The sequence below is a fragment of the Coleofasciculaceae cyanobacterium genome, assembly GCA_036703275.1.
Classification (GTDB): domain Bacteria; phylum Cyanobacteriota; class Cyanobacteriia; order Cyanobacteriales; family Xenococcaceae; genus Waterburya.
Window position 1 is genome coordinate 230,685 of the sequence record DATNPK010000089.1, and the last position, 57,671, is coordinate 288,355.

Below are 57,671 nucleotides of genomic sequence, written 5' to 3' on the forward strand. Positions count from 1 at the left end.
TGAGCAATTACAGGTACAGATATAATAGTTGCGAAAAAAAATATGCTGGCAGTTTTGAACAGTTTAAAAACCATAGATGATGCTTGATAATCAATTAATTATCCACCTACTGTACGGTAATTTTGATTGGTAAGGAACAAGTTCCATTCCCGATTGGCCAAATTTTACCTTAAATGTTTCCGATACAGTAGCACCGTCTGTTGGTTCGACAATATTTACCATAGCATCGATTGGAGCATGAGAAACTATAGCGGCGATCGCCTTTGATGGTGCAAATAAAAGTAACAAGGCACAAATAAGGCTGGCAAAGATAACTTTTAAGTTCATCTCATCTAGTATTTACCGCAATATTAATGAATTCTTAATGCTTTTCATCATATCAAAGTACAGCATGGAACTGCTCGAAGATTGTTTTTAATGTCGTTTATTATTCTAGTAAGCTAGTTTAGTCTTGCCAATTAACCAAGCATAATGATTTAAGCCAAAAAAACTATTCATGACTATCCAAAACAAATTCAATAATAGCCTTTGGTTTCAATTTATTCTGTCTCTGTTTTTTCTCTGGTGGGGATTAAACACGATCTACTCCTATGGTTGCTGGGAATTCGATCCTGATGAAGGAATCAATTTGATGAAAGCTTTTATGCTCAATGATGGCTATCAGCTGTATCAAGAAATTTGGAACGATCAGCCGCCAATACTAACTCATTTATTGGCATCAATCTTTAGTGTTTTTGAGCCAAAAGTTGAGCTTGGCCGTAGCTTTATTTTAATATTTTCTACGATTATCTTGTGGCAAACTTGGCTTGTTTTATATTTGTTTGGCGGAATTTTGCACGCTTGCATTGGCATACTATTTTTACTAATATCACCTAACTATTTAAAGTTAAGTATTTCGGTAATGGTAGGACTACCCTGCATAGCTCTAGGAATGGGAGCAATATTGAGCATTATTTGGTGGCATTCAACTCATAAGACTATTTGGTTGATTATTTCTGCTTTACTGTTGAGCTTATCAATCTTAACTAAATTATTTACATTTTTTCTAGCTCCAATTATTGTTATCGGTATTGCTTTAGATCGGGCTGAAAATATCAAAAAAACAAGTTGGCAAGAAAAACTGCGATCGCCAGCCTTATGGATAATTATCTTATTTAGTTTTAGTTTACTAATCTTGCTATCGCTTGTCGGTATCGATAATATTCATCTTTTGCTGGAAAATCATACTAGTGCGCGAAATATCGACGCTTTTCAAGATATGACGTTAAGGCATTCTCTAAGGAATGATTACAGGCTATTTTTAGGCGGATTTACAATTTGGGGAATTTTAATTGCTTATCAGCGTCAACAATGGCAAATATTTTATTTTGCAGCTTGGTCAATAACCGCCTATTTACTGCTAATCGACCATAAACCTATATGGTATCACCAAGTACTGTTGTTACATATTCCAGCAATTATTATGGTGGGATATGCTATGGGAGAAATAATCAGCAGAGCATTGCCAAGGGGTTTGTATTTAAGACCGAATCGCCGAATTATCTCGTTGTTTTTAGGTGTTGCGATAATTATTAGTTCGATACTCCTCGTGGGTGAACAAACAAAAACTACTTGGCGAGCAATTAAATCTTGGCAGAAAAATTGTAGTCACCAAACAATTTTTGTCAGTTTAGAAGCTGAATTTTTAGCTGAAATAGCTCAATTTAAATCCCAAACTAACTGGATGGTAACAGATTCACCGATCTTTGCTTTTCGTGCAGGTATTCCTGTTCCTCCCTCTACTGCCGTTCTCTCGATGAAACAAGTGGAAACAGGAAATATGAGCGATCGCCAGCTAATCGACATTATCAATCAATATAAGCCAGAACAGGTGTTCTTAAAACGCTTTAGTTGGACTGAAGTAACTAATTTTCTCAAGCAAAACTATCAGTTGCAAAAGCAAGAAGCTGATTTTAGGCTCTATATTAGGATTAAATAATTAGAACCTTATTGTTTGAAACATACAAAAGATTGAGCTAAAAGCGGTGCATCGGACGCGACGTAAGGAGCTAATCATGCACGGGCTAATCATGCACGGGCGGTCTTGTTGGTTTCCAACAAAGAGCGAATCCTAAAGGACGACGCGGAGCTAGTCCTAAAGGATTAGCTAGCGCGTCACGCGAAGCTAGTCCTTTAGGGCATATGCGCCAAGAAGCTAAAAACTAAACTATTGTAAAATTTAGCCATTTAAAACGAGAATCCTACGCCTTGTAATTTATAAATAAGAGCGTAGATGAATCGTTCTACTGTTTTCAGGTTATTATAGTTTATAGCAAATTAAATTCACTATAAATGTTAAGAGTAGTCAAGGTAAGACTTTATCCAAATAGCCAGCAGCAAGAAGCCTTGAGTCAGTCTTTTGGCAATTGTCGCTGGTTGTGGAATTATTGTCTTAATTTGATGAATGAAACTTACAAAGAAACAGGCAAAGGCTTATCTGGGTATGCGATTAAAAAACAAATACCGCAACTAAAAAAGGAACAAGAGTGGTTGAAGTTGACCTACTCTCAGTGCTTACAATCTGTTTGCTTGAATCTAGGAGTAGCTTTTAATAATTTTTTTGAACGTAGAGCTGAATATCCTCGCTTTAAGTCCAAGCACGGCAAGCAATCAATTCAATATCCTCAAAATGTAAAGAGGATATTGAATTGTTTAAGGCTACCAATGATCGGTGATGTTAAAGCAGTATTTCATCGTGAGATTGCGGGTAAATTTAAAACTGTAACTGTTTCTAAAAACTGTTCTAATCAATATTACGCTGCTATTTTATTTGATGATGGTAAGGATAAACCAGTCTCATCATCTGAAGGAAAGGCGATCGGAATCGACCTTGGTTTGTCTAATTTCGCTATTACAAGCGAGGGAAGCAAGTTTGATAACCCTAAATGGTTTAAAAAACACGAGCGTAATTTAAAACTAAAACAACAGCAATTATCTAGGAAGCAAAAAGGTTCTAATAACCACAACAAATCTAGATTGAAAGTTGCCAAAGTTCATAACAAAATTGCTAGATGCAGAGAAGATTTTCATCACAAGCTATCGCGCTCGATAGTTAACGAGAGTCAAGTTATATGTGTTGAAAGTCTTGCACTGGCTAACATGGTTAAAAACCCCAAGTTATCAGAAGCTATTTCTCAGGTTGGGTGGGGTCAGTTTTGTACAATGCTTAAGTACAAGGCAGAGCAATCCGGCAAGATTTATCAAGAAGTTGATAGATTCTTTGCCAGCTCTAAGACCTGTAATAACTGTTTGAATCGAGTAGATAGCTTAGATTTGAACATCAGATTCTGGGATTGTTCTAGCTGTAAGACTAAGCATATTGACCGTGATGTCAATGCAGCTAGAAACATCCGTGATGAGGGACTGCGAATTTTAAATTTGACCTCTGGAACGGGGGATAAAGCCTATTGTCAAACTGTAAGACGTAGTAATAGAGGACGCAAGAAATCTACTACTACGCAGGTTTCTGGATAGGAAGCTACTTTTGTAATCTCTGATTCAAAAGTAGTAGTTCACTCTTTGACTACTTTAGCTGGGAGGAAGTAAACGTCCAATAGTACGATTTTCTTCAGTAAAGCTCTGTTGAGCTACTCGCTGTATATCTTCTGGAGTAATTGTTTCTAATCTCGCTAATTCCGCAAAAATATTGCGCCAGCTACCTGTTTTTGCTTCATATTCGGCAAGTATTTGTGCCATACCCATATTGGAATCAAGAGTACGTAATAAGCCTGCTTTTAATTGAGTTTTTACCCGTTCTAATTCCATCGGTTTAACTGGTTCAGTTTTCAGGCGTTCAATTTCTGCTCTAACGGCAGTCTCTAGTTGATCGATACTAGTTCCAGGGGAGGTCAGGGCGTAAACTAGCATCAGGTTAGGATATTTATCTCCTGGAAAGCCGCTGAAGCCTTGGGCGGAGAGAGCCACCTGTTTTTCTTCCACTAAAGATTGATAAAGACGAGACGTTCTACCACTGCTAAGCAGTTCAGAAATGACTTCATATACTGGATAGTCAGGATCGCTTAGAGCAGGTATATGGTAGCCTTCTAAATACCAGGGTTGAGAAGGAAAATTCACTGTAACTTCTCTGGTTTCAGCTTGAGGTGGTTCAACCTTAGTTACTGCTTGAGGTTGAGGTTGAGACTTAAACCTGCCAAAATAAGTTTTAGCTAGTTGCTTAACTTCTTGAGGATCGACATCTCCAGCGATCGCCATGGTTAAGTTATTTGGTGCGTAATATGCCTGGAAAAACTGTTCGACGTTGTCGCGGGTTAGGTTGTTAATATCCTCGGTATAGCCAATTACAGGTCGTTTATAGGGATGGGTAGTGTAGGCAGTATCCAGAAACTCCTCGATCATTTTGCCAATCGGAGAATTATCGGTACGCAAGCGTCTTTCTTCCAAAATAACCTGCTTTTCTTTATAAAATTCGCGAAATACGGGTTCTAAAAATCTCTCTGATTCCAATGACATCCATAGCTCTAATTTGTTGGCAGGAAAGCTATAGAAGTAATTAGTATAGTCGGCTGAAGTTGCTGCGTTCATACCGACTCCCCCCGCCGTATCAACAATTTCACCATATTTGTTTTGCTTGACATACCTGCTAGCAGCAGATTGAGTAGCAATAAATTCGTCGGTTAGTTGGGCAAGTTTTGCTTCGTCTCCCGACTCTTGCGCCTGTTTGATTTGGGCAAATAAAGCGTCGAGTTTATCCAAGACTTTGGCTTCAGCACGATAGTCAGTCGTACCGATTTGTTTAGTACCTTTAAAAGCTAGATGTTCCAAAAAATGCGCTACTCCAGTTTGACCATCTGGTTCATCTACACCACCAACGTTGGCATAAGTGACAAATGAAACTAGAGGAGCTTCATGATTTTCTAGGACGATAAACTTTAAACCATTGTCGAGAGTAAACTCTGTAATCTGCGACTTTACCCGATCTAGATAAGGCTGAATTGTCGTATTGCGCTGCGTATCCTGGGGCGCTGCCAAAACAGACAAACCAGAGTAGTTCCACCATAAAATAGCGATCGCCAGCAGCATAATCCACCGCTGTTTGCTAAATATACCCAAGCAAGTTAGTTTGCTCGATCTCATTAAGTCTTCCCAATTTCTCAATTTTGTCATCCACTTATTACTGCGGTTTTACTGCGGTTATATTTTACTCAGATTTTTAGGCTGGCTGTTGTTGAACTATTGTCTAATTACCGTCGATAATATCCTTGCCCAGGGAATTACCCTAAATAACAATCTGTAAAGAATTGAGCTAAAAAAGAATTACACAGACCAAATACAATTATTGTGAAATACTAGACGATTAAACTAAACTTAAAGTTCTCAAGTTTTCAACTCCACTCTAACTTTTAATCAATTACAACCACTATTACTATGCAAATATTTTCTCAGCAAGTCTGGAAAGAGATGCGTAAAACTCCTCAGACAGAAGAAGATACGCGCACTAAAATTTTACAGGCAGCACTGCAACTATTTGCAAAACGTGGCTATGATGGCACGACCACTAAAGATTTAGCTAAGTTAGCAGGAGTAGCTGAAGGCACTCTATTCCGCTATTTTGCCACTAAAAAAGCCATTTTAATTGAGGTAGCTACTGCGGGATGGGTTGATATTCTCACTGATTTGTTGACTGAACTTAGCGAAATGGGCAGCTATAAAGCAGTATCTCAAGTGATGCGGCGAAGAATGCTTAATATGCGCCAAAATAAAGATTTAATGCGCGTTTGCTTCATTGAAGCTCAATATCATCCAGAACTAAAGGAAAGCATTCAAACCGAGGTAATCACGAAAATGACCGATGTGGCAGAAGCTTTTTTTGAAACTGCGATGGAAAAAGGAATATACCGCAAAATCGACCCCAAAATAGTAGCTAAAGTATTTTTGGGTATCTTTGCGATCGCTGGTTTTTCAGAGCAAACCATTATCGATCCTGATGCCTCACCTCAAGCTATGCAGGAAATGGCAGAGGGGATTTCTGATATTTTCCTTCGAGGAGTTTTGAACAATGAACCGTAAGCAGTGATCCAAATAAAATAGCTAATAGCTAATAGCTTTCAACAGTCTAAGTTATAGCTTAATACGATAAATCAACAACGTCCGCATGACTATTTTTACCAGAGCGAGAGTTCCGAGAAAAGTTAGAAGATATCGACCTAATCTTTGGCTAGAAAGATTGATGGCTTTAATAGCTGTAATCAACCTGACGATTGTTGCTTTCGATCTTAGCTATATTCCTCTGAGGGATTTCTGGCTAACTGGTGAAGTTACGCTAGGGGGAATTAATACTGCATACATCAAGTTTGCAGGTATTGAGTTAGATTTATTGACTCAAGATATGTCTGAGTTTATTACTCAATACGATGTGGTCAAAGGAATAATTCCGAATCGGGATACGGAAGAGTATTTGGATAAGGTAGAACAGCTAAGACAGGAATTGACAATTAATCGGGTTGATTCACCTGGAGCAAATGCTCTTTTAGGAGATTTACGCCGTCGCAGTCTCGAAATAATTCAGACTAATGCTTTTTCAGAAGCTAACAAAACTGGTAACTTAGAAAGAATTAAAAGCAAAATGCGATCGCATCTTTTTAACAGAGATAACTCAGCGAAGTCGGCATTTTGGCAGTTTTGGACTCCAGCCAACTTTGAGGGGAAGGTGACTCAAGAATTAGCGTTTTTTGACACTGAGATTCAACCCCTGATCGAGACTAATTACTATCGTGTCATTGGTGAGAATGGAGGTTATGTAGACTATTTCGGCTTGATTGACTTTCCTTTTGGCGTACTGTTTGCTCTAGAATTTTTAGCACGAAGTTGGTTTATTAGTCGGCGGCGGGTAGGAGTAAGCTGGTTAGACGCTATGTTCTGGCGTTGGTATGATATTTTTTTCCTGCTTCCTTTCTGGCGATGGCTGAGGGTTATACCTGTAACGGTTCGTCTGACTCAAGCGCAAATTATCAATTTGATGTCAATTCAAAAGCAGATTAGTCAAGGGTTGGTAGCAGGAATTGCCGAAGATGTGACTGAAGTTGTAATTATTCGACTGATTAACCAGATGCAGGCTTCAATCCGCAATGGTGACGTGAGCCGATTGCTTTCACAACAAACTATTAATTCCTATATTGATATTAATGACACTAACGAAATTGCGGAAATAGTCAGAATTTTTGCTAAAGTACTGGCAGATCGAGTCTTACCCGCAATTCAACCAGAAGCCGAAACTTTGCTGCAATACAGTATAGACAAAGCCTTGAAGCAAAGCCAGGCCTATCAAGGAATTAAACTTTTCCCTGGTGGCGAGCGCACTATCACGACACTTAGTCATCAGCTAGTATCTCAAAGCTATAGTGCTTTTAGCGCCACTCTTCAGGCAGCTCTAGCAGAGGATGAGCAGTTTGATCGCTTATTAGAGAGTTTAATTAGCAATGTTGGCAAGACGGTTTCTAGCGAACTACAAGCACAGCAAAGCATGAACAAAATAGAGCTGTTATTAATCGATCTACTAGAGGAGATCAAAATTAATTACGTTGAACGCTTGTCTCAAGAAGATATTGAAGACATCCTCGAACAAACTCGTACCTTACGCAATCTAGCTCATAAGTAATGATGCTAATCTTATTCAACCTTGGGATCCGCGCATGACTAGTTAACTGAGTAATCAATAATCCTCTGTGTATGTTTTTGAGCCAAAGTTAGTAATTCAGTTGACTCGAGTGGCTGATTAATAAAATCTGACACTCCAGCCATTTTGCCTCGGACAAGATCGATCATGTTTTCTCCTTTACGAGAGATAACGAGCGGAATATTTTTAAAATCTGGCATTTTTTTGATTTGAGCGCAGAGTTCATAACCATTAGCATCAGGCATTACTGCATTTAAAAAGATTAAGCTGGGCTTATTTTCTAGTAATACCATCAAAGTTTTAACCGCATCGTTAACAAGAATAATACGATAGCCTACAGGATTCAAAATTTGAGCAGCTTGTTGGCAGGTATGAGGATTATCATCAACATAGATAATTAAAGGTAGCTCTAGTTCTTGAATATATTCTCTGGGCTGGTTATGATTCTGGTTGTAATATTTACCGTCAGCAGGGGCGAAATATAGATTAGTCAACTGTCGATCTCCAACTTGCTGCATCGCGATCGCCTTACTTTTAAGATGAGGAGCAAAAGAGCGAGCAATTTCTAAAATATCTTTTGGGGATGCGATCGCTAAATCTCTGATCGTTTTTTCACCATTAATATAAATAAATAACTTTTGATAAGCTTGTACAGCTACAGCTTGCTTTAGTTTGTTGATATTTTTGATTACAGGAGCAAAATTGGGCGTACAATCGAGACTTAATGCTTTCCAATCGATAATACGAGATTTGAGACGCTCAATAGTTTTCTTATAATCAATTTGAATAACTGGCTGCATGAATAAAGAGCTTCTTAAAATAGCTCCCATGCTGTTTGCTTGGGTTTCAAAAATTGTTTTAACTTGATTAATTTGATTACCAGCTATCAAACAATCAAATAAAACTTCTTGAACTATTGCTTGAATTACTTGTTGAGCTTGAATGATGGTAATCTGCACTCGTTTGAATAAAACAGCAATTAGCAAATATTCCCATAATTCGGAAATTTGTTGTTCTCTTAACCTAATGTCTTGGCAATTAATCTCAGGACAAATTTGATTCGTTAAACGGTACAATCTTCTGAAACGATGCATACTGCTGCTTGCCCAAATCAAATAACCTTTTTTAAAATAAAAACTCCAGCTATCATTCTGAGCAGTTGTCACGTAAATTTTACAGCTTTGTTTCAAATCGACGGCATTCTGGAATTGTAATTTAATTTTTTTAATTTGGTCATTGTTAGCTTTCATGTTTTGGCGCAGCAGTAAATTAGGCTAGTTAAAATCTCGAACTTTTTGATTCGATCCTCACAAGAGAAAAAATTGCTGCAAGCAGTATAATTACTATGCTTTTCGTAAAAACATATCGTTATTGTTAAAATTTTTGCTGTATATTCAATGGTGGATTTAGACTTTTGGGATAAAACTAGTGGTACTTGGATTAATGTTTTTACGGTTATTTTAGGAACAAGCATAGGTTTACTGCTCAAAGATCGTCTCTCCCCAAAAATACAAACTATTATTACTCAAGGGATTGGCTTGCTCACCTTGTGGATCGGCTTGAGCATGGCAAACAGTATGGGACAAGTCCAAGCAGGGGGAATTGACGGCGCAGTTTTGGGACTATTAGCAATAGTGTTCGGGGGAGTAACAGGAGAGTGGTTACAGATTGAGTTAAAGTTGACGATAATAGGCGATTGGCTCAAGCAAAAGTTTAAAGGTAAAGGTTTATTTACCGAGGGGTTTGTTGCCAGCAGCTTGTTGTTTTGTGTTGGTCCAATGACTTTAATTGGTAGCTTTAATAACGGGGTGAACGGAGATAATACTTTGCTAACTTTGAAAGCAACTATGGATGGTGTAATTTCTATTGCTTTGGCTAATATTTATGGTATTGGAGTTGGGTTTTCGACTCTAGTTATTTTAATTTACCAAGGAGGACTATCATTGATCGTTGGTTTAATTGCTAACACTGTTCCTCAAGCCGATAATAATCCTTATCTTTTAATTATTACTGGTATTGGAGGACTAATGATTATGGCAATTGGCTGTAATTTATTAGAAATAGCTAAGATACGAGTTGCTTCTTTTCTGCCTGCGATCGCTTTTGCCCCTTTAATTTATTGGTCTGCTAGTTATTTGAACAACTAAATTTTACCGTGTGTGTTCAAGATCACTGCATCATCTATTTAACTGAAGGTATGATTTAAAACATAAATACGATTATAAATACCGCCAGCTAAATGTTTGATAAAATTGCTGGCAAATAAAATTACTTTTAATTACCTGATATATATTTTAAAAAGGATGCTCGCGATGAACATCCTTTTTATTTGGTAAATTATTATGCCATAAATTAAGGCGATCGCTTTTGGGCAGATGTTAAAAGTGCTACCAGCCGAATATTTAGGCAATGTGTCAAATGCTAGCTATCAATTTAACTCCTCGCTAAATTCATTTTGGATAGTTAAAATATCTTCACTAAATCCTCGACTGATATATTAGACCTCTTGCATGAATCAGGCGATCTCCAAACTTAATCCACAATTATATAAATCAGCCGGTGCATGATTCACTAAAGTACTAGCCCGTGCATGATACACCTTCGGATAAGCGGAGCAAATGTGACCGAAGGGCGGAGTGCGGTTTATCCGTGAATCCGCGATTGGCTTTAGTATAAGCGGAGCGTCACAATAAGATTAAAACGTAACCCAACAAGTCGATTCTGTATGCCGAAATAAATTCGGCACATCTAGACTTCAAATCGGCGACGGCGATTACGATACGGCTGAGCTAAAATCCGAAAAATCTTTAAGGAACGAATAACGTGTTCTATCCACTGTAATAACTGCATGGACAGGATAATTGCTTCTTCAAACACTGCACAGAGTAAATAGAAGTTTTTATGACCCATTGCCTTGAAAGTGGCATATTCTGCCATGCGATCGTTAACATTGGCTATTAACCTTTGGCAGATCAAAAGCAGATTTGGGTGGATCAAAAGCGATCGCCGTCATCGAGGTTTTTTCTTTAGTTTGTGGATTGCGCCAATCAAAAGAACCAATATATAGCAGGTTTAGCAGACTCTACTCCTGGTACAATCGTGGGCGCGCAAAAGTATATTGAGCGAATCCTAGCGAAGTGAGAATCCGCCGATTTATACCACAAGGGTACAATATCGGAGAGAGTCGTCAAACGTTATCATCTTCAAACTTGTAGCCAACACCGACGACAGTTTTAATAAATGTAGGATTAGCTGAATCTGGCTCTATTTTCTTGCGGAGTCTTCTAATGTGCGTATCGACTACTCGTTCATCGCCAAAAAAGTCATTACCCCAAAGTTTATCGATTAGCTGGGTACGACTCCAAACCCGCCCAGGATAACTAAGAAAGGTAGAAAGAAGATTAAATTCGAGGGTAGTAAGATCTAATTCTTCAGGAGTTTGGAAGTCTAGCTGTCTGGTTGCTATATGTTGCTCTAAATCCACGGAAAAATGTTTAGTACGATAGATTTGAGAGTTGTCTTCCTGTACACCATGACGCAGGCTGCGTCGCAATAGGGCGCGAACTCTAGCAACTAATTCTCTGGGGCTAAAGGGTTTTACTAAATAATCATCTGCCCCTGTAGAGAGTCCAATTACTCGATCTATTTCTTCACCTCTGGCGGTAAGCATCAAGATATAAGGATCTTTGTTATAAGGTTGCTGACGAATACGCGTACAAACCTCAAGTCCATCCAAACCAGGAAGCATTAAATCGAGAATAACTACATCTGGTTGTTGCTGTTTAAAGATATCTAATGCTGTTAATCCATCATTGGCAACGCGACACAAAAAGCACTCTTTGGTTAAAGTTTGTTCGATTAATTGAGCGATTTCTTGTTCGTCTTCAACAATAAGAATTTTCATTTGATATCACAATAAATGATTTTAGATGTTGCTTTACTGGAGTATAAGTTGTCTCATCATTTGCTTGCATGATGTCAGCTAAAAAAAAACTGAAAGCTAAAATAATTAGGTTTTAATCTTAATAATATAATTAACTAGATTTTTTGAGATTCTTTTCTGACTACACCACTAATTGCAGCCAAAAGTATCCAGGCAAATGTATTCACGCGCAAATCGAAAATAGTGACATCTGTAAGATTAAAGATAATGTAGGAAGTAAAGGCAAGCAAATAGCTAAAAAAGATTAGTTGAAAATTTTTGCCAGACAAGTCTAAGAAAAACCTGACTGCTTGAAACATAACCAAAGCAACAACTGCAATTAATAACATTGCAGCAATAATTCCTGTCTCAGCACTCAACATTAGGAACAAATTGTGAGGATGTCCGAACCAATAATTCATTTTGGCTTCGTAAAGAGGAGTAAAGTTACGTAGTCCCCAACCAAATAAAGGACGCTCTCTAATTAGATCCCAGCAAAACTGCCATTGAGTGATGCGCAGAGTTTCTACAGGCCGCTCATACATTTGGTCTGATAGTCTAGCCCAAATAAAGGCAGGAACAACTTGGCGTAATTGTGTGCCACCCAAGTTAGGGACAAAAGAAGCCCAAAGGATTGCCGTAGCAGCACCAATAACTCCCCATACTAACCAACGCCAACCCATATAAACGGCATAAGCTATAAAGCAAAATATAGCTAGCCCCCAAGCATTGCGAGAACTAGTCAAAACCAATCCGCTGATATCTACTATTAAAATCAGCGTTAGTAAAAGTAAGGTTTGAATTTGTAGTTTAGTAGATTTTCGTTGCCAAACCTGCCAAGTTTCTAACCATAATCCTAATGTTAGGATAAAAGCGATCGCCAAATAAATCGCCAGAAAATTAGTGTAGATGAATACTGATGACATTCTCCCAGTTGGTACTCCTTGGGGAACTAGCTGCCAGCCTAAAATAGCTTCTATAAATGTAGGAGTATCCCACGCTGCAAACATTTGTCCCCAACCTAAAATCACTATTGGCAATGAGGGAAGTATTAGTAACCACGATAATTCTCTGAGTTGAACAGGCTTTGTAATTAAATACCTTAAGGCAATAAACAAAGCAAAAAAAGGTAAGAAATTAGCTAACCCTAACCAGGCTTCTTGAGAATGCTCTGCTAGTGCTGAACTAATAATTAAAAAACAGGCTAGTACTGCCAATCCTTGATTCAGAGGACTTGTAATTATCTTGCCGTAGTTATTGAGCCAAACCGTAACTAAAACTACGATTAATCCCAATGTTCCTATCGCGGGAAACAACGGCAAGATAAAGATGCTGACGCTAAAACAGAACCATGTCCAATTTTTAGCAGTTTTTAATTCACTAAACCACATTAATTTTGATCGCGATCGTTGCCTAAAAAATAAAGCGAGTTCCCACAATTAAAAGCTATTAGCCAATAAATCTGACCGCAGCTAGTCCAAACTAAACCAATTAAGGTAAATCCTGCAAACCATTATCAGGAGTGTTAGAAACTTGTCTTTGTAAATCAACGTAAGACTGATTGTAATCAGTGATTGAAGAAAGTAAGTTCCCCCTTGCCGTAGTCAGCTGAGTCTGAGCATCAATTACGTCGGTTTGAGTACCTACTCCCGCCTGAAAACGCAATCTAGCTAAACGTAAACTTTCTTCTGCTAATTCCACCTCTTTGGTTGCAGTACCAATATTATTTTGATTAGACTCAAGTTGAAAATAGGCTTGTTCTACGGCAAAACGAATCTGATTGCGCTGGTTAGCAAATTGAGTTTCCGCAATTTCAGCATCTCTTTCCGCTTGGTCTGCACCTGCACGAGCAGAGCCTGCATCATATAATCTCCACTGGAAATTTAGACCAACGCTATATTGATCGCTAACATCAAAATCATCTTCAAAGTCATCGTTTAGCGTGTAATTAGCATTAGCACTTAGTGCTGGTCTAGCATTTGATGAAGCAATGGTCCGTTGCTCTTGAGCAATCTCCCTTTGCAGCAAGAACTGCTCTAGTTCAGCACGATTCTTAAAAGCTTGTACGATAGTTTCTGCCAAAGCTAAATTCCAGATACCAGCTTCTTCAATAGCATCGGCTGTAGAAAGATCGGTACTATGGGCGACGCTTAAAGTTTCTGCTAATTGTCGGCGGGCAATGTTTTGCTCGGCTCTAGCAGTGGTTAATCTTTGTTGTGCCTGAGCTAATTCTACCTCTGCCCGTAAAACGTCAAATCTGGTACCTAATCCTGCTTGTTCTAAAAGTTGGGCATCTTTTAAAGTTTGTGAAGCATCTTCCACCGCAGCTAGTTGAATTTCTACTTGAGCATCGCTATTCTGCAAATTATAGTAATCTCTGGCAGTTTCAAATCGAGCTTGCTCGACAGTTGCTTCCAAATTTAACTCATCGATCCGCAGTTGGTTTTCGGCAGCGCGAATGCTTGCTCCTCTTCGACCACCATTGTAAATATCGTAATTGATGCCCAAACCCCCATTCAAAGTAAAACTGCTGGAGCTTGCATTGGTAAATTGATCTTCTGCTGCCTGTCTGACATCTTCTTCGGCAAGATTAGGATCATTTTCCAAGGCTGTTTCTACTTGCTGATCGATATTTTGCTCGATAGTACTATCGAGAAAAGCACTATTACCATAACTCAATCCGTTAGTCAGATCTAAAGTAGGATAAAGCGCCGATCTTTCCTGTCTTAATACAGCTTCGCCACGTTCTACCCGTATTCTAGCTTCTTCAATTTCTTTATTGTTTTTGAGCGATAATTCTACCGCCTGTTCTAAGGTAATTGGTTTTTGACTATCAACTTCAACTTCATTAGGTTGAGTGGGAAACGACAGAGGATTGCCACTAGGATTTAGCTGCTCTGTATTAGGAATTGGCTGTTGTGCTGGTTGGATAATGTCTTGCGTGTTTTGCTGAGTAGAGTCGCTTGTCTGAGCCACTTTTTCCGAAACTAACCGAGAAAAATTAATTTGAGAATTTAGCTGTGGTTTATTTTGCGCGGTAGATAATAATAATGAACCAGCTGTGGATGTAGCCTGCTTAATATCTAGCTGCAAATTACTCGCTTTGACCAAATGAGCGTAATTGTTTAAACCAGAATTAGGTGTATTTTCAGCAGTAGCTGAGATTACATTGCCGATTACTATAGCCGTACTGATACCAAATACCTGGATCAATTGATTCTTCTTACCCACTCCTCACTCCTTTGTTGATTAAGATATCTGTGCGTCAAACCTAGACAATTTTATACTTGCTATCGTGTTTATGGCATTAATCTTGTCAATTCCAACATTTAATATAAAGTAGTATATTGCTTCACCATCAGATTACAATCGAACGGTTAAAATTTTGAAATTAATTGCTTTTTAATATTTCATAATAATTTACTACAGCAATCAATTAGTATTTAACTAAACTAATTAGCGGTACGTTGGGTAGTTTCTCTTTTCCTTTTAAAGCCAGCAGTTCAATCACAAAAGCAAAACCAATCACTTCCGCTTTCATCTGAGACAGTAATTCGGCAGTAGCTTTGGCTGTTCCCCCAGTAGCTAATAAGTCATCGACAATCAAAACTTTGGCATTAGGAGCGATCGCATCTTGATGAATTTCTAGCCGATCTATGCCGTATTCTAGTTCATAAGCCACGGAATGTATTGGGGCGGGTAATTTTCCAGGTTTCCGCACGGGAACAAAACCCGCCTTGAGTTGATAAGCCAGAGGTGTCGCAAAAATAAACCCCCTCGATTCCATACCCACAACATAATCTGGGGCTAAATTTGCCGTTTGGCACTGCTCTGTCAATCGGTCAATTGTATATTGCAGACCTTGAGGATTATTTAATAAAGTCGTTATGTCTCGATACAAAATTCCTGGTTGAGGAAAATCAGCAATATCGCGAATTAAAGATTTGAGTTCCATAAATAAACGTCAATAAATTAGATTAGACTGGTTTTTGAGTAAGATAGCTATGGCATCATAGCACCAGAGATTTATTTGTTATCCTCGACAAAGAACAATCATCGATAACTATAATTTGGACTGAGTTTTACCATGAGCCAATCTGCAAGTTTAGAATCCGATTTTGCTGACTCTATAAATAGCCCCGCCTCGATTTTAAATACTTTACCAGACATATCTCTCCCTTCTAAGGGTTGTTCTCCTCATACTCAACAACAAATTGATTTGCTGCTGCTTGCTCTAGAAGCTTTAGAACTAGGGGCATCAGAACAAATGCTGGCAACGGCAAGACAACTAGGCATAGAGCCAATTATTAAACATCGTGTTAATCTGTGGCGTTTGCGCTGTAGCAATCCCTGGAGACGTTCTTATACTAGAGATTATTTGAGTTTAGATCAGGCCAAAGCATTGGTTATTATTGCAGCCTATCGAGCCAAAGACTTGATGGTAGTTATCAGACAGCTATTAGTAGCAGAACAGCAAATGCGAGAGAAAAATCTTCCTTTAGATAATCACTTTCGACTTTCAGAATATTTAGAACGATTTCGCGCTCATTTTCGTAGTCGAATGAACTCGCGCCGTGCTAAGGTATCAGCCTATATTGCCTCAGAAGAACAGCTCAATGAATTAGCCTTGTCTTTATTAAATAAGCTATTATTTTGTACTGGAACCAAAGGAATGCAGCGGGTTTGGTTTAGTTTGTTTGATGGAGAAGTGGCTTAAAAAATGAATACGAAACGACAGTATAGTTTGCCTAACTGTAATCTAATTTTGGAAGGTTTAGAAGATACCGATACCGAAAACGTTGATATTTTAGATGGAAAACCCCCGATGTCTATTTTGATTAATGCTGAGTGTCACTTGCTTGGCTCTAATCAAAAGTTGAGTGGTGGCAGCGTGTTCTTAAAAAATCTCTCCTATGCCGTAAGTAATTATGCTCAAGGGTTGCTTAGTGGGTTACCTCAAACCGCTCGCCACGCTGCCGAATATCCTCAGGTATCGATGACTAATCTAGCCGAACAACATCTTCATCGTTTAACTTTCGAGCCTGAGCCTGAGGGTGAAGAGATTAAAACCGAGATCGATTTAACTACGGTAGAGCTATTTGATTTAGTTGATGCGATCGACCAGTTTTATGCGGATCGTTCTACCTTACCTAATATGACCCTTGATTTGCAGTCCGTCAGCAGACGCTATCGTAAACCAGAACAGCCTCTAGCAGAAAGATTAACTCCTGTGGCAATTGGTTTTACTGGTTTGGCGATCGCAGCGGGAGCATTTTTTGTGATTCCTCCACCAGAAATTAGGCCGCCAGAATCGACTCCAATTAACCAAACAAATCAAACGAAGCCTTCTACTACAGAAACTACCCCTCTCAATGAAGAATAAAAACGATAAATCTAAAAATTGAAATAAATATTATTTATAATGCCTCAAACTGCTTTAAATTTAATTGCGGTAGGAATCTTCTTGATGACTATGACATCTTTACTAGGACCAATTTTTCAGATTCCTCCTGTTGTTCCCGCTGCCGTCACCTTTGGCATCTTAAGTTTAGCTACAGTAGACACCTTAAGTTGGAATAGTAGAGGCGTTTCGCTTTTGCTAGACTTGTTTGCCTCACAAGAACAACGTCAACGTATTATTAACCATGAAGCAGGACATTTTTTGACCGCTTATTTTTTAGGAATACCGATTACGGGCTATACCCTAACTGCTTGGGAAGTTTTAAAACAGGGGCGCTTAGGTAGCGGTGGGGTAAGCTTTGATACAGAAGCCTTAACAGCGAGACCATTTCAATTTGAGGCTATGCGTTTAACTTTAGAGCGTTTTAGCACCGTTTGGATGGCAGGGATAGCTGCGGAGACAATAGTCTATGGCGATGCACAAGGTGGTGCTGAAGATCGACAGCAGTTACGACAAGCTTTAGTAATGGCTGGTCTTCCAGAAGTAGGCTATCCTCAGAAAGAACGCTGGGCTAAGCTACAGGCAACTAACTTATTGACCAGGCATCAGCAATCTTATGAAGCTTTGGTAGAGGCAATGAAACAAAGAGCTTCTGTAGCCGAATGCTATGCAGTAATACAGCAATATTGTGATGCTGACAGTGAACAACTAGCTGCCAGTAATTAAGATTCAAATCAGATCTCAATCCACTGAATGCAAATCCTCAAAGATGAGGCTGTTGGAATTTATAGATATCTTGAATTACTTGCACCCAACCACCAGCGACAGATTGCAAAATGCGATCGCCTTTTTCTTTCGTAGCAATAGTTGCGTCTCCCATTACTCCGCTTTTACTTAATTCTTTGGTTAGCCAAGCAAAAGGTAATTTTCCTTCCATGTCTAACAAGCTATTTTCTGGTAAGCCTTGAGGATATTCTTTTACTGCCTGATTCATCTGAACCTGTTTGGGTAATAAAGACAGCATGAGACTAGTTTCTGCATCTCCTGCATGAATGCCATATTCTTGTTCTTTGGGTGTGAGTAAATCAGCAGCATTATGAGGCACGCGCCAGGTAAACAAAGGAAACACTGCAAAATCTGGATGTTTTTGATGAACATCTCTGGCTGCTATTTCCATAATTTGTGGCTGTCCTCCGTGAGAATTCATCAATACCAGTTTGCGAAAACCTGAGCGATAGATGCTCATAGCCATTTCGGTGATTACAGACAATAAGGTGTTGGCACTAAGAGTAATAGTCCCTGGGAAACCAGAATGTTCGTTAGATTTACCATAATAAAGACAGGGTAAAGCATAGGCAGGAATATCTTTTTCTAATTGCCCTAACGCTTTACCTAACACTCCCAAACTAATGGCAGAATCCACCGCAATAGGTAAATGAGGACCATGTTGTTCGATCGCGCCTATAGGTTGGATAATTACCACATTTTCCTTGTCTGGCATTTGCTCAATTTCTTTCCAGGTGAGATAAGGAAAGTAACGTTGAGGAGGAATAAAACCGTGCATCATAAAATTACTCTGAGTCTTTGATTAGTGAAGCCAACAATGTTTTTTGAGAAAGTTTCAAGGGTCGATCGCAGCCACCCCTCTGGACAAAGCTCAGGTTGAACTACATCAACTACATCATCCAAGCTTAAATGTTATTAGTCCCTCTCTGCAATTATTAGTACTCAAGACATTAACTAGACTAGTAGCCAGATTAGAACCAAGAACTAACATAGTGCCAGTAGCGATCGCTCTTTATATTTAACTCAAAGGCTGAAAAAAAGAATCAGCCCTGGTTGATATCAACCAGGGCTGTATTATTGAGTCTAGAAAGCAATAATGGTATGAATCTTAGTGGCCGTAAGGCAGGTACTGATTTACATCAACTTGACCTTGAACATTAGTTTGATTGGCATCTTGAATAATTGCGTTACCATGACCGACACCAGCAGCTTCGTTGGCGTTTAATTGGACTGAAGTTTGAGCATCGGGAGTGGAATAACCACCTAAGTCTAGTTGGTTTTGGTAATTAGTTTGGTCGGTGTTTTGGTGGATGAAATTACTAGTACCGACAGCAGCCCCCGAGTTTGTATTGTTTTGAATGCTAGTCTGAGCGTCTTGAGCTTGGGCTACGCTTGGGTTTCCCGAGCTTGTAGAACCAAGCTGTTGAGCAAAAGCAGTTAAAGGAGCGAAAGCGATAATTGCAGTTAGAATACCTAGTGTAGATTTTTTCATTTTAGACCTCGTAAAAGTAAGATTTAGTATGTGTGTTTTGCTTACATTTACTAATTACGATTGGTCTATTTTTTTATGCAGATTTACTTTGAGTTTGTAAAGAAGCGATGCAATGAATATGAAGGACTTGTTAGCATAATAAATACTTACACGACCTACACAGCATACTTCATGAGCATTGAAATTGAAACACAGATTGTCCAAGCTGAAGAACAGCTTAGGCTGGCAATGCTTAATTCTGATGTAAACACACTTGATTAATTGCTTGCACCAGAAGTTATTTTTACCAACCATCTTGGTCAAGTATTAGGAAAACAAGACGATCTTGAGGCTCACCAATCGGGAACACTTAAAGTAGAAGTTTTAACACCTTTTGAGCAACACATTCAATTAATAAAAGACGTGGCGATTGTCACTGTTCGAGTACATTTAGCAGGTAGCTACGCTGGTATTACATCTGAGGGTGATTTTCGATTTACTCGTGTTTGGACTCTTTCTTCTAATGGTGCTTGGCAGATCATTGTTGCTCATTCTAGTGTTGTGACTCAGTAGGTAAAAATTCTGGCGTTGCTGATTTAGCGAACGAGCGCGTGACGCGGAGGACGCGATATGTCCTAAAGCATACCGCTCCGAGACCGAAGGGCGGAGTGCGGTTTATCCGTGAATCGTTTAGGGCATATAGCTTTTAGCTTTTAGTCTATAACTAACCTTCCTTTCTTAGATTATAAAAGTAATCAATTCGCGCTTCGTACCTCGATTCAGCAACGCCAAAATTCTTTTGTATAAGCGATCGCCCTAACTTTATCGCCTAGTTAAAACTACTTACCAAAAGTGGGTTTTGGGAATCGAATTTAGTATTAGTAGCAGCTAATTCAATTCAAAAATTAACAGTTATGCCTAAAGGTTATACCCTGAATAGCCATTTAATCGGCTTTGATTAAGGTAAATCAAGCTTTCTACATTAGTTCTACATATTTCTGCCGAAACTTCTTAAATTCTTTAAAAAATAGTTATAAATACCTAGATATAATTACAGCATAATCTTAAATAATACAAGTGTCTTCTTTTGCTGCGGTAGAAGTAGATATTGATTAATTAAATAATGAAAAATTCTCAAAATAATCAAGGTGTTTTATTTATACTGCTCAAAAACAGTATCGTGCAGTTTATAGCTGGTATCTTATCTCTTTTAATTATTCTCATAGCAGCTAATGCTATTGACGTTAAATTAATTCAGATTGGCTTAAAATGTATTGGTTACGGATTCTTTTGCTACATGACAACCCCTTTGATGATTTACTGGCTAGCCTATGCGAGTGAAGGAACAGCGACGGTCAAAAAAATGACGATTACTATTGTTTTGACCGCATTATATAGCTACATAATTTGGGATGCTTATTTCTTTTTCCGAGGTGCGATCGCTTCTTTATTTTCTTAGCTGGTTAAATTGATCTTATTGAGATTGAGATCATCCTGCACCAAATAGCCGTGATAGAATAACTCACATCTAATACCGTAGCTCAAGCTGTAAATTTGGTAGAACATGGCAGAGGAAACAAATAAGCAAGATCGGGCAAAGCCAGCAGCAGAAAAAAAGGCAGATGCTAAACCTGCTGCTAAAACAGCAGCTAAAAAAGCTAAACCGCCAAAGTTGGAAGATAAACCCTTTAGTGAATTTATTCAAGAGCATTATCTTCCAGCATTAAAAGAGGCTATGGCTGGCGAGGGAATTGAGGAAGTTGATTTAACTTTTGTAGAGCAAGGAGTACCAATTAAAGGGGCAAACTCTAATGAACCCTGTTGGCAGGTAGTAGGTAAATGGCAAAATGGCGATCGCGCTTTTAATCTCTATTTTCCCGATGAAGATATTTCAGGTCAAAAAGCATTTTCTTATTCTACTTATGGTATTAATCCCAGCACGATTGAATCTTTCATGATTGACGAGCGAAGAGTCAATTTGGAGTTGCTAGTTATGTATACTGTGCAAAGACTTAATGCTCAAAAATGGTTAACTAGAAACTAAGCATTGATTATATTTCACGATGATTAATCAGTTAGAGATAGGGGTAGTATCTTAACTGCCTCTATTTTTTGGCAATTAATTATTAATTAAAAATTTTCTTTATTATTATTGGGTTACTGATTAAACTAATTTTATGCTGTAATTGGCATAAATACAAAATTAGCCTTAGTTGATATGCTGGTATACATTTTGCTATTTAATGCGGGAACTGATAATGAAGGAATTCATACGGTTCAGATGAGCGATCGCAATACCATCTTGATGTTTCAAGAAGAAGATGACGCTCTTCGTTACGCAGGATTATTAGAAGCTCAAGACTTCCCTGAACCAAAGGTAGAAGCAATTGATTCTGAAGAAGTCGAGCAGTTTTGCCGTCAGGCAGATTATGACTCTAAAATTATTGAGCCAGGAGAATTAGAAATACCTCCGGAGAAAAATGTTGAGGATCTTAGCTGGGATGAAAGTCAGCCAGAAAATATCGATACTGCTTCAGAAGCCGAATCGATTGCTAATGATGAGTTAGAGCGAATTCGCCGTCAACTTGAAGGGCTTTTGTAATAAGCGCCAAGTATTGAGGCAGCAGGATTAAGGAAAGCTAATAGCCGAGCGGTAGAAATGTTATTACCAAAAAAGCTTTGAGCAATTAAAACTAGCAAGGACATAAAAGTCATCTATGAATAATTTGCAGTCGAGGGGACATTTGTTAACCGAACAAATTAACCCTCAAAGTCAGAACTTAGATAGCTTATCTACTTTAGAAATAGTCGATTTATTCAATCAAGAAGATCGACAGACGATAAAAGCGATCGCTCAAGCTCGTGTTTCTTTAGCCAAAACTATAGATCTGGCTGCTGCTGCGTTTAGACAAGGTGGTAGATTATTTTATGTCGGTGCAGGTACTAGCGGTAGGCTGGGTGTTTTAGATGCAGCAGAATGTCCTCCTACCTTTTGTACTCCGCCAGAATTAGTCCAGGGAATTTTAGCTGGTGGTACAGCAGCTTTGATTAAAAGTTCCGAGGCTTTGGAAGATCGCCCTGAAGATGGGGCGCAGGCAATTCGCGATCGCCAAATAACCCCTGTCGATGTAGTTATTGGCATTACCGCAGGAGGAACTACTCCTTTTGTTCATGGAGCATTACGAGAGGCTAAATTACTAGGGGCGACAACTGTTGCCATGAGTTGCGTTAGTGCCGAACAAGTCCCCATTGATGCTGATGTTGATATCCGTCTGTTAGTCGGTGCGGAAATTTTGGCAGGCTCGACTAGGCTCAAAGCAGGTACAGTAACTAAAATGGCGTTGAATATTATTTCGACCGGAGCAATGGTACGCTACGGCAAAGTTTACGGCAATCGGATGATTGATGTTGCCGTAACTAACGACAAGCTTCGCGATCGCGCTTTACGGATTATTGCCGATCTAACCGATCTAGATCGCCAAGCAGCAGGGGAATTATTAGCCAAAAGTCAGAATAAAGTGAAGTTAGCCCTTTTAATCTACTGGACTGGTATGGATTCAGCGGCAGCAGAGGCATTATTAAATGAGCCTCAGGAAAACCTGCGATCGCTAATTGAACGACAAGCACCTAATTCTTAATGTTCGCTACACTATCGCCGCCAAGCTTTTAATTTAGTAGAGTTCTTCCTTCTTTATCGGTCATTTCTCATCCCGACAAAACCTTTTATCCTGCGAGAAATCCTTTCGTTAGTCTAGTTGGGATCATAAAATAATAACAATTATTGGTTATTTAGATGCTAAATCAAATATTGATCGCCGTTTTTGACCATTAATCTAACTAACCTTACAAAAAATACCTAAATAAAGAATGATAGACGGATCGGAATCTCTTGCCACTTTTATTCTTTTAGCTGCTGTTGTCGCCATTTTGGTCTGGGGATACAATAGAGCTAAGACCTATGGCAGACTGGGAATTTTAGCTTGGCTGCAATCAATTGTTCTGATGAGTCCTTGGCTCTTGTTTTTTGGCTTGTTCGCTTTAGGCATATATCTTAATTTAGTCGGCATACTGTTTTTATTGTTAGTTTCAATTGCCGTTTATATCTGGCTAGGCAAACAACTTAGAGCAGCGGGACAAGAAGCTCTATTACAGCAAAAAGCAGCGGAAAGAATCAAACAACAAGCAGAAATAGAACAGGTATCACCTGCACCAAATTCTAATGAACTTGAGCAAAAAGCAGTAATAGAAGTATCACCCATTCCCGACGAAGATTTGACCGCATTGAAGGCAATTTTTGGCATAGATACCTTTTTTGCGACGGAAACTATTCCCTATCAAGATGGTGCGATCTTTAAAGGTAACCTTCGCAGTGAACCAGATATCGCCTATTCTAAAATGAGTCAAAAGTTAGATCGAGCTTTTGATGATAAATATCGCCTGTTTCTGGTAGAAAGCCCTGAAGAAAGACCTGTAGTCGTTATTTTGCCTAAAACTAACGATCCTCAGACTACTACCCTGGCACAGAAAAACTTAGCCCTAGTCTTATTAATTGGCACGATTTTAACTAGCTTAGAGGCAGCCAGTTTATTGCAGGGGTTTGACCTTTTCAATGATTTTAGTCGCTATGGCGAAGTTATTCCTCTTAGTTTGGGGTTGTGGTCTGTATTAATTGCTCACGAAATTGGCCATCGAGTTATTGCTAACCGTTACCATATTCGCCTAAGTATTCCCTTCTTTTTACCTAGCTGGCAAATCGGCTCTTTCGGTGCAATTACTCGTTTTGAGTCTTTGTTGCCCAACCGTACAGCTTTATTTGATATTTCTTTTGCTGGTCCTGCCGTAGCAGGAGTTGTTTCGTTATTGCTGTTGGTTTCTGGTTTAACCCTGTCCCATCCTGGCAGTATGTTTCAGTTACCCACAGAATTTTTTCGCGCCTCGATCTTGGTTGGAACTTTAGCGAAAGTAATTCTTGGTTCAGCTTTGGAGAAGGCAGTGGTCGATATTCATCCGTTGGTAATAATTGGCTGGCTGGGTTTGGTGATCACTGCTTTAAATCTTTTGCCCGCTGGAAAGTTAGACGGAGGCAGAATCGTTCACGCCATTTATGGACGTAAAACTGCTAGACGCGCTACCTTGGCAACTCTGATTATTTTGGGAATCGTTTCCTTGTTTAATCCTGCTAACCCGATACCTTTATATTGGTCAGTATTGATTTTGTTTTTACAGCGAGATTTAGAACGCCCAGTCCAAAATGAATTAACTGAACCAGACGATAGTAGAGCAGCCTGGGCTTTGTTGGCGTTGTTTTTAATGCTGGCAACTTTAATTCCACTTAGTGCTGGTTTAGCTGGTCGGATTGGCTTAGGCGCTTAGTTTTAGATAGTAGAAAAGTAAGCTGCAACTCGAAGTTATTATATAAACACTAAAAAACGACCATGACTTTAAATATCATGAATCGCATCTTGGTTATTATTTTACTGTGAATCAGTCGATTGGGGGAGAGGATGGGCTAGATTTAAAGAAACCTCCTTGGATTCTTAAACTTTTAAAGACGTAATATAAAATCAACTAGCCTTTAAATATTCCTCTCCTATGTCTTTTGGCAAACTTTATTAGACTTCCCAATGAAATAGTTTGTAGAGTTGAATTTGATGACAAAGTGTTCCAAAAAGTTCTAACTAAATGTTTTATATATTACCGCACAATAACTAAAATTAATAGTGATACTTTGGCAACAAGCCTAACTGGCTCAGATTACGAATCTTCTTGATGCTATTCGGTCGCTACATACGCCATAATAACCAATAGTAATTCGCCTATTTTTTGCTCAATCTATATAATAAGCTATTGTGTAGATTCATAGCGGGAGGTACTTGCTATAATCTGCCTTGGGAAGAAGCTTGGTGTACTTCTTTGTACCTGTAATTAATCTAGCACTTTAAAAAGTGTCAAACAAGTTTGTTTCACCAATGTTTACAGTATTCAATAAACTGAAACATTACCTTTATTTTAATCTATCTTTTCTGCTCAAAACCAATCTTATGCCTTCTGCTGTTGTAATTAATTCTGCTACTTCAAACAATACAAAACCGCTACTAATTTTAGTGGATGGTCATTCTTTAGCCTTTCGTGCCTACTATGCTTTTAATAATTCTCGACGGGAACCTTTAATTACTTCTACAGGTATTCCCACTAGTATTTGCTTCGGATTTATCAATTCTTTATTACAGGTATTAGAAACAGAATCCCCACAGTTTATGGCGATCGCTTTTGATTTAGGGGAGCTAACTTTTCGCCATGAAGCTGATGACAACTATAAGAGCAATCGCGTCGATACTCCCGAAGACTTTATTCCTGATATCCACAACTTAAAAAAGTTACTCCAGGCATTTAATCTGGCTATTGTTACTCAGCCAGGATATGAAGCCGATGATATTTTAGGAACAATTGCCACCAAAGCTAGTGCAGCAGGTTATCGAGTCAAAATTGTCACGGGCGATCGCGATTTATTTCAACTAGTAGACGATGCAAGAGGAATCAGCGTTTTATATCTGCACAATCAAGTTTTTAGAAAAACAGCTCAAAGCTATACCGAGTTTGATCGCGCTGGCGTAATTGAGAAGATGGGAGTTACTCCCGAACAAATAGTGGATTTCAAAGCTCTGTGTGGTGATAAATCCGACTGTATTCCAGGAGTGAAAGGAATTGGCGAAAAAACGGCAATTAAGCTTTTAGAAGAGTATCCTACTTTAGCAGAAGTTTATGACAATCTAGAACAAATCAAAGGAGCAACTAAACAGAAATTAGCCACAGGTAAAGAAGATGCATTGCACTCACAATTTTTAGCACAGATTGAAATTAATTCTCCCCTGGAAATCGATTTAAACAACTGTAAATTGGTTGGGTTTGAGCCAGATAATGTATTACCACTGCTCCAAGAATTAGAGCTAAACAAAGCAATTAGCAATCTAAATAAACTTCAGGTAAGACTTGGAGGCGAAGCTGAAATTAAAGTGATTGATGTTGTCCCTACAGGAACAAATGAGCGCAATGGTCAACTTTCTTTATTTGCTGATAGTGTTCGCGCCGATTTAGAACCAGAAGAACTCGTGGATCTATTCAAACCCCAATTAAATACGCAAATTATTGATACCGAAGCTAAGTTAAAACAGTTAGTCAAAACATTAAAAAAACATACCGATTCCGAAAAACCCGTAGCTTGGGATACCGAGACTACTTCGTTAGAAACTCATCTGGCTGAATTGGTGGGTATTGGCTGTTGTTGGGGCGATCGCAATACCGATATTGCCTATATTCCCCTGGCTCATACAGCAGGAACACAGTTAGACCAAAAATTGGTTTTAGCTACCCTTCAACCAATATTAGAGAGCGATCGATATCCTACGGCGCTACAAAATGCTAAGTTCGATCGCTTAGTGTTACATCACCAGGGTATTAATCTGGCGGGAGTGGTGTTTGATACCATGCTGGCAAGCTATGTGCTTAATCCTGAAATGACCCATAATTTGGGAGATTTATCCAAACGCTATGGGTTAGAAATTGCTGCCAAAAGCTATAAAGATCTGGGTGTACCCAAAGGTAAGACGATCGCCGATTTAGACATTGCGGTGGTGGCAGATTATTGTGGACTAGATGTTTACGCAACCTATTATTTAGTGGGTAAGTTAAAAGCCAAGTTAGTTGAGTTTCCCAAGCTGGCAAAACTATTATTAGAAGTAGAGCAACCTTTAGAACCCGTATTAGCGACGATGGAAAATACGGGCATCAGTTTAGATACCGCATATCTGCATCAATTTTCTCAACAGCTAGATCGAGATCTGCAAAAGCTAGAACAATCGACTTATGCAGCAGCGGGAGAAGAATTCAATTTAAGTTCACCCAAGCAACTGAGCGTAATCTTGTTTGAGAAACTGGGATTAGATCGCAAAAAGTCTCGTAAAACTAAGACAGGCTATTCCACCAATCAACAGGTACTAGAAAAGCTGCGGGGTGATCATCCTGTGATTGACAATATGCTAGAACATCGTACTCTAGCCAAACTAAAATCAACTTATGTTGATGCTTTACCCGCCCTAGTGCGAAAGTCGACAGGAAGATTACATACCGACTTTAATCAAACAGTGGTTGCAACAGGAAGACTATCTTCTTCTAACCCTAACCTGCAAAATATTCCGATTCGGACAGAGTTTTCCCGTCAGATACGCCAGGCATTTATCCCTCAAGCAGGTTGGCTATTAGTAGCAGCAGACTATTCCCAAATTGAACTGAGAATTCTCGCACACCTAAGTCAAGAGCCAGTGTTAATCGATGCCTACCGTAATAACAGAGATGTTCATCGCGTGACGGCTCGATTATTGTTTGACAAAGAAGACATCACTTCAGAAGAAAGACGCTTAGGTAAGATTATTAACTTCGGTGTAATCTATGGCATGGGAGCGCAAAGATTCTCACGGGAATCTGGTTTTCAAGTAGATATTGGCAAACAGTTTATCGAAAAATACCGTCAACAATACGCTAAGGTATTTGAGTATTTAGAAGGAGTAAAAAAACAGGCGATCGCTTACGGTTATGTTAATACGATTCTAGGTAGAAGAAGATACATCAATCTGATTAGCGAAAGCCTCAAACAGCTACGTGGCAGCAACCCTGAAACCATAGATTTAGCCAGCTTAAAGTATAGCTATACCGATGCCCAGATCCTAAGAGCCGCAGCTAATTCTCCCATCCAGGGTTCGAGTGCTGACATCATTAAAATTGCGATGATTAAACTACAGAATATTCTGCAAGACTATCAGGCTAAACTACTGCTGCAAGTACACGATGAGCTAGTGCTAGAAGTACCTCCACACGAGTGGTTAGAATTACAGCCCATCATTAAGTCAACTATGGAAGATGCCGTGGAGCTTAGCATTCCTTTAGCAGTGGATATTAATGCAGGGAAAAATTGGATGGAGGCGAAATAGGATCTCAAAATTGAGAACTTCAAATAGTAAAGTCAGTCCTAAAAAGCCTGAAGGAGCTTATGAGTAAAATCATTTGTAGGACTGACAATAATCAGAATATAGAAAGGTTGTGGCGTTCGTGTGACAAAGCAATGAATTTTTGATGACAGTTATTTAATGACGTAGTGTAGAAAATTAACAGTTAGGTGAGAACTCAAATTAGACCGTTATTTACCAGTAATAATGATATAGATTGAGAAGTTTACGGGAAGTATAAAAATAGATACCGCTCAAATGCTGCCTACGCTTATCAATCATTTACTTATATAAATCACTAGAATGCGTCAATTTTTAAAACAAACTTTTGCTAGTACTATTGGTAGCATGATCGGCTTGTTTCTTTTTATTAGCCTAGGTGCTAGCGGATTAATCTTGATATTATTAACCGCAATTTCTGATGATGAAGATACTCAAGGGATTAAAGATAAGTCAGTGTTAGTTTTTGATTTATCAACCCAGATCAAAGACTTTAAACCTTCAGCTAATCTAGCTCAGGCTTTCTCTGGCAAAGAGCAAGAAGTTATCACCTTACGTCGAGTTTTGCAGTCCATCGATCGAGCAACCAAAGACGATCGCATTGTAGCTTTATTTTTAGACGGTAGAAAAGGTGATAGCCCCAACGATTATGCCACTATGGAAGAAGTTAGAACTGCGTTAGAGAAGTTTCAGGCTGCGGGAAAGAAAATTATTACCTACGACGTAACTTTGAGTGAGAGTAAATATTATCTGTCTTCCTTAGCCGATGAGGTGATTGTTAATCCCATGGGCATGATGGAGTTAAACGGTTTAAGTTCCAAGCAAATGTTTTTGAAAGGCGCGTTAGAAAAATATGGCGTAGGAATTCAGGTAATTCGAGTTGGCGACTATAAATCCGCCGTAGAACCCTATATTCGTAACGATCTTAGTCCAGCTAATCGGGAACAAACTAAAGCCTTGTTAATCGATCTTTGGAGTAAGTTTGTCGATACCGTAGCCGACAGTCGAGAGTTAAATACCGATAAGCTGCAAAAGCTAGCTAATGCTAAGGGATATCTTGAACCACAAGAGGCTAAAAAAGCAGGTTTGATCGATCGGGTTGGTTATTACGACAACGTAGCTAGCAAACTAAGACAATTAACAGGAGAAACTGAAACTACAGAAAGCTTCAGACAGGTCGATCTAGGAACTTATGCCGATCGCACTATTCCCACCACCGAAGTTGCAGACACCGCCGCGCAAAAGATTGCCTTGCTCTACGCAGAAGGCACAATTGTTGAGGGAAAAGGCGGTATTGAAACTATAGGTAGCGATCGCTTTACTGAAGAATTTCAGCAACTAAGACAAGATGATAGCGTTAAGGCGATCGTTTTGCGAGTCAACAGTCCTGGCGGTAGCGCAACAGCTTCAGAAGCCATTTTGCGCGAAATATTGCTCACTAAAAAAGAAAAGCCCGTTATTGTTTCCATGGGGAATACGGCTGCTTCTGGCGGTTATTGGATTGCTGCTGGTGCAGATCGTATCTTTGCCGAAGAGAACACCGTCACTGGTTCGATTGGTGTTTTTGGCTTACTGTCTAATATTCAAGAGATTGCCAATGAACATGGCGTTACCTGGGATGTCGTTAAAACAGGAGAATTTGCTGATATTGATTCTAATATACGTCCCAAAACTGAAGCAGAGTTGGCTATCTATCAAAAGTCAGTTAACAAAACCTATGATTTATTCGTGAAAAAAGTAGCTCGCTATCGCAATCTTCCTGAAGCGAAAGTTAAAGAAATTGCCCAAGGAAGAGTTTGGTCGGGCAAAGAAGCAATTAAAATTGGTTTAGTCGATCGCATTGGCGGTTTATCAAGTGCGATCGCCTACGCAGCCGAAAAAGCTGAATTAGGCAACAGTTGGCAACTAGAAGAATATCCCCAGTCGAATCGCTTTGAAAACGAGCTGATGCAACGCTTATTTAGCGTTAAAGCGTTGGAATCACCAGCAGAAATCGATCTAGTTACCGCTGAATTATTAAAAATAAGACAGGAATTATCTTTGCTAAATACATTTAACGACCCCAGCGGAGTTTATGCTCGTCTACCGTTCAATTTTGAAATTGACTGATATATAGCCGTACAAAATGAGATTAGGACACAAAACGGACATCACGAGCTTTTGAGGAAACCTCAAAAGACGTGTCCTCAACTATTGGTTCGTAAGTAGTAAGTAGCAATTCAATAAAATTGTCCTAACTTTTATACGTAGTAATAAGAGACTTGGTAGTACCACGTCTAGGCTAAAGTACTGGGCTGTTTCAGGGGGCCAAAACTAATTTTCAATACCCAACAAATTAATCTAGACGCACTACTACAATTTAATTTGAGTTCTCCAGCTAATGCATGAAAATTGGTATTAGCTGTAATTTCCCAGCAAAATAGGTTATCAAGATATATGTTCGGCTCAAAAATAAAAGGATGCAACTATTAGAACGGGTTCGGTTAGGTTTAGCTGTAGGGGTGGCAAAAACAATTACAGGAGTAGTGCGATCGCTTCGTTTAGGTGCTGCTTCGGTTTTACCAGGAGAAATAGCTCGTCGTCTCCATCCTCATCTTTTACCGCTGTTGTTTGAGCAGGTAAGCCTGGGGGTAATTTTGGTAGTGGGGACAAACGGTAAAACCACTACCTCTTTATTGCTCAAGCAGATTTTGAGCGACTGCGGTTTTAAAGTGGTTCATAATTCTAGCGGTGCTAACTTAATTAACGGCTTAATTACTGCTTTGCTCAGTAGTGCAGATATTACTGGTCGAATTTTTGCCGATTATGCCATTCTCGAAGTTGATGAAAACATCTTGCCTCTAGTATTAAAAGACTGTCAGCCAAAATATATTCTGGCGTTAAATTTATTTCGCGATCAGTTAGATCGATATGGTGAGGTAGACACGATCGCTCAACGCTGGGTTAAAGCAGTCGCGCCTTTACCAGAAGACACAACCATTGTTTTGAATGCAGACGATCCGACCCTTTCTAGTTTGGGACAGCAACTGAGTCAAAAAGTCCTGTATTTTGGACTAAATGAACCCGAACTATATCTTGATGAGATTCCTCATGCGGTTGATTCAATCTATTGTCCTCGCTGTGGACATCTTTTGAATTACCAGGGGGTTTATTTATCCCATTTGGGTGATTACTACTGTCCCAGCTGTGATTTTGCCAAAAGTAAAGTTCCATTAAATAGCCGAGAACATCCCCAAATTTTAATCGGAGTATACAACAAGTATAATACTCTAGCAGCCAGCGTATTAACTCAAGCAATTGGCATTAAAACCGCAGATATCTTTAAGACGATTAAAAACTTTAAAGCTGCCTTTGGTCGTGCGGAAGAACTAGAAATTGACCAAAAGCAAGTCCGTATTATGTTATCCAAAAATCCTGTAGGGATGAATGAAACTATTCGAGCCGTTAACAATATTAAGAAGACAGGTAAATCTTCTGTTACTCTTTTGGTTTTAAACGATCGCATTCCTGATGGTACAGATGTTTCTTGGATTTGGGATGTAGATACAGAGGAGTTGGTGAAGCTGGGGGGAACTTTAATTGTCAGTGGCGATCGCGTTTACGACATGGCATTAAGACTCATCTATAGCTCTGAATCAATCGATATGGCTCAAACTAATTTTGAACTGGTAGTCAAAGAACAGCTCTCAGAAGCGATCGCTACCGCCTTGAGCTACACCAAACCAACAGAAACGTTACATATTATCCCTACCTATTCTGCCATGTTAGAGGTTAGAGAAATTTTAGTAGGACGTAAGATTCTTTGATTGCTCATTCTATTGCTGCAAGAGATCTAGTTTTCCCTCGACTATTTAGTTAGGGTTAGTTAGGGACTCATCTTCAGCACATAATTCCCTTTGCCAGCTTCGTCATAAGTGTTGACAATAATGTTATAAACGCCGTCTTCTGGAAGAGTAACCTGAATGCGAGAATTGCTATTTTCTTGACTAATATCGTCATTCTCTTTGATAGTATTACCATTAGCGTCAACTAATGCCACAAAAGCATCAAATTCATCGCTTTCTAAATAGATTGTCCAAGAATCACCTGCCTTACCTTCTAAAGGATAAAAATCATACAAACTGCCATCATCAGCGATAATGCGATCGCCTTCTTCTAATGTACCTCGCTCGACTCTTTCTTCTAAGAAGGAATTAGAGTTAGTCGCAACCTGCTGGGAATCTTGAGCTATCTGTGCTTGATTATAACTATCTGCTATGGACTCATTTGCTTCAGTTTCTTCTGTCGATGCTTCTAACTGTGACTCACTCGACTCTGACTCAGATTCTGATGGTGGTTGTTCCTCGCCATTATCGTCTGCTAATTGTGCTGATTCCTCGTCTATCTCAGACTCAGCTTGAGCAATGTCTAAAGAATTTTCTGGCTCTGACTGACTGGCTTGTTCTTCACTGCTTACAGAAGGTGTAGGAGGGACTTGTAGTTGGGGTGGCTCAGGTAATTCTCCAACAGCAATGTCCGCAGCTTCTGCTGGAGTCGCGGGCGTTGCTTCAGGAGTAGGAGTAGGTTCAGGAGTAGGTTCAGGCTCAGGTTTAGTTGCTGTATCGGGTAAATCCGCAATCTCGCTGTCAGTTGTTACTGTAGCGTCTGGTTTTGCTTCAGCAATATCAGCGATCGCTGAATCCGAATAGGCGATCGCACATACCTTAGCGTATCTAGGATCGGGCTTGCAGACAACTCCCGTATTCTCAGCCTCTGGACTCAAAAGACTATTTCGACGACGGCGATCTGGGAATAAGTCATCTACCACTAATCCCATCACTATCCCTACCGCAGTTGTTCTACCGTAGCTAAAGTATTGAATGTTGTTAGCAGTGGCAAAATTTTCTAGCTCAGATGTAGCACCAGCAGCAGTTTGCTGGGAAATTACTAAAGCAGGTAAAGGCGGTTGCTTTTGCAGAATGGCGATCGCTTCATTGAGTGCCTTGCGTCCTTTATTAGTTCTAATTGGCTTTTCTCCAGGTAATCTGAGCCAAATGCCATCATAGTATTGTTTTTGTGCTTCGAGCCACTGAGCATAACCTTGAGGATTGGTTCTAACCCGATTAATTTCTGATAATATTTTAGGCTCTAAAGCACTTGGAGCTGTATTGATATTAACAGCCTGTTTGCTATCTGACTGATTTGTAGAGACTTGAGCAATTGAGCTAGATGATTGAATCGCCAAAGCCAAATAAACCGTGAGACTAAAGATCCAGAGTTGCCAACCAGGAAAATAAACTTGAATCATCTTAGTTTTACGCATTGTATAACCTCTCTCTCACGATTAAGCAAAAGCCTATTCCTTTCTACGACAAGCCTATGTTAGCTCAAGTTTAATCAGCATCAAGTATTTAACAGTGGGTAAGTAGCCAGACGCTTACAACATCAGTAAAGTTCCTTAGATCGTGATTTGTTTGAAAAAGGCAGTATTGAAGTTTTTAATTGCCAGAATGAGTCTCGAGTTTAGGGTAAAAATCGATTCAAAGCGTCTTTTAATTCTTTTATTTCTGCTTCTAAATTACCGCGATCTGCTGCACGAACTATACACTCTTCAAGATGATCTTCCAAAATAATTTTAGCTACGCTAGTGATTGCTCCTTTTACTGCTGCAATTTGATTGAGAACCTCTGGACAAGGACGATGTTCACTTACCATGGTCTTAATGCCACGAACATGACCTTCAATACGAGATAAACGATTAATAATTTGTCTTAAAGATTCTTCATCATGAACATGAGGCGAAATATTGGAGGTATTAATCAAAGAACTTCTAGAAGAGTCTACTTTTTTAATCATGCGATTATCTATAATCTCTAAACAGTAAAAGAGCGGAATTTTGGTTAACGCAAGGGTCGAGCAATACAAAATTAAATGGTTTAGAGAGCAACAAGCGATCGCTATATTCTGAATTTAGTATTGAACCTCAGAACAGAACTCACCAAATTTATTATGAATAAATTAGATTTTTTTAGCCACAATTGAACAAATTGATGGGACACCAAGGTTAAGCAATTATTTTTATATTGTAGATAAACCTCAAGCAAAAAAGAGCGATGCAATGATGTTTTAAAGATTGCTCCTTATTCATCGTCGCAACGCCCATAATAAATTCTAAGATTGGCTAATCTGTGACTAGCTCGAGGTTAAAGTTGACCAAAGATGCTAGTTCTAAAGATCATTTTCCTGGTTTGGCGAACCATCTAAACCTGTTGCCAGATCTCTTGCTGTTTTATCATCCAAAATCATGTTCTCATCATCACTCAAATTTTTATAGGAGCGACGAAGATCGGTTTCAGAATTGTTATTGAGATCTTCCGCCAGACGATAGGATTCAAAATCATCACCATAACCATATACCGCATTACTTCGCATTCCAGAATCTAGCTCGGTACGACCATTCATCGGTTCTTCTAAAATATTAAACCCAGTCCCTGCAGGAATTAGACGACCGATAATGACGTTTTCCTTAAGACCTCTAAGCCAGTCCGACTTGCCTTCAATTGCTGCCTCTGTCAAAACTCTAGTAGTTTCTTGGAAAGAAGCTGCTGAAATAAAGCTATCAGTATTAAGGGAAGCTTTAGTGATACCTAATAAGACGGGCGTATATTGCGCTGGTGCGCCACCAGTAATCGACATAGCTTCGTTTACCTGCTCAATCTGACGTAGTTCCAGCAGTTCGCCTGGCAGAATAATTGTATCTCCTCCATCATCGATTCTGACTTTGGCAGTCATTTGTTTAACGATGACTTCGATGTGTTTGTCTGAAATATCAATACCCTGACTTTGATATACCGACTGTACTTGGCGTACTAGGAATAACTGTGCTTTCTGTAAACCAATCAAAGAAGCTTCATAGCACCCTTTTTCTGGTAAATGATAGTTGAAGTAAGTTTCCAAAATTTCATGAGGATTTGCCGGTCCATCAGTTAATGGTTCTCCCGCTTCGACAATTTGACCATCACTAACGATCGCATTTTGCCCTGGTTTGATGGGATAGTCGCTGACTACGCCATCATCTTCAATAATTTTGATATCTACGGTTTCATTTTCTTCATAGACTACCTGACAAACTCCAGAGTTACGGCTGAGAATACAGCCTTCTTTTGGTTTACGAGCTTCGAGCAATTCTTCAATACGAGGCAGACCTTGAATAATATCCCCAGTTTTTGAACGTTCAAAAACCAGTAGCACTAGATTATCGCCACGCTGTACTAAATCACCGTGGTCAATATGAAGTATCGCACCTTGAGATACTCGGTAGGGGCGAGTATGACGCAAGACTACAGTAGTTTTACCTGCTTGCTCGCTCATTTCTACCACTTGACCCGAATTTTCTAGCCTTACTCCATCAGCAAGTTGAGTATTAGAAACCAGTAAGTCGCCTTTTTTGTATCTACATTCGCTTTGAGGAATATTTAATTCATAAGTAACTACATCGCTATCTCTAACAATCAGGATTCGGCGAATTGCTTCAGCTCCTTCTTTGATACCTTGAACTTCTCCCGCAGATTTACAGAGAATCTCGGTGCGGGCAATAGTTGCGCCTTTGGGGATCTCCTCCCCATCGTGTACTAATACTCTAGTTTGAATTTCGCCACTATGAGGATCTACATCAGTATCTCTTCTTAAAACCAAAGATTCTAAAATTACCATCTGGAGTCTTTGAGTATCCGAGTTGTCTTCATCAGGCTGTAGCTCAATATCAGCGCTGAGGTTGGCGATTAGATCATGTTCTTCTGTTGTATCAATTTCTAGGACTAATTGAGTACTTAATAGTGACAGGCTATTAACCGATTTAACTCGCTCTCCGTCTTTGTAGAAGATTCTTTGAACTGAACGTAATTCAATCTGACGACCATCATCTTGATTGATCGATGCCTGAGAGGGAATCGAAGGTTGGTCTGCTACCTCAAATTCTTTGACAGGTCGCAAAATTAAAGCTGTTCCTTCGGTTGTCTCAATTACTTCGCCGTACCTTAACTCTTGAGCTACAACTCCTGGCAACACTTCTGTACCTGGCTGAATCAGTTGTTCATGCCATTCATTTTTCGGGTCGTCTATCTGGTGAATTTCTCCTGGTTTAATGATAATTTCCCGTAAGATGTCATTCTTTTGGACAACCTCAGCAATCCCTGAAGATTGACAGAAAATATCTTTAACGACTTCTGTCCCAGCTTCAACATATTCACCATCTTCCACGATTAAAAGTGAAATATCTTTGTTGACCTCATGACTTTCTTCAGGAATCCAGAGTAAAGTACCACCTTGTTCTACTTCATAACCCTGTTTACGGTTACCTTTACCGACTGTGATCCCACCATATTTGATGATTCCACCAGTTTCGGTACGATAAAAATCGTCAATAAGCTCGGCAACAACCTGCTTGTTTTGCACCTTAGTGCCAGGAGCAGCCTTAAGCAAGAATTTGCGATCGTCAGCAGTATAAATAATGTACTGCTCGCGACCACCATCACTTTCAATTTTGACCTTTGCCTGATCCAAAGATACAGAGGCAGTGACAATTTCAATTTCACGACTATCAGGAATCATTCTGACTACACCACCATTAGCAGCAGTCAGTCTGGTTTGAGCCAAAATATCTCCTGGTTTGACTTTATCGCCATTTTTTACACTTGCTTCGGCTCCAGGAAGTAGATTATACACTTCCCCTGATAAAACCCAAAGTAACCCAGGTCTTTGAGCTATACGAGTAGTATTACCCTGACGGTCTTTTTTGTCTTCAGGAACGAGATCGGCAAAGACAATTTCTCCTGCTAAGTCTGAAGTTACGTCTTTGGCTGCTTTCTCGGTCGATTTTTGTACCTTGGCTTTAGCAACTTCCACGAGTAGCTGACCTTTTTTGACTTCTTCCCCATCTTCGACATAGATCAAAGAGCCAGCGGTTAGGGCAGTGTTAACTGCTTTACCTTTGTGGGGAACTAATCTAATGTCACCGATGGTTTCTACCTGATTTCTTTCGTCACCATGACGGGTACGGATTTGACGAGTGCTTAAACCCTTGCCAAATTCAACTTGACCATCGGCTTTGGCACGAATTTGACGCGCAACTTCTCCTGTAAATACACCGCCAGTATGGAAGGTACGCATGGTCAACTGAGTACCAGGTTCTCCAATGGATTGAGCCGCAATAATTCCTACCGCTTCTCCCATATCTACCATGTGTCCGTGGGCCAAACTCCAGCCATAACAGTGTTGGCATACAGAACGAGCTGCTTCACAGGTTAGAGGCGAGCGTACCATCACTTCTTCAACGCGATCGCCAATCTCTTGAGCTAACTCCTGATCCATATGTTGGTTACGAGTTGCAACTACCTCTCCTGTTTTATCGTCTACTGCATCTCTGGCAAGTACTCTACCTAAGAGACGATCTGAAAGATGAATTAAAGTGCGATCGCCATCTTTCATGGCTCGAAGACTAATTCCCCTCTCTGTACCGCAGTCTACCTCGCGTACAATTACGTCTTGGGAAACATCTACTAAGCGACGAGTTAAATAACCAGAGTCAGCGGTTCGTAATGCTGTATCAACCAAGCCTTTACGCGCACCATAAGAAGAAATAATATATTCAGTTACGGTTAGCCCCTCGCGGAAGTTGGTTTTAATTGGTAAATCAATAATTTCCCCTTGAGGATCGGCCATCAAGCCTCGCATTCCCACCAGCTGACGTACTTGAGAGAGATTCCCCCTCGCACCACTAAACGCCATCATATAAACAGAGTTGAGCGGATCCGTAGCGCGGAAATTAGTTACTACCTCGTCTTTAAGATTCTCTGAGGTACTGTTCCAGGTATCAATTACCTTTTGGAAACGTTCTACTTCAGTAATTTCACCACGAGCATAACGTTCTTCCGTCTCTCTAATTTCCACTTCGGCTGCTTCGAGCAGTTCAGCTTTGATTGGCGGTACCTTTAAATCGTCTACGCTAATCGAAACTCCCGCTATTGTGGCATAACGAAAACCCAATTCTTTTAAGGAATCGGCTACGGTAGCGCTATGGGCCGAACCATATTCCGTAAACGCCAGCGCCATCAGCTTTTTTAGACGACCTTTATCAACGATGTGATTATAAAATTTCATTTTGGCTTTTCCAGTTTATAGCTACTAAAACTTTTTGATTCGAGACTAGCATTTTGCCTACACTGCCGCAGTTAGAGCTTCTTGCACAGTTTTGTTGTAAATAATGCGACCGATAGTGGTATTTATATACTGAGAAATTTGCTCTCCTTCAGCAGATTTTCTAACAAATCTGTGGCGGTAATACTCGATTTTGCTACCGTCTGCTAGGTTTTCTGATTCCACAACTTCAGTATCGGGCTCTTCGGTTACCACTTCACCTTCATAACGTAACCAGACATTAGCATGAAGATCTATTTGTCCCTGTTCATAAGCCTTAATTGCATCATCTAAATTACCGAAGCGCCGACCTTTTCCTTTAACTGCCTTGGGATCTTCAGCAGTTAAGTAATAACAGCCCAACACCATATCTTGAGATGGGGCAACAATTGGTCTTCCTGTTGCAGGAGACAGAATATTATGACAAGCCAACATCAACAATCTGGCTTCAGCCTGAGCTTCCAAAGATAAAGGGACGTGAACCGCCATTTGATCTCCGTCAAAATCGGCGTTAAATGCAGGACAAACCAAAGGATGGAGTTGAATTGCTCTTCCTTCTACCAAAATTGGCTCAAACGCCTGAATACCTAAACGATGTAGGGTAGGAGCGCGGTTAAGCATTACAGGATGACCTGCGATTACTTCTTTTAAGACCTCATAAACGCTAGGATCGTTACGTTGAATCAGTTTTTTAGCTGCTTTGATATTGTTGACCATCCCGCTATTGATCAGGCGATGGATTACAAAAGGCTGAAACAGTTCAATCGCCATTTCTCTGGGCAAGCCACACTGATAAATTTTCAGTTTAGGACCTACCACGATTACCGAACGTCCAGAATAATCAACCCTTTTACCCAATAAGTTTTGACGGAAGCGTCCTTGTTTACCTTCAATAATGTCGGATAGAGATTTGAGAGGACGATTGTTTGCGCCCACTACCGTACGACCGCGACGACCATTATCAATTAGAGCGTCCACCGCTTCTTGCAACATCCGCTTTTCGTTACGTACAATAATTTCGGGAGCGAGAATTTCTTGCAGTCTAGCTAAACGATTATTACGGTTAATTACTCGACGATAAAGATCGTTAAGGTCAGAAGTAGCAAACCGCCCACCATCTAGCTGCACCATCGGACGCAGATCTGGAGGAATTACGGGAATGGCATTGAGTACCATCCATTCTGGGCGAGAACCCGTAGCCACGAAGTTATCAATTACCCGCAAACGCTTGATCAGCTTGGCTCTTTTTTGTCCTTTAGAATCGTTAATTTGCTCTCGCAATTTTTCTGCTTCTTCTTCTAAAGCAACTTCTTCTAAAAGTCTTTGAACTGCTTCAGCACCAATACCAACCTCGACCCCTACTAATTCAGATTCTTCACTGTAAAGCTGGTCTTCAATTTCAATCCATTGATCTTCCGTCAGTAGTTGTTTAGCTGATAAATTTCCGGCATTACCAGGATCGAGTACCACGTAGGAATTAAAGTAAACTACCTGCTCCACATCTCGTAGAGGCATATCCAAGAGAATACTTAGGTAACTGGGAATACCTTTGAGATACCAAACGTGAGTTACGGGAGCGGCAAGCTTAATGTAGCCCATACGATGCCGACGTACCCGCGATTCGGTTACTTCAACACCACAACGTTCACAAACAATACCGCGATGGCGCACTCGCTTATACTTACCACAGTGACATTCCCAATCTTTGGCGGGACCAAAAATGCGTTCACAAAATAACCCATCCATTTCTGGTTTGAGGGTACGATAGTTAATAGTTTCAGGCTTGGTAACCTCTCCAACTAATTGTCCATTGGGTAAAGTTCTTTCTCCCCACTGACGAATTCTTTCAGGAGAGGCTATACCGATTTTGACGTAATCGAATCTCTGTTCTATTTGGTTTCTCATTAATAATTGAAGATTAGGTATTAGGGATGGCGGTGCAACCCCGCGTCCTTGCCAAAGACTTGTCAGCGGGTGCACCAGAAAGCGAACTGTTGAGGACTGAAAAAATGAAGACTCAATTAGCCTATATTGTCTCTATCCCCAAATTGCTAAATCTTAAAAAGAACTAAACAGCTTTACACTTCTTCAGTTGTTTCCTCTCGTTGTAAAGAGTCGTAAGTCGGTCGATTAGGAGTGCGGCGAGGAGTATCTGCCATTAAATCTACTTCTACATCCCGGCTACTTCCATCTTCTACTGATTCTAGTTTGTGTACTGCTATGTCTAAACCTAGAGACTGTAGCTCTCGCATCAATACTTTAAATGATTCTGGTGTACCGGGACGAGGAATTGGCTTACCTTTGACAATTGAATTGAGAGCTTCATTACGTCCCTGCATGTCATCAGACTTGACTGTCAGCAGTTCTTGCAAAGTATAAGCTGCACCATAGGCTTCCAATGCCCATACCTCCATTTCGCCAAAGCGCTGTCCACCCTGTTGTGCTTTACCACCCAAGGGCTGCTGAGTAACCAAGGAATAAGGTCCTGTAGAACGAGCATGAATCTTGTCATCTACGAGGTGAACCAGCTTGAGCATATAGGCTTTCCCTACTGTTACGGGACGGTCAAACGCCTCGCCTGTACGACCGTCAAACACTTGAATTTTTCCTGGGTTATTTTCATCGTATACCCAAGACTTTCCTGGTTTACGAGCAGCATCCTGAATTTTGCCATGAACAGTTTCTCTAGACGCTTCTTTGCCGTACATTTCATCGAAGGGCATCATTTTAAAGCGTGTCGCTAAGTTTTCTCCAGCCCAGCCTAAGAGACACTCAAACACTTGTCCCACGTTCATCCGCGAAGGAACACCTAAAGGGTTCAAAGCAATATCAATGGGAGTACCATCAGGTAGATAGGGCATATCTTCAATGGGCAAGATTCGAGAGATAATTCCTTTATTACCGTGACGACCAGCCATTTTATCTCCTACTTGAATCTTACGTTTTTGAGCCACGTAGATTCGTACCACCATGTTGGCACCAGGCGGTAATTCATCACCTTGCTCTCTAGTGAAGACACGAACATCAACAACCCGACCTTTCTCTCCGTTAGGAACTCTTAAGGAGTTATCTCGTACGTCTCTAGCTTTCTCGCCAAAGATGGCTCTAAGCAGCTTTTCTTCAGGAGGCTGATCGGATTCGCCTTTAGGTGTTACCTTACCTACCAGAATTTCTCCTGCTTCTACCCAAGCACCTATATGAATGATGCCTCGTTCGTCTAAATTACGCAGAGCATCTTCACCGACATTAGGAATTTCACGGGTAATTTCTTCTGGTCCTAGTTTGGTTTGTCTGGCTTCAATTTCAAATTTTTCGACGTGAATACTAGTGTAAACATCGTCATAAACTAAACGCTCGCTGATCAGAATTGCATCTTCGTAGTTGTAGCCTTCCCATGGCATATAGGCTATCAAAACGTTTTGCCCTAATGCTAATTCTCCCCCTTCTGTGGATGAACCGTCTGCAAGCACTTGACCTGGAACAACGTCTTCTCCTGCATAGACGAGAGGGCGTTGGTTTAAACAAGTATCTTGATTAGAACGTTGGTATTTTTGTAGTTTATACGTAATCTGTTGTCCTGGCTCTGGTGCATACATCCCATTGTTGCCTTCTTCTACTCTGACTCGAACAACTTCGGCATCGACGTAAGTTACAATCCCGTGGGTACGAGAAACAACCACCATTCCTGAGTCACGGGCTGCTTGGGCTTCTAGCCCAGTTCCTACCAAGGGTCGCTCAGGACGCAATAGAGGTACAGCCTGACGCTGCATATTAGAACCCATTAAAGCACGGTTAGCATCATCATGTTCGAGGAAGGGAATTAAACTAGTCGCTACAGAAACAATCTGTACAGGAGAAATAGCTACATAATCGACCTCATCTGGATCGCAGGTAGAAAATTCCTGGCGATATCTAATCGCAATGGTTTCGCCCAGAATATAACCATCGTCATTGGTTGCTACATCTCCTGGCGCAACTCTCATGTCATCTTCTTCATCAGCAGTAAGATAAACGACATCTTCATTTCGCAATACGCGACCGTCTTCTACTCGATAATAAGGAGTGGCAATAAAGCCATAGGGATTGACTCGCGCATAGGTTGCTAGAGAACCAATCAAACCAGCGTTAGGTCCTTCGGGAGTTTCTACAGGACAAATACGACCATACTGGGTAGGGTGAATATCCCGAACCGCAAAACCAGCTCTTTCTCGAGTAAGACCACCAGGTCCCAAAGCTGAGAGACGGCGTTTGTGGGTCAATTCTGCCAAAGGATTAGTTTGATCCATGAACTGAGATAGCTGAGACGAACCAAAAAATTCTTTGATCGCTGCCACTAAAGGTTTGGGGTTGACCAGTGCTGCTGGTGTTAAGCTGTTAGCTTCACTTACCGTCATCCGTTCACGAATTATTCTTTCTAAACGATTTAAACCTACTCGAACTTGGTTCTGTAATAGCTCGCCTACAGAACGAACACGACGATTGCCTAAATGGTCGATATCATCGGTGCTACCTCCATCAAACTCTAGGTTAATTAAATAAGCAACCGCTGCCAAAATATCAGTAGTAGTCAGTACTCTAGTGGTATCGGGAACAGTGAGACGTAACTTTTTATTAATTTTATAACGACCGACTCGACCTAAGTCATAGCGTTTAGAATCGAAGAAGCGAGACTCCAGCAATTGCTGTCCACCACTTACTGTGGGAGGTTCGCCAGGACGTAATTTGCGATATAGCTCTAGTAAAGCTTCTTCTTCGCTTGGATTACCTTCTTTGTCTAAAGTTTTTTGGTAGAAGTCGGGATGGCGAATCCCATCCATAATTTCGTTATCACTCAAGCCAATTGCTTTGAGCAAGACCTGAGCTGAGAGTTTACGGGTTTTATCAATTCTGACCCAAACTAAACCGTTTTTGTCGGTTTCAAACTTCAGCCACGCGCCACGGTTAGGAATTAAGGAAGCAGAATAAGTACGGCGACCATTTTTATCGGTTTCTGCCTTGTAATATACACCTGGAGAGCGTACGATCTGGTTGACAATTACCCGTTCTGCACCGTTAATAATGAAAGTTCCGCGATCGGTCATCAAGGGAAGATCTCCCACAAAAACCTCCATTTCTTTAATTTCGCCACTTTCTTTGTCGATTAGACGGGTAGGAACGTATACCTGAACGTTATAAGTACTGTCGCGGCGTTTTGCCTCTTCCATTGAGTACTTAGGTTCTTTAAGCCGATAGTTCTCGCCCATAAAATGCAGCTCAAACTTACCTGTATAGTCGGTGATGGGAGAAAAACTGTTGAGTTCTTCAATCAACCCTTCTTCGAGAAACCAACGGAAGCTGGAGCGTTGAATTTCAATTAAGTCTGGTAGCAAATTGTAAGTAAGATTAGTCATGAAGATGATAGCTTTTGTACTTAATGTTTTAGTTTTTCGGCTCGAAAATAAACAAGAAACTAGGGTTAAGAAAAACTTGGTTGATTATTTACTTTTTAATTTAATGTCAAATAAACGACAGGCATTAGCCGTAGTCTGAGCGGCAATTGTTTCAAGAGATGTCAGACGCAGTTGAGCAAGCTGTTTGGCTATTTGCAGCACATAAGAGGGCTCGTTTGTTTTGCCTCTATGGGGCACAGGAGCCAGAAAAGGACAGTCGGTTTCGATTAATAGGCGATCGCTGGGAACTGTTTTAGCTGCTGCTTGAACCTGCTTGGCATTTTTAAAGGTGACAATTCCACTGTAGCTAATGTAAAAACCCAGATCTAAAAACCATTTGGTTTCTACTTCATTGCCTCCCCAACAGTGCATTACTCCCTTGACTGAACCTTCGCGCTGACAAAAATCAGTTAGTACTTCTTTCAACTGTGCCGCTGCATCCCGACAGTGAATAATCACTGGTTTATCGAGTTCTTTAGCTATTTTTAATTGTTCTTGTAAGGCTAAAATTTGTTCTGCTTGATTATCGGCTTTATAAAAGTCTAACCCTGTTTCCCCAATAGCTACTACCCGAATATCCGAAGCGGCTAAAGCCTTAATCTCTTTAGCAGTAATATCTTGCCATTTGCCAACGTCCAAAGGATGCAAACCAACTGCAAACGACAATTCAGGGAAACGATCCGCAATGGATTGTATTCCCTGAAATTCCTTCGGTTCTACACAAGAATGTATTAAATGAACTACACCTGCTTCCTGCCAACGTTGCTTTAACGAGCTTAAATTCCCTTGAAAAACATCAAAGTTGATGTGAACATGGGTATCTATTAACTGCATCTATACTTGGTATATTGCTGATTATTTTAATTGTTATTTATCTTGGTAGAGTTAATCTAACAACCAAGACAAATTTAAGTTCGATTGGGGTGGTTTAACCCACCAATTGTCTATTTAAGCAGCCGTTGCCTTTTGCAAAACTCTAGCTATGCGAGATTTTTTCCTCGCTCCATTGTTTTTGTGAAGAACTTTACGCTTAACTGCTTTGTCAATTTTGCTATAGGCTGCCGACATAGTCTGCTTTATAGTTTCCATATTTTCAGGAGTAGGTTCGGCTGTATAAGTTTCTACTGCACCAAAATAATTTTTAGTCAAAGTTCTGAGTGCAGACTTATATGCTTTATTGCGCAAGCGATTGCGCTCTGCTGTTTTGATACGTTTGATTGCCGATTTAGAGTTAGCCACAGTTTTTAAACAGAAGTATTTGCTTTATTTGTCTTGTAAGTAATTCTGGAAATAAATATAGAATTGGATTTTACAGTATAGCAACTATTGAGCATCAGTGTCAAGGAAATAAAAATACTTAGTTGGGCAGAACTTATCAAAAAGGTTGACCTAACCAAGATAGGCTTACCAAGACAAATAGATTCACGTTAAGCTAGAAATGTAGTGATTTTCTTACTGTAAAGATTTATATAATAAATTGAAAATCAGAGATTAATCTGTAGTGTTGCGGTGTAACCCGACAAATTTTACTAAGTTGGCGGGATGTGCAGCAAAACAAAACGGTGAAGCCTGATGGGCGGAGCGTAACAGTTAGATGTGGATTCAATGTGGTTTATTAAAAAGCTGCACTGAAATAATCTCTTTAACCATGTAAGCACTAACTTATATTGTAATGGTTATCGACCTTAAGCAAGCTTTAGCTGTATGTAGTTCTTTCTCTGATTAATAGTAAAATCTCACTTTTGTGTAATTGCTCAAATGGATATGGGGATCTCGATGCTGCGAATAATTGATCGGCAAACTGAGGCACAAACAGAATTAAAGCGTATCGGCGATCGCAACAATGGTGATGACATTCAGCCTCAAGAAAATGTCGTTAGAGAAATTGTTGCCAACGTTAAAAAAAATGGCGATCGCGCTTTACTAGAATACACTGAAAAGTTTGATCGACAGATTTACACTGCCGACCAATTGCGAGTCAGAGGTTCAGAATTAGATGCTGCTTATCAGCAGGTATCTAAAGATTTACTCCGTGCTATCCAGGTAGCCTGTCAAAAAATAGAGGCTTTTCATCGTCAGCGAGTCCCCAAATCTTGGGTGCAGTTTGAAGAAGATGATGTGGTGTTAGGAAAACGCTATACTCCCATAGATCGAGCAGGGCTTTATGTCCCTGGTGGACGAGCATCTTATCCCAGCACGGTATTAATGAATGCTATCCCAGCTAAAGTAGCCAAAGTTCCACGAATTGTGATGGTTACGCCACCTGGTCAACACGGCAAAATTAATCCTGCGGTATTGGTCGCAGCACAAGAAGCTGGAGTTGAAGAAATTTATCGGGTCGGGGGCGCGCAAGCGGTAAGCGCTTTAGCTTATGGAACCGAAACCATCCCCAAGGTAGACGTAATTACGGGACCTGGCAATATCTACGTTACTTTGGCTAAAAAAATGGTTTACGGCACAGTTGGCATTGATTCTTTAGCAGGACCTTCAGAAGTATTAATTATTGCTGATGAACAGGCTAATCCAGTTTATGTTGCTGCCGATTTATTAGCTCAAGCAGAACATGACCCCATGGCAGCAGCCATCTTATTAACCACTAGTAACGATCTAGCCCAACAGGTACAGCAAGAAGTTACCAGACAGCTAGCCAATCATCCACGCAAAATTCTAACTGAAAAAGCGATCGCTAATTACGGTCTAATAGTAGTAGTAGATTCTTTAGAAGAAGCAGCTGAACTATCTAATTTATTTGCACCAGAACATCTTGAATTAGAGATAGTAGAACCCTGGGACTTAATTGAGAAAATTCGTCATGCAGGAGCAATTTTTCTGGGTAACTCTACCCCAGAAGCAACTGGAGATTATTTGGCAGGACCAAATCATACGCTACCTACTTCAGGAGCAGCTCGTTATGCTTCAGCATTGGGAGTAGAAACCTTTATGAAGCATTCAAGCTTAATTCAGTATTCTCCTGTAGCCCTCAAGAAAATGTCTAGTACCATTCAAATTTTGGCTCAGGCAGAAGGATTACCTTCCCATGGTGATTCGGTAAAATTTAGAACTGAGTAAATAACCTACAACAGATGAGGATTCTCTCTTTGCTCGGCAGGTCAAGATTGGTAATTTACTTTGGATGTAGGCTAACTCGGTTGAATAGCATCTATCAGGCAAATTTACCATCAATATCTTTAATAAAAGTTAAGTTACGCCCGAATCCGATCATTATTGTTATTAGCCGAAATAAATCTGTTATAATTCAAAATCGATAAGCTCGTGGAGAGGTGGCTGAGCGGTTGAAAGCGGCTCCCTGCTAAGGAGTTATGGGGTGTAAACTTCATCGGGGGTTCGAATCCCCCCCTCTCCGTACTAATAAAAAATGTTTTCTTAAGCTTTTTTCTCAGAACTGTGCGGAATATTTCTAATTTTTCGAGTACAATTCCAATCTATTAAACTGGATTGGAATAAAGCCGCAACTTTGAATATGAAGCGTTTGAATTTGTTATTTTCCCCAAGCGATCGCCCCAAGAGCAATGAATACCGCTCTAACTCAAATCTGATGCTGGCTCTAATGTCTTTAAGTGTCGGCGTATTACTCACTTCTTGCCAGGGAGGAGATTCGGCTGGCAACGGTCTTAAACTGGGTATTTTAGCTCCAACTACGGGAGATCTTTCTTCTATTGGACAAAACTGGCCCGCAGCCGTTCAGCTCAGCGTAGACACAATTAATGAATGTGGTGGAGTCAATGAAGCTCAAGTTAGTTTAATTGCAGAAGACGATCAAACAGATCCTAGTGCTGGTAGTAGTGCTATGACCAAACTCGCTGAAGTAGACAGGGTAGCAGGAGTTGTAGGATCATTTGCCAGCAGCGTTTCTGGTGCAGCAGTTGATGTGGCAGTTCGCAATAAGGTAATGATGGTGTCTCCTGGTAGCACTAGCCCCGTATTTACCGAGCGGGCGAAAAATGGCGAATTTGATGGTTATTGGGCGCGCACTGCTCCACCAGATACATACCAATCTGAAGCACTAGCAGCACTAGCAAAAAAACAGGGCTTTAAAAATGTTTCTACTGTTGCCATTAACAATGATTATGGTGTGGGATTTGAGAAACAGTTCATTGATGCCTTTAAAAAAACAGGAGGCAATATTATGGGCAAAGCAGTACGTTACGACCCTAAAGCAGCGACTTTAGATAGCGAAGCGAAAGCAGCTTTTGAGAGTAAACCTGATGCTGTAGCAGCCGTTTTATATGCCGAGACTGGCAGTGTATTGCTAAAATCTGCTTTTGAACAAGGATTGGCCGATGGAGTGACTGTCTTGCTAACGGACGGGGTTTACTCCGATGATTTTGTGCAACAGGTAGGCAAAACGGCTGACGGCAAATCAATTATCGCTGGAGCATTAGGGACTGTACCAGGGGCTGACGGCAAGGCTTTAAAACAGTTTACGGCGTTGTGGAATGAAAAAACGGGCAAAGAGTTGACTGCTTATGTTCCTCACAACTGGGATGCAGCAGTTCTGATGATGTTGGCAGCCGAAGCAAGTGACGCTAATACAGGAGAAGGAATAAAAAGCAAAATATTAGAGGTGGCAAACGCTCCAGGGACAGAAGTTACCGATGCTTGCAAGGCAATGGAACTTGTCCGCAATGGGGAAGATATTAATTTTCAGGGAGCCAGCGGGAATGTTGATATTGACAAGAATGGCGACGTGGTAGGCAGTTATGATGTTTGGCAAGTAGCAGAGGATGGAACTTTGAGCATAATTGACAAGCTTAACCCTGGTGGTAGTAATTAATCTCGCTTAGTGATGACGGTTTTAATTTACTTAAATCATTTAAAGCTATAGTCAACAAAGCAAAAGATTCTCGCTCTTGCAAACTAACCCTAAATCGAACTAAGCTAAATGAAGATAAGGGAAAAGATATATCAGATATATCATTACGCTCTGTATTTTTTGTGCATCTCTAATAAATAGCCCTAATCTAAAATTATTGCTGTTCTACGTAAATTCGTTCACAGAAGCACATTCTTTAAAACGAACACCATAAACTATGATGTTAAAACAAGTTATTTCCCAAATCAAAAAAATCTTTCCAGCACCTGAAGTTCATGCTCATTGCGATGGTCCTTGCGGTGTTTACGACCCTGCTTCAGCACGTATTACGGCTGAAGCGGTAGTTTCCCTGACCAAAAAGATCGTGGATTTAGAAGTTCCTGCTGCTGATGATAAAGCTGCAAATATTGCTTATCAAAACACTCTATCTCGCTATGTTGCGATTAAGGAAGAACAAGCTCAAAAAACTAAAGAGGATTTGTTAATTCTTTGGACAGACTATTTTAAGCCTGTACATTTAGAGCAATATCCCGATCTTCATGATACTTTTTGGAAAGCTGCTAAACTCTGCTCTGCTTGTAAAGTAGAAGTTAGTGTTGAACACGCTAATGAACTGATGGAAGCGATTCAGAAAATTCATGAGATGTTTTGGACAACCAAAGGACGTGACGTTAGCTTTATAAAAGCCAGCTAGTTAGGAATTAATTTAAGACTAAAAACTAGTATTTTTTAAGGGTGAGTTAGCTATATCTGGCTCGCCTTTTTGGATCTTAGTTTTGAGTCAATTCTCGACCGTAGAATAGACGCTGGTTCCAAGAATGAATTGACTAATTTTTTTGTTGATAATTCCTGAAAATAATGTATGATTATATATTTGGAGATATTCGTAATTGCAATCTAGAGAGGAAATAGTATATGTCTCGCTATAGAGGTCCGCGCTTGCGGATCGTTCGCCGTTTAGGAGATTTACCAGGCTTAACTAGAAAGAGTGCGCGTAAGGCTTATCCACCAGGACAACATGGTCAAAACCGTCGCAAACGCTCTGAATACGCTATTCGTTTGGAAGAAAAGCAAAAGCTGCGTTTTAACTACGGAATTACTGAAAAACAGCTAGTGCGTTATGTCCGTAAAGCTCGTCGAGTAGCTGGTTCTACAGGGCAAACTCTGTTAGAAATGCTGGAGATGCGTTTGGACAATACCATCTTCCGTCTAGGGATGGCTGGTACTATTCCCGCAGCACGTCAGCTAGTCAACCATGGACACATTACGGTAAACGATCGCGTGGTCGATGTTGCCAGTTATCAGTGTCGCCCTGGAGACTTAGTGAAAGTCAGAGATCGCGATCGCTCTCGTAAATTAGTCGAAACCAACATGGAATATCCAGGGTTGGCAAATTTACCCAGTCACCTTGAGTTTGATAAAAATGCTTTAACAGGTAAAGTCAATGGCGTGATCGAGCGTGAATGGATCGCCTTACAGGTAAATGAATTACTCGTTGTTGAGTACTATTCACGGATGGCGTAATTGTTGTTTTGGGTTGGTTTCGTGGATAAGTAAGCTGTAAGCTTTTAAATTTAAACGAAACTAGCACCAAATATTGCCTCATGCTTAAGCTTTTCCGCCTTGATACGCGAAAAAGTTATCCGCCAATTTGGGACATGGTACGAGTGTAAGTTCCATCAGTACCAGAGTCCCTGTCTTTGAAGTTGATTTCCGATTTAAGCAGTAATAGCTGATTAACTTGAGTTTGTAATTGAACCAGGTCTGCACCGCTACGCAGAGCGGTTTTAAGGTCAATCTGACCAGTTTCGTTAAGTAGACAAGGCCGTAACCAGCCATCTGCTGATAATCTAATTCGGTTACAGCGATCGCAAAAACATTCGGACATCTGTGAGATAAAGCCCAATGTCCCTTTGGCACCAGGAATTTGAAACACATCCGCAGGACCATTGCCTTTAATATTAGATTCAACTAAACCCCATTTTTGGCGAATTTGGCGACGCAACTGTTCAGAATCAATCCATGCCTTATTGCCGAACAATTCAGGATTGCCAATCGGCATAAACTCTATAAACCGAATGTGCCATTGACGTTCAAGGCTTAATTGGGCCAAGTCCAACACCTCAGTATCGTTTATCCCAGGAATTACCACCACATTAAGCTTGAGCGGATCGAATCCCACCTGATGAGCAGCCAGTATTCCCGACCAGGTTTGCTGCCAGCGACTCCGTCCTTTATTGCCGATGATTTGATCGAAAGTCTTTGGGTTTAGAGAATCTAGGCTGATATTGATGCGTCTCAGCCCAGCTTCATAAAGTGGCTGGGCTAAATCAGCTAGTAAAAAAGCATTGGTAGTTAAAGCAAGATCTTCGGTTTCTGGCAGCCGAGCAATATCTTTAACCAAATCTACCAAATTTTGACGCAGTAAAGGCTCTCCTCCAGTCAGACGAAACTTAGTAAAGCCCAAAGGAATAAAAACATCTCGCACTAAGGTGAGAATTTCTTGATTAGTTAATAATTCTTGGTTAAAAACATAATTTAGCTTCGTTCCCTCTGGCATACAGTATTGGCAACGAAAATTACATTTATCAATTAAACTGATGCGTAGATAGTCTATTTTAGGCATTAAGTAGATCGATATAAATCAAGTTAAACGCTTAAAAAAACTAATAGCTAAAATCAATAAATCTCAACGCTGCTAATTTACATCAAGCGTATATTAAGAATAAGATGATTTTTTCAAAACAAGCAATAATATCATTTTAACAATGAACTTTAATGAAGAGTTTTCTCTCCTGTTGCGTGCCTGTTATCCCTTAATTTATCTACCTACTAACGAAGAAGAAAGAGCTGAAAAAGCGATCGCCATGGCTACAGAAAAGCTAGGCAGGCGTAATATTTACATTTGGGACTTTGTTAACGGTTATCAGGAAAATCCGAATAATGTCGGTTTTGGTAAGCGTAATCCTTTACAGGCATTAGAATTTATTACCAGAATGCCTAAGAGCGCAGGAGGGGTGTTTATACTACGAGATTTCCAGCGTTTTTTAGAAGATATTGCAGTTTCTCGGGAATTGCGTAATTTGGCGCGAATTTTGAAGTCTCAGCCCAAAAATATTATTATTATTGCTCCTAAAGTTCAGATTCCAGAAGAGTTAACGGAAATTATCACCGTAGTTGAATTTGCCTTACCTACCGTCCCAGAAATAAAAACCGAGATCGAACGTCTAATTTCGGCAACGGGTCAAAATCTAGCCGAACAACTATTAGATGAATTAGTTAGAGCAGCTCAAGGATTATCTTTAGAAAGAATTAGAAGAGTTTTAACTAGAGCGATCGCCAGTAACGGTCAGCTCGAACCAGACGATGTAGAATTGATCCTCGAAGAAAAACGCTCCTCAATTCGTCAGACACAGATTTTGGACTATTATCCTGCAACTGAGCAAATTTCTGATATCGGCGGTTTAGACAACCTCAAAAGCTGGTTACTCAGACGTGGTGGAGCATTTAGTGAACAGGCTAGAGCCTACGGCTTACCAAACCCGCGTGGACTATTGCTGGTGGGAATACAGGGAACAGGTAAATCTTTGACTGCCAAAGCTATCGCCCATCATTGGCATCTACCTTTATTACGATTAGATGTAGGACGTTTATTTGCTGGTTTAGTCGGAGAGTCAGAATCTCGTACCCGCCAAACTATTGAATTAGCCGAAGCTCTTGCCCCTTGCATTCTGTGGATCGATGAAATTGATAAAGGGTTTGCCGGAATAGATGGAAAGGGAGATTCAGGGACTACCAGCCGTGTTTTTGGGACGTTTATTTCCTGGTTAGCAGAGAAGAAAACCCCTGTATTTGTTGTAGCGACAGCCAATAATATTCGTGCTTTACCGCCAGAAATGCTGCGCAAAGGCAGGTTTGACGAAATCTTTTTTGTTGGGTTACCCGATCAAACCGAACGAGAAGCTATTTTTAAGGTTCATTTAGCAAAATTGCGTCCCCATAATCTGGGCAATTATAATGCTAAGCGGTTAGCATATGAAACACCAGAATTTTCTGGGGCAGAGATCGAGCAAACTATCATTGAAGCAATGCATATTGGCTTTAGTCAAAATCGTGACTTTACCACAGATGATATTTTAGAGGCTGCTAGTCAAATAATTCCGTTAGCAAAAACTGCCCAAGAGCAAATTGAATTCCTCCAAAACTGGGTAGCAGCAGGAAAAGCTCGTCTGGCTTCCAAAAATAATGATTTAAGCGATCGCATTCAAAGTCAACTTAATTAGCGGATGACTAAATCTATTTTTCTCAAACGTCTGTCAGCTACTGTTCAGTTTATTTTAGGCTTCGTTTTGGGCGTTAGTCTAATTGCGGGAATATCTGGAGCAGCATTGTTTGCTTATTATAAAAAGATGTCCATTCTGCCCAAAAAACCAGTTTTCTCTAGAACAACAGTACCACAAAAGTCAGCATCAAACCCAATAGAACCTTCAACTACGATTGAACCTTTAGAGTCAACTACTGTTGAAGATGAAGTAGAAGAACCTGAAGCAGCTTCTGAAGAGCCTGAGTCACAGGCTGCCGCTGAATCAGAACTTCCTCCCGATGCCTATCGTGCCGTTGTTACCTGGCCTGAAGGTTTAAGTCTGAGAGCCGAACCGAGTACGAATGCAGATAAAGTTGGCGGTATTGAGGCTAAAACAAGTATTATCATCCTCGAAGATTCTGCTGATGGAAAATGGCAAAAGGTGAGACTACCGTTGAGTAATCAGGAAGGCTGGGTCAAAGGGGGCAATACCAAACGAACTTCTGATTAAACACTTTGGTTGAGACTTGACGATTTGCCGTAACTTTTCTGTACTATTTATTAAAAGCTATTATGGTTGTTAATATTGTCACAAAACTACGTACTTTTGACGAGAATATTTGTAACTAGACCCAAGGCAGATGTATGCTGAATAAATATATATATTATCTATAAAGTTTAATAATCAACTGGAGATTGGCATTTTGGAAACACACGAATTTGATGTTGTTATTATTGGAGGAGGGCCAGCGGGCTGCACCTGTGCGCTTTATACATCAAGGGCCAATCTCAAAACCGTTATTCTAGACAAGAATCCTGCGGTGGGGGCGTTGGCTATTACCCACCAGATTGCTAACTATCCTGGAGTAACAGGTGAGATCAGTGGAGAAGAATTGCTTGAGAGTATGAGAAATCAAGCAGTGGAATACGGTACTTCCTATCAACGCGCTCAGGTTTTCGGCATTGATGTTAGTGGCGAAATGAAGAAAGTTTACACTCCAGAAGGTACTTTTACCGCTAGAGCTTTAGTACTGGCAACTGGCGCAATGGGACGTAGCGGAGCTTCTTTTGAAGGAGAATCAGAATTTCTCGGTCGTGGGGTGAGCTACTGTGCTACCTGTGATGGAGCGTTTTATCGCGATCGCGAAGTGGCGGTAGTTGGCTTAAATCAAGAAGCAGTAGAGGAAGCCCAGTTTCTAACTAAATTTGCTTCTAAAGTTCACTGGATTACTTTCAAAGATCCTCATAAGGAAGATTACCATGCTCAAGACTTACTGAGTATGTCTAATGTTAAGCACTGGCGACGCTCGCGTTTAGCAGCTATTGAAGGTAATGACGCGGGAGTAACAGGAGTTAAACTAAAAAGCAAAGATGCCAGCGAACCTCTATCTTTACAATTAGAAGGAGTTTTTGTCTACCAAAATGGTTCTAAACCAATTACAGATTTTGCTGGAGATCAGGTGGAATATAATCCTGATGGCGGTGTTAAAGTAGATGATGCGATGTCTACAAGTGTCCCTGGGGTATGGGCGATCGGCGATATTCGCAACACTCCTTATAAGCAAGCAGTTGTAGCCGCGGGAGACGGCTGTATTGCTGCGATGTCTATCGATCGTTATCTAAATCATCGCAAATCGATTAAACCTGACTGGGATCATTCTTAGATATTGATTAAAAGCGATGGCTTTTTTAAAGCAAAATTATCAGTATTATAAAATACCGCACCTGGTTTTTAATCATACCATCGCTCAAAAGTAATCAAAGATTTAGTAGTGGACTGATCCGCCTAATATGTGGCTGTAGAAAAGTCTCTTAAAGGATATGCCCGTGCATAATTAGCTGAGTCTTCGACTTGCTACGCGATATGCCCTAAAGGACTAGCTTCGCGTCGCGGAGCGGTATGCTAAAGCACTAGCTTCGCGTCGTCCTTTAGGACACGAAGTTAGTTATACACGGGCAATCGCGTCCTCCGCAATCCCGTCTTCTGCGTCTTACAGATGAACACAACTTTTTAGTATGTAACCTGAGTTCTGGAAAAGAAAGTAGCAATTAAACAAAATTGTCCTATCTTTTATACGTAGTGCTATGAGACAAAAAATTAGACCCTGATTTTCTCAGAGTCGTAACAAGTCATCTTGCACAAAATTCAAGTTCAATTATTTGACAGTTCATTAATTCTTGAGCGTACCTAATCAGAAAAACCTGGTTTATTTTTCAATTTCTGGCACAATATCAGGACGTTCTTTACCTTCCCAACCAGGGGGACGTTTAGAATTATACCAGGCAATTGAACCAATAGTTACAGCAGCAACAAAGCCTAATCCCAGTACAGCAGTTGCAGCATAGGGAAAGTGAGGTTCATTACTTGCGACTTGCAATAAAAGATTCATAAACTTTTTCCATTTTATTTGAATTACTGACAAACTTATCTTGTGAACGGTATGCTATACATCTCTCTTGCTACAGATAAACTATCAACCAAAGGATAGATTTCATAGTATAGTTTTGCCTCAAGAATCAAATTATGGCGATCGCTTTAAAATTTCTCCAATTGTTTTAATTGTCCATTTGCTCTTGCAAATAAGTCTGTAGTAAACTATCGAGCTTATCTTCGGGACAACATTGAATCAAAGCTTCAAACGCTTCATATAGTTTAGCCGCACTATCACCTAAGATTGGAGTAATTCCCCAAACATCTTCAACCCACTGTTGCGGGGGCTGATCGTCGAAGATCATGCGTTCTAATAATTGTTTAGCTTCAGCTTTGGAAAGAGACATAGTTACTATTATCCAAATCAACAATATTTCATTATTAAGCATCTTCGGTTGATAAGCTTAGAAAATATCTTTTACGAACTTTAAAAATGCTTAATACTCTTAGTTGGTCTAATCCTTGGACGATCGCCTTATCCTTAAACACTATTTTATTAGCGATCGCTTTTATTAGTCCGAAAAAACTTTTAACTCCTATAGGCAATATAAATGGCGCGATCCTGGGAATATTAGTTTGGGGAACTTTAGGCTGGCGTGGCTATTTAATCGTAATGCTATTTTTCCTATTAGGTTCTGGATTAACTTTTGTCGCTATTGAGCAAAAAGAAGCGGAAGGAATTGCTGAAGAACGTTCGGGAATGAGAGGTGCAGGCAATGTCTGGAGTTCGGCACTAACCGCCACTAGCTGTGCGATCGCTACTTTATTTTTTCCTTCTCCAATCAAAGAATTATTTGTCTTGGGCTATGTTGCCAGTTTTTGTACTAAGCTTTCGGATACTACTGCCAGTGAAGTGGGAAAAGCCTACGGTAAAACAACTTATCTCATTACAACACTTAAACCTGTTCCTAGAGGGACAGAAGGGGCAGTAAGCTTAGAAGGAACTATTGCAGGAGCTTTAGCTTCAGTTGTTTTAGCCGTTATTGCTTGGGCAATTGGCATGATTAACCCAATCGGAATCATTTGGTGTGTAATTGCTGCCTTTATTGCTACTACTATCGAAAGCTTAGTTGGTGCAACCTTAGAATCTCGATTTACCTGGCTGACTAACGATCTTGTTAATTTTCTTAATACCGTAATCGGTGCGATCGCTGCTATTTTTCTATCCCTAATAACTGCTTCTATTTAAATTAAAATATTTAAAAACTTTTAATCTATCCAATTAAATAATCAACACCCAAAAGAAAAATCATCTGCGTTCTTGATGCAGTCGCTCTTTGTAGGTTTCCTACAAAGAGCGACTGCATCGCTTTATCTGTGTTCATTACTTGCAACGCGAAAGACGGACGCGAAGCTAATCATGCACGGGCAAAGCTAATCATGCACGGGCATATCCTTTAAGGGATATATTTATTCTTCCCATCCAAATTAGGAAAAAAAACAATTCTCCATCATTGCCTCGTGCAGCAATTTTTTATATTTTGCTGAACTAATAATATAAGAGCCAAAACGTTCCAAGTGAGAATTTTGCAGTTGAGCATCAAACAGCAAATACTGCTTTTTGCGTAAATGCTCGACTAGTTTCACCATTGCCACTTTAGAACCTTCGGTAATACGATAAAACATTGATTCACCAATAAAAGCACCTTTAATCGCGATCCCTAATATTCCTCCCGCTAATTCATCTCCCTGCCAGGTTTCAAAACTGTGTGCCCACCCTGCCTCATGTAAAGCAAGATATATATCCATTAATTCTTCAGAAATCCAGGTGCGATCGCGATCGGCACAGCCTTCACAAACTGCTTGAAAATCACGGTCGATCGCCACTGTAAACTTTTCCTGGTTAAGTACTCTTTGTAAAGATTTCGGATAGCGGAAACGCTCGTCCAAGGGAATTAAGGTACGCTGGCGACTAGAGTACCAGTCCAATTCATCATCCTCTGACATTAAAAAGTAGCCTTGACTATATCCTTCAATAATCGAAGGAATATTAATTTTCATACTTTTACTATTATCTATTTCTAAATAAAGATGTTTAGATTTAAAAAAAACTGTATCAAGTTATCAGTTACCCATAATTAATAATCAATCAATTTAAGACAAATTCAACACAACACAACATAACAAATCACTATGACAGACTCTGCCAAACCGATCGCTCCTGTTACCTTACCCGACGTGCAGCATCCTGAGAAAGAGGAGGAATGGCTCAAGCAATCCTTGCATACTTGGTTGGATGAAGAATTTTTG

The 57,671-nt window shown here is 40.1% G+C and carries 47 protein-coding genes, 1 tRNA gene and 1 pseudogene (2 of these 49 cut by a window edge); 28 read left to right on the forward strand and 21 right to left on the reverse strand.

The features are described 5' to 3' along the window. Positions 1–74: the beginning of a hypothetical protein gene (locus tag V6C71_17660; GenBank protein HEY9770290.1), read on the reverse strand. Its footprint begins 358 nt before the window's first position; the window shows 74 of its 432 coding nt (coding positions 1–74); the start codon lies at positions 72–74; the stop codon falls past the left edge of the window. A 16-nt stretch (positions 75–90) separates the two neighbouring features. Next, positions 91–327 carry a hypothetical protein gene (locus V6C71_17665; protein ID HEY9770291.1) on the reverse strand — a complete coding sequence of 79 codons (237 nt, stop codon included), beginning with the start codon at positions 325–327 and terminating at the stop codon, positions 91–93. Between the two features lie 169 nt (positions 328–496). On the opposite strand from V6C71_17665, the gene V6C71_17670 reads away from it, so the two are divergent. Beyond that, positions 497–1,978 (forward strand): hypothetical protein, encoded by a 1,482-nt coding sequence (locus tag V6C71_17670; GenBank protein HEY9770292.1) that lies wholly within the window; start codon positions 497–499, stop codon positions 1,976–1,978. Between the two features lie 353 nt (positions 1,979–2,331). Further along, positions 2,332–3,513, forward strand: a complete 1,182-nt coding sequence (locus V6C71_17675) for a transposase (GenBank protein HEY9770293.1) — start codon at positions 2,332–2,334, stop codon at positions 3,511–3,513. A gap of 54 nt (positions 3,514–3,567) precedes the next feature. Here V6C71_17675 and V6C71_17680 read toward each other — a convergent pair whose 3' ends face one another. Beyond that, positions 3,568–5,133: a pitrilysin family protein gene (locus V6C71_17680; protein HEY9770294.1), complete on the reverse strand. Its 1,566-nt coding sequence runs from the start codon at positions 5,131–5,133 to the stop codon at positions 3,568–3,570. A 291-nt stretch (positions 5,134–5,424) separates the two neighbouring features. Between V6C71_17680 and V6C71_17685 the strand changes: the two genes are divergently transcribed. Together V6C71_17685 and V6C71_17690 are read left to right on the forward strand one after the other, a co-directional pair. Next, on the forward strand, positions 5,425–6,066 hold the full coding sequence (locus tag V6C71_17685; GenBank protein HEY9770295.1) for a TetR/AcrR family transcriptional regulator: 642 nt from the start codon (positions 5,425–5,427) through the stop codon (positions 6,064–6,066). A gap of 85 nt (positions 6,067–6,151) precedes the next feature. Further along, positions 6,152–7,654, forward strand: coding sequence for a hypothetical protein (locus V6C71_17690; protein ID HEY9770296.1), 1,503 nt, complete (start codon positions 6,152–6,154; stop codon positions 7,652–7,654). A gap of 38 nt (positions 7,655–7,692) precedes the next feature. Here V6C71_17690 and V6C71_17695 read toward each other — a convergent pair whose 3' ends face one another. After that, positions 7,693–8,922, reverse strand: a complete 1,230-nt coding sequence (locus V6C71_17695) for a response regulator (protein ID HEY9770297.1) — start codon at positions 8,920–8,922, stop codon at positions 7,693–7,695. A 147-nt stretch (positions 8,923–9,069) separates the two neighbouring features. Here V6C71_17695 and V6C71_17700 point away from each other — a divergent pair, with 147 nt between their 5' ends. Then, positions 9,070–9,819, forward strand: coding sequence for a DUF554 domain-containing protein (locus V6C71_17700; GenBank protein ID HEY9770298.1), 750 nt, complete (start codon positions 9,070–9,072; stop codon positions 9,817–9,819). Between the two features lie 601 nt (positions 9,820–10,420). Here the strand turns inward: V6C71_17700 and V6C71_17705 are convergent. The 5 genes from V6C71_17705 to V6C71_17725 form a co-directional block, all read right to left on the reverse strand. Continuing rightward, positions 10,421–10,648, reverse strand: a complete 228-nt coding sequence (locus V6C71_17705; protein ID HEY9770299.1) for a hypothetical protein — start codon at positions 10,646–10,648, stop codon at positions 10,421–10,423. Positions 10,649–10,859: 211 nt separating this feature from the next. Further along, entirely contained in the window at positions 10,860–11,576 is a 717-nt protein-coding gene (locus V6C71_17710; GenBank protein HEY9770300.1) for a response regulator transcription factor, read from the reverse strand. A 134-nt stretch (positions 11,577–11,710) separates the two neighbouring features. Further along, positions 11,711–12,985 (reverse strand): O-antigen ligase family protein, encoded by a 1,275-nt coding sequence (locus V6C71_17715; protein HEY9770301.1) that lies wholly within the window; start codon positions 12,983–12,985, stop codon positions 11,711–11,713. Positions 12,986–13,085: 100 nt separating this feature from the next. Beyond that, positions 13,086–14,825, reverse strand: coding sequence for a TolC family protein (locus tag V6C71_17720; GenBank protein HEY9770302.1), 1,740 nt, complete (start codon positions 14,823–14,825; stop codon positions 13,086–13,088). A 205-nt stretch (positions 14,826–15,030) separates the two neighbouring features. Further along, entirely contained in the window at positions 15,031–15,549 is a 519-nt protein-coding gene (locus tag V6C71_17725) for an adenine phosphoribosyltransferase (GenBank protein ID HEY9770303.1), read from the reverse strand. Positions 15,550–15,681: 132 nt separating this feature from the next. Here V6C71_17725 and V6C71_17730 point away from each other — a divergent pair, with 132 nt between their 5' ends. Genes V6C71_17730 through V6C71_17740 form a run of 3 tightly spaced genes read left to right on the forward strand, consistent with a single transcriptional unit; the run spans position 15,682 to position 17,721 of the window. Beyond that, positions 15,682–16,311, forward strand: a complete 630-nt coding sequence (locus tag V6C71_17730) for a DUF3038 domain-containing protein (protein ID HEY9770304.1) — start codon at positions 15,682–15,684, stop codon at positions 16,309–16,311. A gap of 3 nt (positions 16,312–16,314) precedes the next feature. Continuing rightward, positions 16,315–16,977: a DUF4335 domain-containing protein gene (locus tag V6C71_17735; GenBank protein ID HEY9770305.1), complete on the forward strand. Its 663-nt coding sequence runs from the start codon at positions 16,315–16,317 to the stop codon at positions 16,975–16,977. Between the two features lie 39 nt (positions 16,978–17,016). Then, complete coding sequence (locus tag V6C71_17740) at positions 17,017–17,721, forward strand: ATP-dependent Zn protease (protein ID HEY9770306.1); 705 nt, start codon at positions 17,017–17,019, stop codon at positions 17,719–17,721. A 37-nt stretch (positions 17,722–17,758) separates the two neighbouring features. Here the strand turns inward: V6C71_17740 and V6C71_17745 are convergent, their stop codons facing one another. Further along, complete coding sequence (locus tag V6C71_17745; GenBank protein HEY9770307.1) at positions 17,759–18,562, reverse strand: creatininase family protein; 804 nt, start codon at positions 18,560–18,562, stop codon at positions 17,759–17,761. Between the two features lie 43 nt (positions 18,563–18,605). Here V6C71_17745 and V6C71_17750 point away from each other — a divergent pair, with 43 nt between their 5' ends. Next, entirely contained in the window at positions 18,606–18,803 is a 198-nt protein-coding gene (locus V6C71_17750) for a hypothetical protein (protein HEY9770308.1), read from the forward strand. An 86-nt stretch (positions 18,804–18,889) separates the two neighbouring features. Here V6C71_17750 and V6C71_17755 read toward each other — a convergent pair whose 3' ends face one another. Then, complete coding sequence (locus V6C71_17755) at positions 18,890–19,273, reverse strand: hypothetical protein (protein ID HEY9770309.1); 384 nt, start codon at positions 19,271–19,273, stop codon at positions 18,890–18,892. Positions 19,274–19,534: 261 nt separating this feature from the next. On the opposite strand from V6C71_17755, the gene V6C71_17760 reads away from it, so the two are divergent. The 9 genes from V6C71_17760 (at position 19,535) to V6C71_17800 (ending at position 32,057) form a co-directional block, all read left to right on the forward strand. Further along, positions 19,535–19,825, forward strand: coding sequence for a nuclear transport factor 2 family protein (locus tag V6C71_17760; protein HEY9770310.1), 291 nt, complete (start codon positions 19,535–19,537; stop codon positions 19,823–19,825). A gap of 550 nt (positions 19,826–20,375) precedes the next feature. Further along, positions 20,376–20,711 carry a hypothetical protein gene (locus V6C71_17765; GenBank protein ID HEY9770311.1) on the forward strand — a complete coding sequence of 112 codons (336 nt, stop codon included), beginning with the start codon at positions 20,376–20,378 and terminating at the stop codon, positions 20,709–20,711. Positions 20,712–20,816: 105 nt separating this feature from the next. Next, entirely contained in the window at positions 20,817–21,296 is a 480-nt protein-coding gene (locus V6C71_17770) for a DUF2996 domain-containing protein (GenBank protein ID HEY9770312.1), read from the forward strand. Between the two features lie 174 nt (positions 21,297–21,470). Beyond that, positions 21,471–21,854 carry a DUF3110 domain-containing protein gene (locus V6C71_17775; GenBank protein ID HEY9770313.1) on the forward strand — a complete coding sequence of 128 codons (384 nt, stop codon included), beginning with the start codon at positions 21,471–21,473 and terminating at the stop codon, positions 21,852–21,854. 115 nt (positions 21,855–21,969) lie between these two features. After that, the gene (gene murQ, locus V6C71_17780; protein ID HEY9770314.1) at positions 21,970–22,890 is read left to right on the forward strand and encodes an N-acetylmuramic acid 6-phosphate etherase; all 921 of its coding nucleotides are present in this window, start codon (positions 21,970–21,972) and stop codon (positions 22,888–22,890) included. A gap of 229 nt (positions 22,891–23,119) precedes the next feature. Next, complete coding sequence (locus V6C71_17785) at positions 23,120–24,625, forward strand: site-2 protease family protein (protein HEY9770315.1); 1,506 nt, start codon at positions 23,120–23,122, stop codon at positions 24,623–24,625. A gap of 668 nt (positions 24,626–25,293) precedes the next feature. Continuing rightward, a complete protein-coding gene (polA, locus tag V6C71_17790) occupies positions 25,294–28,236 on the forward strand; it encodes a DNA polymerase I (protein HEY9770316.1) in 2,943 nt (980 codons plus the stop codon). 318 nt (positions 28,237–28,554) lie between these two features. Beyond that, positions 28,555–30,360, forward strand: coding sequence for a signal peptide peptidase SppA (gene sppA, locus V6C71_17795; protein ID HEY9770317.1), 1,806 nt, complete (start codon positions 28,555–28,557; stop codon positions 30,358–30,360). A gap of 350 nt (positions 30,361–30,710) precedes the next feature. Next, a complete protein-coding gene (locus V6C71_17800; GenBank protein ID HEY9770318.1) occupies positions 30,711–32,057 on the forward strand; it encodes a Mur ligase family protein in 1,347 nt (448 codons plus the stop codon). 59 nt (positions 32,058–32,116) lie between these two features. On the opposite strand, the gene V6C71_17805 is transcribed toward V6C71_17800, so the two are convergent. From V6C71_17805 to rpsT, 6 genes and pseudogenes are all read right to left on the reverse strand, one after another. Continuing rightward, a complete protein-coding gene (locus tag V6C71_17805; GenBank protein HEY9770319.1) occupies positions 32,117–33,553 on the reverse strand; it encodes a PPC domain-containing protein in 1,437 nt (478 codons plus the stop codon). Between the two features lie 200 nt (positions 33,554–33,753). Further along, entirely contained in the window at positions 33,754–34,086 is a 333-nt protein-coding gene (locus tag V6C71_17810) for a metal-sensitive transcriptional regulator (GenBank protein HEY9770320.1), read from the reverse strand. A 372-nt stretch (positions 34,087–34,458) separates the two neighbouring features. Continuing rightward, positions 34,459–40,329, reverse strand: a pseudogene (locus V6C71_17815) (DNA-directed RNA polymerase subunit beta'). Positions 40,330–40,502: 173 nt separating this feature from the next. Continuing rightward, the gene (gene rpoB, locus V6C71_17820) at positions 40,503–43,814 is read right to left on the reverse strand and encodes a DNA-directed RNA polymerase subunit beta (GenBank protein ID HEY9770321.1); all 3,312 of its coding nucleotides are present in this window, start codon (positions 43,812–43,814) and stop codon (positions 40,503–40,505) included. A gap of 84 nt (positions 43,815–43,898) precedes the next feature. Then, on the reverse strand, positions 43,899–44,687 hold the full coding sequence (locus tag V6C71_17825; GenBank protein ID HEY9770322.1) for a TatD family hydrolase: 789 nt from the start codon (positions 44,685–44,687) through the stop codon (positions 43,899–43,901). A gap of 114 nt (positions 44,688–44,801) precedes the next feature. Further along, on the reverse strand, positions 44,802–45,092 hold the full coding sequence (gene rpsT, locus V6C71_17830) for a 30S ribosomal protein S20 (GenBank protein HEY9770323.1): 291 nt from the start codon (positions 45,090–45,092) through the stop codon (positions 44,802–44,804). A gap of 537 nt (positions 45,093–45,629) precedes the next feature. Here rpsT and hisD point away from each other — a divergent pair. From hisD to rpsD, 5 genes are all read left to right on the forward strand, one after another. After that, entirely contained in the window at positions 45,630–46,922 is a 1,293-nt protein-coding gene (hisD, locus tag V6C71_17835; protein ID HEY9770324.1) for a histidinol dehydrogenase, read from the forward strand. Between the two features lie 206 nt (positions 46,923–47,128). Then, positions 47,129–47,217 (forward strand) — tRNA-Ser (locus tag V6C71_17840). Between the two features lie 117 nt (positions 47,218–47,334). Further along, the gene (locus V6C71_17845) at positions 47,335–48,648 is read left to right on the forward strand and encodes an ABC transporter substrate-binding protein (GenBank protein ID HEY9770325.1); all 1,314 of its coding nucleotides are present in this window, start codon (positions 47,335–47,337) and stop codon (positions 48,646–48,648) included. A gap of 256 nt (positions 48,649–48,904) precedes the next feature. Beyond that, the gene (sodN, locus tag V6C71_17850; GenBank protein ID HEY9770326.1) at positions 48,905–49,381 is read left to right on the forward strand and encodes a superoxide dismutase, Ni; all 477 of its coding nucleotides are present in this window, start codon (positions 48,905–48,907) and stop codon (positions 49,379–49,381) included. 221 nt (positions 49,382–49,602) lie between these two features. Further along, positions 49,603–50,211, forward strand: coding sequence for a 30S ribosomal protein S4 (gene rpsD / locus V6C71_17855; GenBank protein ID HEY9770327.1), 609 nt, complete (start codon positions 49,603–49,605; stop codon positions 50,209–50,211). A 115-nt stretch (positions 50,212–50,326) separates the two neighbouring features. On the opposite strand, the gene moaA is transcribed toward rpsD, so the two are convergent. Further along, positions 50,327–51,313, reverse strand: coding sequence for a GTP 3',8-cyclase MoaA (gene moaA, locus V6C71_17860; protein HEY9770328.1), 987 nt, complete (start codon positions 51,311–51,313; stop codon positions 50,327–50,329). A 142-nt stretch (positions 51,314–51,455) separates the two neighbouring features. Here moaA and V6C71_17865 point away from each other — a divergent pair, with 142 nt between their 5' ends. From V6C71_17865 to V6C71_17875, 3 genes are all read left to right on the forward strand, one after another. Continuing rightward, on the forward strand, positions 51,456–52,970 hold the full coding sequence (locus V6C71_17865; protein ID HEY9770329.1) for an AAA family ATPase: 1,515 nt from the start codon (positions 51,456–51,458) through the stop codon (positions 52,968–52,970). A 3-nt stretch (positions 52,971–52,973) separates the two neighbouring features. Next, positions 52,974–53,501 carry an SH3 domain-containing protein gene (locus tag V6C71_17870; GenBank protein ID HEY9770330.1) on the forward strand — a complete coding sequence of 176 codons (528 nt, stop codon included), beginning with the start codon at positions 52,974–52,976 and terminating at the stop codon, positions 53,499–53,501. Between the two features lie 193 nt (positions 53,502–53,694). Further along, entirely contained in the window at positions 53,695–54,654 is a 960-nt protein-coding gene (locus tag V6C71_17875; protein HEY9770331.1) for an FAD-dependent oxidoreductase, read from the forward strand. A gap of 543 nt (positions 54,655–55,197) precedes the next feature. Here the strand turns inward: V6C71_17875 and V6C71_17880 are convergent. Then, complete coding sequence (locus V6C71_17880) at positions 55,198–55,380, reverse strand: hypothetical protein (protein HEY9770332.1); 183 nt, start codon at positions 55,378–55,380, stop codon at positions 55,198–55,200. A 166-nt stretch (positions 55,381–55,546) separates the two neighbouring features. After that, positions 55,547–55,768: a hypothetical protein gene (locus V6C71_17885; GenBank protein HEY9770333.1), complete on the reverse strand. Its 222-nt coding sequence runs from the start codon at positions 55,766–55,768 to the stop codon at positions 55,547–55,549. A gap of 86 nt (positions 55,769–55,854) precedes the next feature. Here V6C71_17885 and V6C71_17890 point away from each other — a divergent pair, with 86 nt between their 5' ends. Further along, complete coding sequence (locus V6C71_17890) at positions 55,855–56,610, forward strand: TIGR00297 family protein (GenBank protein ID HEY9770334.1); 756 nt, start codon at positions 55,855–55,857, stop codon at positions 56,608–56,610. Positions 56,611–56,849: 239 nt separating this feature from the next. Here the strand turns inward: V6C71_17890 and aat are convergent, their stop codons facing one another. Next, positions 56,850–57,422, reverse strand: a complete 573-nt coding sequence (aat, locus tag V6C71_17895) for a leucyl/phenylalanyl-tRNA--protein transferase (GenBank protein HEY9770335.1) — start codon at positions 57,420–57,422, stop codon at positions 56,850–56,852. Between the two features lie 132 nt (positions 57,423–57,554). Here aat and V6C71_17900 point away from each other — a divergent pair, with 132 nt between their 5' ends. After that, positions 57,555–57,671 carry the start of a hypothetical protein gene (locus V6C71_17900; protein ID HEY9770336.1) on the forward strand. It continues 222 nt past the right edge of the window, so only the first 117 of its 339 coding nucleotides appear in the window; its start codon is at positions 57,555–57,557; the stop codon falls past the right edge of the window.

Coding starts and splice junctions, on each gene's coding strand:
- V6C71_17665 (HEY9770291.1), bottom strand. CDS start 327: ATGAACTTAAAAGTTATCTTTGCCAGCCTTATTTGTGCCTTGTTACTT.
- V6C71_17670 (HEY9770292.1), top strand. CDS start 497: ATGACTATCCAAAACAAATTCAATAATAGCCTTTGGTTTCAATTTATT.
- V6C71_17675 (HEY9770293.1), top strand. CDS start 2,332: ATGTTAAGAGTAGTCAAGGTAAGACTTTATCCAAATAGCCAGCAGCAA.
- V6C71_17680 (HEY9770294.1), bottom strand. CDS start 5,133: ATGAGATCGAGCAAACTAACTTGCTTGGGTATATTTAGCAAACAGCGG.
- V6C71_17685 (HEY9770295.1), top strand. CDS start 5,425: ATGCAAATATTTTCTCAGCAAGTCTGGAAAGAGATGCGTAAAACTCCT.
- V6C71_17690 (HEY9770296.1), top strand. CDS start 6,152: ATGACTATTTTTACCAGAGCGAGAGTTCCGAGAAAAGTTAGAAGATAT.
- V6C71_17695 (HEY9770297.1), bottom strand. CDS start 8,922: ATGAAAGCTAACAATGACCAAATTAAAAAAATTAAATTACAATTCCAG.
- V6C71_17700 (HEY9770298.1), top strand. CDS start 9,070: ATGGTGGATTTAGACTTTTGGGATAAAACTAGTGGTACTTGGATTAAT.
- V6C71_17710 (HEY9770300.1), bottom strand. CDS start 11,576: ATGAAAATTCTTATTGTTGAAGACGAACAAGAAATCGCTCAATTAATC.
- V6C71_17715 (HEY9770301.1), bottom strand. CDS start 12,985: ATGTGGTTTAGTGAATTAAAAACTGCTAAAAATTGGACATGGTTCTGT.
- V6C71_17725 (HEY9770303.1), bottom strand. CDS start 15,549: ATGGAACTCAAATCTTTAATTCGCGATATTGCTGATTTTCCTCAACCA.
- V6C71_17730 (HEY9770304.1), top strand. CDS start 15,682: ATGAGCCAATCTGCAAGTTTAGAATCCGATTTTGCTGACTCTATAAAT.
- V6C71_17735 (HEY9770305.1), top strand. CDS start 16,315: ATGAATACGAAACGACAGTATAGTTTGCCTAACTGTAATCTAATTTTG.
- V6C71_17740 (HEY9770306.1), top strand. CDS start 17,017: ATGCCTCAAACTGCTTTAAATTTAATTGCGGTAGGAATCTTCTTGATG.
- V6C71_17745 (HEY9770307.1), bottom strand. CDS start 18,562: ATGATGCACGGTTTTATTCCTCCTCAACGTTACTTTCCTTATCTCACC.
- V6C71_17755 (HEY9770309.1), bottom strand. CDS start 19,273: ATGAAAAAATCTACACTAGGTATTCTAACTGCAATTATCGCTTTCGCT.
- V6C71_17765 (HEY9770311.1), top strand. CDS start 20,376: ATGAAAAATTCTCAAAATAATCAAGGTGTTTTATTTATACTGCTCAAA.
- V6C71_17770 (HEY9770312.1), top strand. CDS start 20,817: ATGGCAGAGGAAACAAATAAGCAAGATCGGGCAAAGCCAGCAGCAGAA.
- V6C71_17775 (HEY9770313.1), top strand. CDS start 21,471: ATGCTGGTATACATTTTGCTATTTAATGCGGGAACTGATAATGAAGGA.
- murQ (HEY9770314.1), top strand. CDS start 21,970: ATGAATAATTTGCAGTCGAGGGGACATTTGTTAACCGAACAAATTAAC.
- V6C71_17785 (HEY9770315.1), top strand. CDS start 23,120: ATGATAGACGGATCGGAATCTCTTGCCACTTTTATTCTTTTAGCTGCT.
- polA (HEY9770316.1), top strand. CDS start 25,294: ATGCCTTCTGCTGTTGTAATTAATTCTGCTACTTCAAACAATACAAAA.
- sppA (HEY9770317.1), top strand. CDS start 28,555: ATGCGTCAATTTTTAAAACAAACTTTTGCTAGTACTATTGGTAGCATG.
- V6C71_17800 (HEY9770318.1), top strand. CDS start 30,711: ATGCAACTATTAGAACGGGTTCGGTTAGGTTTAGCTGTAGGGGTGGCA.
- V6C71_17805 (HEY9770319.1), bottom strand. CDS start 33,553: ATGCGTAAAACTAAGATGATTCAAGTTTATTTTCCTGGTTGGCAACTC.
- V6C71_17810 (HEY9770320.1), bottom strand. CDS start 34,086: ATGATTAAAAAAGTAGACTCTTCTAGAAGTTCTTTGATTAATACCTCC.
- rpoB (HEY9770321.1), bottom strand. CDS start 43,814: ATGACTAATCTTACTTACAATTTGCTACCAGACTTAATTGAAATTCAA.
- V6C71_17825 (HEY9770322.1), bottom strand. CDS start 44,687: ATGCAGTTAATAGATACCCATGTTCACATCAACTTTGATGTTTTTCAA.
- hisD (HEY9770324.1), top strand. CDS start 45,630: ATGCTGCGAATAATTGATCGGCAAACTGAGGCACAAACAGAATTAAAG.
- V6C71_17845 (HEY9770325.1), top strand. CDS start 47,335: ATGAAGCGTTTGAATTTGTTATTTTCCCCAAGCGATCGCCCCAAGAGC.
- sodN (HEY9770326.1), top strand. CDS start 48,905: ATGATGTTAAAACAAGTTATTTCCCAAATCAAAAAAATCTTTCCAGCA.
- rpsD (HEY9770327.1), top strand. CDS start 49,603: ATGTCTCGCTATAGAGGTCCGCGCTTGCGGATCGTTCGCCGTTTAGGA.
- moaA (HEY9770328.1), bottom strand. CDS start 51,313: ATGCCTAAAATAGACTATCTACGCATCAGTTTAATTGATAAATGTAAT.
- V6C71_17865 (HEY9770329.1), top strand. CDS start 51,456: ATGAACTTTAATGAAGAGTTTTCTCTCCTGTTGCGTGCCTGTTATCCC.
- V6C71_17870 (HEY9770330.1), top strand. CDS start 52,974: ATGACTAAATCTATTTTTCTCAAACGTCTGTCAGCTACTGTTCAGTTT.
- V6C71_17880 (HEY9770332.1), bottom strand. CDS start 55,380: ATGAATCTTTTATTGCAAGTCGCAAGTAATGAACCTCACTTTCCCTAT.
- V6C71_17885 (HEY9770333.1), bottom strand. CDS start 55,768: ATGTCTCTTTCCAAAGCTGAAGCTAAACAATTATTAGAACGCATGATC.
- V6C71_17890 (HEY9770334.1), top strand. CDS start 55,855: ATGCTTAATACTCTTAGTTGGTCTAATCCTTGGACGATCGCCTTATCC.
- aat (HEY9770335.1), bottom strand. CDS start 57,422: ATGAAAATTAATATTCCTTCGATTATTGAAGGATATAGTCAAGGCTAC.